The organism is Verrucomicrobia bacterium S94, from assembly GCA_004299845.1.
In the GTDB taxonomy this organism is placed as follows: Bacteria; Verrucomicrobiota; Kiritimatiellia; order Kiritimatiellales; family Pontiellaceae; genus Pontiella.
On the sequence record CP036201.1, the window covers coordinates 692,059 to 749,729 of the forward strand.

Genomic DNA, 57,671 nt, shown 5'->3' on the forward strand with positions numbered 1-57,671 from the left:
TACGCCGGATCAAGCGGTTGTCCGGGTTTCACCTGTGGTCCGCCGCCATGCATTTTGAGAGCGCGGACCGTGGCCACAATCACAACGGCATCCGGCTTCAGGCCGGAGCAGCGGCATTTCAGATTCCAGAATTTTTCGAACCCGATATCAGCTGCAAAACCGCTTTCCGTAACGAGGTATTCCCCCATTCGGATTCCAAGCATGTCAGCAATCACTGAATTCTGGCCGATGGCAATATTGGCAAAAGGTCCGGCATGAACGAGGACCGGATTGCCTTCAATGGTCTGGATCAGATTCGGGTTCAGTGCCTCCAGCATAATGGCGCACATGGCACCATCCACTTCGAGATCGGCCGTTGTGATCTCTTTTCCGGACCGGCTGTAGGCCACCACCATTCTGGAAATGCGTTCGCGCATATCCTTCAGACTGTTGGAAACAGCCAGAATGGCCATCAGTTCGCTGGAGACGGAAATAGCAAAACCGGACTCCATTTCAAGGCCGTCCATTTTTCCGCCTTTACCGATGGTGATATTGCGAAGCGACTGGGCACAGAAATCCATCACCCATTTGAGCTGCACGCGCTCGGGATCGATGTCGAGCCGTTCGATGCCGATCTGCGCGAGGCGTTCGTCGTCGTAATTGTTTTCATGCTGCATACGGGCGGTAAGCGCCACCATACAGAGATTGTGAGCGTTGGTGATGGCGTCGATATCGCCGGTAAGTCCGAGGGTGAACGGGGCGAGCGGAATGCATTGTGCCAGCCCGCCTCCGGCGGCGGAACCTTTGATATTGAAGGTGGGGCCTCCGCTGGGCTGCCGTATGGCACCGACCGGTTTTTTCCCGATTCTTCCAAGACCTTCCACCAGGCCCATGGTTGTAGTGGTTTTCCCTTCGCCAAGCGGGGTGGGGGTGATCGCGGTGACGTCGACATATTTTCCGGGTTTGGTATGTCTGACGCGGTTCCACGTTTTGTTGTAGTCGATTTTGGCGACATTGCGTCCCATCGGAATCAGTTCGCCGTCCTGCAGGCCGAGTTTTTCAGCAATCTCCTGGATCGGTTTCATTTGTTTTTCGGCGGCTTCGGCAATCTGCCAGTCGGCCATCTGTGTCGGGTCGAGTTTCATTATCTTCTCCTCTAAACGTTCCAAAGATTGGAAAATCAGTCTTCCTGTTTGCGCAGATAAAGAATCCAGTAGATTGTACCTACAAAAACGGCGCCGCCGACCATATTGCCCACTGTTACCGGCAGCAGATTGTTCAGCAGAAAGCGTTGCATGGTTAGGTTCGAAAGGTCAGTGCCGTGCAGTTGTACCGCAATATCAGGATTGGATTTCAGGAGCAGACCGGCAGGAATCAGATACATGTTTGCAATGCTGTGCTCAAATCCCATCGCCACAAAGGCGGTAATCGGAAAAATGATGGCGAGGATTTTATCGGTTACGGAACGGGAGCTGTAGCAGAGCCAGATGGCGAGGCAGACCAGAATATTGCAGAGCATGCCGCTGACAAACGCGGCGGTCATTGTATGACTGACTTTATAATTCGCAATCGCCACCGCCTTGGCGCCGATCACTCCGCCGTTATCCGTCCAGTGTCCACTGAGGTGAAAAAGCAGCAGCATGGCCAGAGAGCCCGCCAGATTTCCCAGGAATACAAAGACCCACCCTTTGAGCATTCGTGAAATTTTCACTTTTTTCGACAGGCAGCCCATCACCACCAGCGTGTCACCCGTAAACAGGTCAGCGCCGGCCACAATCACCAGAATCAGCCCCAGTGAAAAGGCCAGGCCGCCGATCAGTTTGGTGAGCCCGAATCCCATGGTTGATCCGGTGATGACCGTGGTGTAAAACGCGCCGCCCAGTGCGATGAAGGAGCCGGCCTGCACGGCCAGAAAAAAAGCGCTGATAATATCGCGGTTGGCTTTGCGCAGGGCGGAAGCCTCGGCCCGTCTGGCCATTGCCGCAGGAATATATGCATCGTATCGTTCGTCATTCATTAAAATGTAACCCTTTGAAACCTGAATTAAGTCCGCAGACTGTCACAGAATTCGCCCATCAGTTCAATCGCATCGTTTGTTTTCTCCAAAGAGCCGTCCATGGCCGCATAGGCGGATACCAGCTTGACCAGTTTCGGATCGGCGGGTCTGGTGCCGAAGCGGTGTCGGGCATTTACAATTCCGGCATCCAGACCGTAACGCATGGCCACTTCGACATAGGCGCGCATGATGCCGATTTTCCGGCCCGGAAGATCGCGGCAGCTGTTGCTGATTCCCATGGAAAAATGAACCCCTTTCATTTCCGGAAGCGCTTTGAGGGCTTTGATGGTTTCGAACGCGCGGTAGGTGTAGCCCGGAGTGCCGGGCATCATCGGCATGTCGATAGCCAGCGGAAAAGCGGTGGTATCAAAAATAACGGCATCATTTTCGAAGCCGTATTCCATGGCTTTGGTATGAATCTGTCTGGCCAGAGCCACGAGATCTTCCACTGTGTCGTTTCCGGCACCGGAACCCTTTTCGTTCGTCAGCATACCGATAAAGACGAAATCATACTCTTTCCTGAGCGACATCAGCTTGTCCGCCGTATGGACTTTGATGGAATTGACCAGTGGTTTTTTTACGGGACAGTCTGTGCGATACCATTCCTTCAGGCCGGCAATTAAGACCTGATCGTCTGAGCTGTCGATACAGACCGGAACCGTGCCGCCCCAGCGACGCACAAGCCGGACATATTCCTTCATAATCCGGACGGCCAACTGCGGGTCGGATTCACCGAAGGCGTCGACATTGACCGCAATATAGTCCGCTCCGTCAGCCGCCTGACTTTCGATCAGAGCCCGGATATATTCCAGTTGCGGACTGTCCGCGGAATAAGCCGTTTCGCCCAGGCGGTGCAGATCCCGCATAACCGCGCCGTGTTTGGGAATGGAGGCATGGATGTCTTCGCCGATGGTGATGATTGCATTTTTCATGGTGTGGTCCTTTCCGAACAGGTAGTTGAGAATTGATGAGGTGTGCTGCAGTGCCGGATTACGCGGGCGGTTGATGGTCTGCCGAAGTCTGGTCAGGCCGCCGCTCCGGGCTTTGGCCGCTTTATAAATCTGTTCACCCCGGCAGATCACTCCTTCGGCATTTCCGCAGGTCCCGTCGGGTTTGGCATCGCCGCACGGGGCATTGGCCAGTCCCTTGGCACATCCGCCCATGGTGCAGTAGCCGAAATTTTCAACCAGATAGCAGTCACCGCATGCTGTGCATTCGAATAGGGAGTGCTTGATTGCGCGCTCCACGGCGAACAGGGACTTACGGGCGGTCCCGTTTTCTTTACTGCCGTCCATGATTTTTTTCAGGGTCCGGAATCCTTTGCATTCGGGATCAAGCAGATGGTTGTGCGCTCGGTCGAACCAGCGGTCGTGGCGGGTTGGTTTGTTCGGGCTGAGTGCTATGCGACGGTCCTGGTCGTCATAGAGATAAAAGGGATTTTCCGGCGGCCAGCACAGATTTTCGCAGTCCTCGCTCCACGTATCGCCGATTTCAGCGGCCCGGTTGAGCAAACGGCAGAAAAGCTCATATTCGTGTACGCCGCCGATATCAACGCCGTCGTAACCGAGCGAGCGATACATGGCAATCTGTCGGGCGCAGCGTTCAACCTGTTCTTCGAACCGTTCGGTCTTGAGTCTGGCCAGAAGGGCGTCGCTGACAAAACAGCCCGGCAGTCGGCCGGCATTCATCAGGTGCGGTGCAGAGTTGGTTGTCGTGAGAAAATAGGCGTTTCCCAGAATGGGAAGGGTTAGTCCGGTCTCTTTTCTATAGAGCATCAGTTCCCGGGCTTTTCTCCAATCCCAGCCAACCTGCGTTATAAAAAAGCGCGCCCCCGAAGCGGCTTTCTTTTCCATCTTAAAATACTGCTGCATCTGGGAGGCTTCGGTGTATTTATAGGGCGATACGGCCGCTCCCGGAAAGAGCAGGTTCAGCCCGGCGAGCCGGCCCGGTGTGGCGGAGAGCAGCAGGGCCCGGTTGTTTTCAGAAATAAGCTGCAGCAGGCCGACGGCCTCCCGGTCAAATACACCCTTGGCCGAAGTCGGTTTGTCTCCGGTAAGAGCCAGCACACTCTGCACGCCGCGTTGCCGGTAGCCGGTCAGCAGAGAGTTCAACGCCGCCTGGTTATGATCTTTGCAACTGATATGCGGAATAAAATCCGGATGATTCGGCAGATCGGTAGTTGAGAGCAGCGTCAGAATATCAGAGGGGTCGAGGTTGGAAACGCCGCCTGGATTCTGGGGGAGGGTAATGGCGGCAAAATCAAAATCAGGCGGAATACTCCGATTTCCGGAAGCGGCATAGTCGCTCAGGAATCTACGGATAGGTTCGACTGTGTATCCGCGTCCCGGCATCAGTTCGGCCAGTACCGTGAAGGTATCCGAATCGTTTAGTCTTTCTTTTAACGGTCTCATGAAAATCCTTTGTCCGAACGTTAAAGAGGTTTCCATAAAACGGATGCGTATGAATAGAAAGATAGTTGATTGAAATGGTCATATATTGCTGTATTTAAATAAATAAACCGGAAAATCCGTTGTTTTTACGGATTTACCGGTTTTCGAATAGGTTGATCCTGCTGAGTCAGCCTTCCAGCGGGGAGCGCAGAAAATGGGCGTGGTAATGCTGTTTCTGGCGCTGAGCGGCGGTTACTGTGTTTTTCATGAGAATGGACAGGGTTACCGGACCGACGCCGCCGGGGACCGGTGTAATCCATCCGGCGGTTTCCTGACACGAGGCGTAATCGCAGTCGCCAACCACTTTGGATTTTCCGTTTTCATCTTCAATCACATTAATGCCGATATCGATGACCACGGCTCCGGGTTTGATCATATCGCCGGTCAGCAGGCCGGCTTTGCCGACGGCCACGAAGACAACGTCCGCCCGGCGGGAATGGACTGCAACTTCGCGGGTCATGTGATGGCATACCGTGACCGTTGCACCTTCGGCCATCAGCAGAAAGGCAATCGGTTTGCCGACGATTTCGGAGTGACCGATCACGCAGGCTTCCAGACCTTCGAGTTTCATTCCCGTGCTTTTCAGAATTTCAACCGAAGCCTTGGCGGTACATGGAGCCAGCTCCAGTTCGCCGTAAACAATATTTCCGATGGATTTCGGATGCATGCCTTCCACGTCTTTGAGCGGATGGATCGTTTCCTGCAGTGCTTTAATGGGCAGGTGTTCGGGGACCGGGCGCTGGAGAATAATGCCGGTGACGGTCGGATCGACATTCAGGTTGGTGATCGCGGCGGTCAGTTCGTCGACGGAAATATTGCGGGGATAGTGGCGTTCTTCGAATGCAATGCCCACTTTGTCGGCATTGCGCTTCTGGTTGCGTACGTAAAGATCTACGGCGTTGTCATCGCCCACTTTAATGGATACCAGTTTGGGGTTCCAGTTCTGCTGTTTAAGGGTAACAACATCCAGAGCAATTTGTTCGAGTAGTTTATCCGCCACCTCGCGGCCGGCAATATCATTGTGATTCATCAGGTTCCTCCGTTGCTTTTTAAATAGGTTACCCCGAACCGGTCTTCGAGACAAAAAAGCGGATTTGTTCAATATTAAACTGTTGTGTTCTTGTCGCTTCGCGCGCTTATAATCTTTTTTTCCAATCGTTTGAAATACTATTTATAGGCGGTGATATGTCGATCTTGTCAAAGAGGATGTTTAATTCGGTGGCGAAAGATTATCGGCGGCATAGCGGACTCCAATTGTGCCTGTCTGATTGCGATGGCCGGATTGTGATGCCGGACGAAACCAGTCCGGTGGAAAATCTGCCGTCGATGTGTCATCTGCGTTTGCATAATCTCAACGAAGCAGTGCGCTGGGGTGAATCACACGTTTTTTTTGTTGCACCGGGTATCATGAGCTGGCTGGTTCCGCTGGTTGACGGAGTCGAGGTGAAGGGCGGGCTTTGCGGCGGCTGTATTCTGCTGGAGGACGATCCGCTAAGTATCAATACTGCGGTCAACTATTTTGTGGGCGAAGGGGCTCGACGTAAGGATGCGGAGATTTTTGTCCGGGGACTGGAGGTTTTCGATCAGGAGCGTGTGCCGCAGGTGATGCATGCCCTGCAGGAGTCGTTTTACCAATACAGCGGGTGGAAACCGCTGAAGCTGATCCGGAATCGTGATCAGATGATCCAGCAGCGGCAGATTGCCGAAGAGATTCATCAGCGCAAGGTCGACCAGAACCGGGCCTACCCTTACGACGACGAGCGTATTCTGCTTTCTCTCATTCGTGTGGGCGATCGCGCCGGTGCACGGAAAATGTTTAATAAAATGCTCGCGGCCATGTTTCTTTATTCTCCGAAACCGGTCGTTGTTCGAGCGCGCGCCATTGAAATGATGGGCTATCTGGTCCGCACGGCGGTGGAGGACAGCCCGCTTGCGGAGCCGTTACTGGAACGGCACATGAAATGGATTGAGGAAATTGTGGATACGCAGGATTTTGATGATCTCTGCAATGTACTGCGCGAAGCGCTCGATGATTTTATGAACAGTATTTTTCTGCAGGGCGTGAGTCCCGTAAGTCCGGCGGTTGGTAAAGCCCTGGACTATATAGCCGCCAATTATACCGAACCGATTTCGCTGGAGGATATCGCCGCCGCCGCCGGGCTCAGCACCTTCCGGATTGCTCATCTGCTCAAAGAGGCTACCGGTAAAACCGCGTTGCAGAATATTCATTATCTGCGTGTGCAGGAAGCGCGGCGTCTGCTTGAAGAAACCGACCTGAGCTGCACGGATATCGCCTACGAAACGGGATTCGGAGATCAGTCCTATTTCATTAAACAGTTTAAAAAATGGATGGGAATAACACCGGCGAAATACCGGAAATCCAGCCGCGTTCGGTGATGCCGGCTGCCGTCCGAGGCGGCGCTTGAGCGCCGGACTTCTCCTGTGAACTATTCGTGTTTTATGCGGATCCGGTAATGCCGGTTTTCAATTTCTTCAGTCATGGTTTCTGACCATTGAATCAACTCTGAACTTCCGGTAATTTCTTCGATAACCGTCCAGTTGTTGGATGCAAGGCTGGATGTTTTCTCAATGAGATACGTGGCAAATTCCGATATATTGGTCCCTTCAAGTGCGGCGATATGATTGGTGGCGGTGAACGATGTAATCTCAGGCTGCAGCATATCAACCCGCAGTTTGAAATAGTCGCCGCTGTTGAAATTTCCGCCCTGATTCAGCTGACTGTTTTCCACCGGGCCCCACCAGTAAAAGCCCGCACCGGAAGCGGTTCCCCGGGTTATCGTCGGGGCCAGTTCCGCACTGTCGAGTAGCTGTTCGTCCCAGCCGTCGCCTTCGGCAGAGAAACCGATATAGATATCTTTCGGTACACTCAGGCGCATGGGGAAGTGATACGCGCGAAAGTCCGTCGGACTGGATGAAGGGGTGTTGCTGAAGGTGGTTGTATAAATCGCATCACTGACCACATTGTCAAAAATCCACAGCCGGCAGTTCTGGTTGGTGCCTTTTATGGATAAAAACAGAGTGACGTTCGTGATGATGCCGCCATGGTGAAAATGGACATCATCCGCGAAAATATTGATGTCCCATGCCCCGCCGTATTCCGCTTCGGAGTCGGTTGTCTCATAGACGGGGATACTTCCGGCGGTCAGTGCGGTTGCAGCGGCAATCAAAAAACCGGCCATTGTTTGTATAGAAAGATCCATCTTTTTTCTCCTTGGCAACATCCAACAGTAACAGGATGTCGATTCGCGGAACAGGATGTCAAATAATTGAAGATAAATAAAGAAATAAATAAAATGTATATCTTTTTATGCTGAGTCTGAACAGCATATTTTGCGGCTGAGGCGTTGATGCATGTGCCCGTTCGAATGTTATCCGAAGATGTTCCGGGGCTCTGGGGAAGATCAGCCGTTTACGGAATTTATGTTACCGTGAAAGATCGGGGCGGGGGCCGGATTCAATCGGCATAATTTCCGGGGAGGGGACGTGCGGAAAAGCTTTCCGGCATTCTTCCACGACGCGGTTGACTGAAATTTTTGGAAAGCTGTCGAAACCGGTGGGATCGATGACCCAGTCGAGATGGCGGTAGGGAATGGTGGAAATTTTTTCAGAGGTCTTCCGCTTGAACAGCATCAGGATGCGGGTGTCGAGGGCCAGACCGAGGTGCAGCATGCCGGTATCACCGCCGAGAACGAGGGATGAACATTTAATGAGACCGGCGGTTATAAGCAGGGGTTCCCCGGCGATTACGGTATGACCGCGTTCTCTGGCGGGTTCCAGGTCGATTCTGTCTTTAGCGCTTCCGCAGAAGAAAACCTGGATGTCGTGTGCTTTGAAAAACCGGGCGACAGAGAGGTATTTCAGTAACGGCCAGTTTTTGAATGCACGGCTGGTAAACGGCTGGATCATCAGGGTGGGTTTATCCGGATCGAGACCCTGTTTACGGAAAAGGGCGGCGGCCTGTTCGGTATAGTATTCCGGGAGATGAAAGGTGTTGTCGGGTTCGTTGATCTGCAGACCGCACTGGCGGAGCATGGAGAGGTACCAGTCGATAACATGCATGGAGGAGATGTCGCGGTCGAGGCCGCGGGTATAGGCCGTTTTACGCATTATACGGTAGACTGAGCCCCAGCGCTTCCGCGCGCCGGTGAACCAGGTGATCCATGCGGTTTCGCCGTAGCCCTGCAGGTCAATTACGTGGGTAAAACGCCCGGGACGGATTTGGTTGAGAAGGGAAAGCACGGTCGGGAGGGTTTTCCAGGGTTTTTTCATTGCGCTGCGGTCGATGGTGATAATTTCATCGACCGCACGGAAGCCGGTGATCAGCGGAGCCATGGATTTGCAGACCAGAAAGCTGATGTGTGCTTCCGGATAATTCTGCCGCACCGCATTGACGGCCGGCAGCGTGTGCAGTATGTCACCGATGGACTTCAGGCGGATAATCAGAATGCGCTCGTTTTTTTTCACAACATTCTCCTCTTTGAATGGATGGAATTGTGAGGGAACGAGCGGGTGAACAACAGTTAACTTCCGTTAACCTTCTGTGCCGATGTTTAAGGTTCTGTTCGGAGGCAATGAGCGGGGATTATTTTTTCGCCGGTTTCAGCCAGCCCAGTGATACAAAAAAATTATCCATTTCAGTGAGGGTTTCTTTGTATTTATTGTTTTCTTTGTCTGGATTAAAAAAGCTGTGGGGCATGTCTTTATAGAGGACGAGCTCCGAGCGGTCGCCGTTTTTTTTCATGATCTCCTGAAAGCGGCGTGCGGTTGCAACGGGGATCAGTTTATCGCGGGTTCCGAGAAATACGATGGTCGGGGGCATGCCCGGTTTCAGTTTATGCAGGGGGAGAATTCCTCCCAGTATTCGGCAACGCGGTCATAGCCGTAACCGTTTTCGGAATTATCATAAACCGGATTGAACAGCGCCAGTGCATTGGGAATACAGCTTACGGATGAATCTTCCCCGGGTTCATCGAACCAGAAAAGGGTTGCTGTGGCTGCGGCCAGATGTCCGCCGGCAGAACCGCCGCCCGCTGCAATACGGCCGGGATCAATCCCCAGATTCTGCGCCTGCCGGCGCACCCAGCGCATCGCTGATTTGGCATCCATCACACAGGCGCGTGGATCAGTGCTGTGAATTTCCTTGATACGGTATTCGGCACAGGCGGCCACCATACCGCGGTCGGCAAAGTGCCGGGCCTGAGGATAGAACTGTGAAGGAGTGCCGCTATGCCAGCCGCCGCCGAAGAAAAAGATGATGGCCGGTCGCTTGTCATTTTTTTTCAGTCCGTCCGGATTAAAGAAGTGGAGGCGGAGTTCTCCCTGGGGTGTTTCTTTGAAGGGGACAATGCTGTTCGGTTTCGGCATTTCAGCCAGGGCTGAAAAGACTGTGCTTACAAGTAAAAGTGCAAGGGTCAGTTTCATGCCGGTACTGTGGAAGTTTAGGGAGCGGTCCGTCAATCATGGAACGATATACAGGTGCATTTTTTAAAATGAACCGGTAAAGTCGCCGGCTTTTGAAAGGAAAAAATACAATGTTGCTAACATGGATTCAGGAAAAGTTGATTGCTTACGGTACACCCGCAGAGTCGGCCGATGAATTTGCATTGGCGGTTTCCGCCGTACTGATTTTTGCCGCAGCCTACGGCGTGTACTGGATTCTCAAAAATTATCTGCTCAAGGTGATCCACCGGGTCACGGAGAAGACCTCCAACAAATGGGACGACAAACTGATGGAGTCGCGCGTGTTCCACCGCCTGCTGCGTCTGATTCCGCTTACGCTTGTTGTTATCGGTCTGGAACGGGTTGCACCGGAAAGTTTTGTGCTGGTTAAGCGCGTAGTGTTTGCAGTCATTATTTTCATCGGGGCCCGCACGGTTGAGGCGTTTCTGAATGCCGTTTCAGATGTCTATCATTCCTGTATGGACGAATATCGAAAACCCATACGTCCGCTGTTCCAGGCGCTGCAGCTGGTGACCTATTTTCTGGCCGTCATTTTCATGATTTCAGTACTGCTCAATAAGGAACCATGGGGACTCTTTACTTTGTTGGGCGGTATGACCGCCGTCACCATGCTCGTTTTCAAGGATTCCATTCTCGGTTTTGTGGCCGGCATCCAGCTTGGTGCAAACGATATGGTGCGCGAGGGCGACTGGATTGAAATGCCCAAATACGGGGCCGACGGCGATGTGATTGAAGTGTCAGTGAATACGGTAAAAGTCCGCAACTGGGACAAGACCATTACCACCATTCCAACGTATGCGCTCATTTCCGATTCGTTCAAAAACTGGCGGGGTATGAGCGAATCCGGCGGTCGACGGATCAAGCGTTCCATCTTTATTGATATGAATACCGTCCGGTTTGCCGATGAAGCCATGCTTGAAAAATTCAAGGCCATGGAACTGCTTAAAGAGTATATTACGAAAACGCAGGAAGAGATTAATACGGCGAATGCAGAGCGTAATATTGATCTTTCTGCAACGGTGGTTAATGGGCGGCGCCAGACCAACCTCGGGATCTTCCGCGCCTACCTGGTGAACTATCTGCACAGTAATCCGAAGATCCACAAGGGCATGACTTTTCTGGTGCGCCATCTTCAGCCGACGCCGCAGGGGCTGCCGATTGAAATCTATGTGTTCAGTGCTGACAAAAACTGGGTGGCCTATGAAGGTATTCAGGCGGATATTTTTGATCACATACTCGCCGCCATTCCGGAATTCGGTCTGCGTGTTTTCCAGCAGCCTTCCGGTAATGACATCGCCGCCCTGAAAATCGGGTAGGCCGCGCGGTTTGGGCATAGCGCGACCGCGTGCCGCATAGTCCTGGTAGAGCGCGACCGCCGGGCGCGCGTAGTTTTGGTAGGGCGCGACCGCCGGGCGCGCTTATGCACGCAGGGCAGGTATCTTGGGTGCCCAGGCCCGCCCGGCGGTCGGTCCCTACCTCGCGGGGAACGGTCTTACTCAAACCTTGTTTTATAATGCACTGTTTGGTTGTCCCGTTTCACGTTCAGATCCCGAAAAAATTGCAAGGGGTAGAGCGCACGGTTGGGATAGGCGAGCGTCTAGCGTGCGGTTTGGGTAGGGCGCGACCGCCGGGCGCGCTTATGTACGCAGAGCAGGTATCTTGGGTGCCCAGGCCCGCCCGGCGGTCGGTCCCTACCTCGCGGGGAATGGTCCTACTCAAACCTTGTTTTATAATACACCGTTTGGTTATTTCATATCATGTTCAGATCCCGCAAAAAGCTGCCCCACGAGATCCCGGCATGGGTAAAGGATGGTTCAGCATTTTTCATTACGATCTGCACGGAACCGAAAGGGAAGAATCAGCTCTGCAATGCGGAGGTCTTTGACCTGCTGTGTTCGTCATTAAAGTTCAGAATGGACCGTGGTGAATTATGGGTTTATCTGCTGGTGCTTATGCCCGATCATCTGCATACCATCATGAGCTTTTCCTGCCAGACCGGCATGCAGAAACCGTTAGCCAATTGGAAGCGTTATACCTGCATAAAAAGGGGCATAAAATGGCAACGTGATTTTTTTGACCATCGGTTACGTAACGATGAATCGTACATGGAGAAGGCCAGCTATATCCGCATGAATCCCGTCCGGGCAGGATTATGTGAAAAGCCCGAAGACTGGCCCTATATCTGGGAAAACCGGAATTACAAAGGGTAGGGCGTGTGGTTTAGGTAGGGCGCGACCGCCGGGCGTGTGTGGTTTAGGTAGGGCGCGACCGCCGGGCGCGCTTATGCACGAAAAGCAGGTATCTCGGGTGCCCAGGCCCGCCCGGCGGTCGGTCCCTGCCTCGCGGGGAACGGGGCTGCCTTATCGGAATCGGGGACTATCTTTTTTTCATCATCAGCAGGGTAAAGCTGACGGTTACGGTCAGGGATTCCAGTTGCATGACGGCGGTTTTTGCGGCATCGGATGAACGCCAGAAAATGGGGGTCATCTGAATACAGTCGGCGATCTGTTCGCAGTTGAGTATGGCTTCCGAACGCACTTCGATCCGGTCCGTTTCTTCAAAAAGAGGGGCGCATTTTTCCGCTGCGGCATTGGCCTTTTCTTTGAAATCGCCCGATGAAAACTGCAGTTGCCGGCGCAGTTCAATCAGATGATTGGGGCCGGGAACACCGATTATCAGTATACCGTTGGAGCTGAGGATGCGATGGAATTCCCGGTTATTTCGCGGGGCCAGAATGCTGAGAATCATGTCCATTGAATCCGTCGCAAGCGGAATGTCACGCATGCCGTTGGCCACAAGCCACGCCGCATTTTTCCAGCGCCGGGAAGCAACCTGTATCGCTTTTTTTGAAATATCGATGCCGCAGAAAAACCCGCTGTGTTTTTCACTCAGCGTTCCGAGCAGGTGTCCCTCGCCGCAACCGCAGTCCAGGACGGCAATGTCTTTTTTTTCGGGCATGGGTTGTTCAGTAACCGTCCGGATCAGGGCGTCAAACGCACCGGAATCGAAAAAACGACGGCGGGCCATCACCATTTCCGGATCATCTCCAGGCTGTTTCGCTTTTCGCTGATGGCTGAGCAGCAGGTTGACGTATCCTTCGCGGGCGATGTTGAACGGGTGACCGTTTCTGCAGGCGATCATGCTGCCTTGCGGCATCAGTGGTTCACTGCAGACGGGGCAGCAGACGGGGGATGGGGTCGGAAGTTTCATGTGGCTGTAATGATCCGTATGGCGTCGAGTCGGAGTCGGGCGTTGGCAAGTGTTTTATCGAGTCTGGTGATGGATTTTCGGGCATGGCTCAGTTCTTCATCGCGAATACTGCTGTTCACTTTCTGCAGATATTCCAGCCGCTGGAACTCTGCGCCCAGTGTTTTGAGCATCATCCGGCGGGCTTCGCTCCGCACGGTTTCCGCCTGTTTCTCCGCCAGTTCTTTTGTGACATTAATCATGTTGGGAATCATCTGTGTACGCACCCCTTCGTGTTCCAGCAGTTTCCACGGTTCCCCGTCTTTCAGGTGCGGTGCCGTGGTGTCCTGAATCGCCGATCCGGAATGATCGACCGAGATGCTGATGGGGGTGGGCGGAAGAAACCGGTCTGCATTCAGACCGGGCGGGGCGATGGTTTCGAGGAGGTAAACTGCCTGCAGTTTAAGCGGGGTGTCCTGAGCAGGATCAACGGCAATGGCGCAGCTTCCGCGTTCAGAGCCGCTGATCATTTCCCCGGCTCCCGTCACCATCGGGTGATCCCAGCTCATCAGAATGGCATCCGGGCGGATCAACGCTTCATTTCGGCTGAAGGTGATGCGCAGACCTTCCGGAGGAAGAGGAAACCATTCATCAAACATCTGATCCGGTCGGATATGGTACGTCTGTTCATCCAGTGCTTCGGAACGGATACCGTACTGATCGAACAGTTTCAGCAGATAGCGCTGCAGCCGGTCCGATTTTTCGCAGGCGCGGATTTCTTCGGCGATGGCGCTCCCGGCTTCCGGACGGAATGAAGAGAGTTCCAGCAGCCGGTCGCGACCGGAAGCCATCTGTTTCCGGACCGCTTTATATTCGCGCCGGGTTTCCGTAATCAGGGTATCATCTACCTGCTGCAGGCGTTCCCGGAAACGGGTGAACATTTCATAGCCGCCGATCACCGGCTCGGCAAAGGCGTTGAGCCCTTCGTGCAGCCAGCGAACCATCTGCTCCTCTTTGGAGCCGGTTACATACGGAACATGAATATGTACATCGCCACGCTGGCCGATTCGGTCGAGGCGGCCGATACGCTGCTCCAGCAGTTCGGGATCGTCCGGCAGGTCAATGAGTACAAGATGCGAGGCCATCTGGAAATTCCGGCCTTCGCCGCCCATTTCTGAAACCACCATCACCCGGGCCCCTTCAGGTTCGGCAAACCAGGCGGCCTGACGGTCGCACTGCACCAGCGGCATCTGTTCATGAAAATAGGCGATATCAACGCCTGAGCGGGATTTGATCGCATCTACAAGATGAATCACTTTTTCGGAGGTTTTACTGATCACCAGCAGTTTTTCTGCGGGATGCTCATGGATAAACTGAACGAGCCAGGTAACGGCAGGTTCAGATGACGTCCGGTTCTCCAATGGGATCAGATGGGGAATACGCTTTGGAAAACCGGTCATATTCCGACGCGTATTCCGGAAAATAACCCGGCCGGCACCGTGGCGATCGAGCGCATCCGCCAGTTCCTGATCGTTCATTGAATCCAGTTCGGCTTCGATCTTCCGGGCGGCTTCCGTGTAATGTGCGTGTTCGGTTTTGAATTGTTCGATGTCCGGATAGCGCTGAGGGTCCAGCAGATGCAGGCGCGCAAAATGACTTTCAAGTCCCATCTGTTCCGGGCTGGCGGTCAGCAGCAGCAGGCGTGGAATGGACCGGGCGAACTGTTCGACCATATTATATTCAATACTGCTTTCGTCCGGCGACCAGTGCAGATGGTGAGCTTCGTCGACAATCATTAAATCCCACCTGCAGCCCATTGCCTGCATGGCCCGTTGCGGATTTCCGGCGAGAAAATCAATGGACGTCAGTACCAGCTGGTCATCAAAAAACGGGTTGTTTTCGGGATCGCCGGATTCAATGGCCACGCACCGTTCTTCATCAAAAATGCTGAAAGAGAGGTTAAAGCGGCGGAGCAGTTCGACGAACCATTGGTGCACCAGTGCATGGGGAACGAGAATCAGAACGCGTTGCACGATATTGCATGCGATTAAGCGGTGAAGAATCAGGCAGGCTTCAATGGTTTTACCCAGGCCGACTTCATCGGCCAGCAGTACGCGCGGCAGCGGGCGTTCACTGACTTCCCGGGCAATGTACAGCTGGTGCGGCAGGAGATCGATGCGTCCGCCGAGCAGACCGCGAACCGGCAGACTGGACCAGGTATGGCGCATGCGCAGCGTTTCCAGCCTCAAATCAAATAATTCGTTTTCATCCACATGACCATTGAGCAACCGGTTTTCCGGCCGGTCGAATCCCGACGTGTCGGAGAGTTCGGTTTCCGGCAGCCGGAATCCATCGTCTGCGCAGTAGGTCACCAATCCATGGGGCTCCTCTTCAACGGCGGCAATGACGAACGTTTTGCCGTTGTTGGATTTTACTTCATCGCCTTCGGCAAAGCGCACGCGATTCAGCGGCGCATTCGAAGCGGCATAGTTCCGCATTTCGCCGGCTGCATGGAAAAATACCTGTACTGTCCGGGCATTTGACTCAATCACAATACCGAGTCCCAGTTCGGGTTCGGTTTCGCTGATCCAACGTTGTCCTGGGAAAAAGTTCTGCATGGCGGCGGAGAGTAGGGGAATCATTCCGGCAGGGAAATATTTTTGAACAGATTAAATCCTGCCTCTTCCGGCAATCCGCGTTATTGTGGGTGTGTTTAATCCGATGATCGGGGATCTATTATGTCTAATGAAGAGTTGCAGAACAGTCCGCTGCACGGTTTGTCGACCGAGGCCATGCTGACGGAGCTGGTTGAATTTTATGGGTGGCGTACACTGGATGCCGCGATTGAGCTGAAATGTTTCCGAATTCAGCCGACGATTGCGAGTGCTCTGGCCTTCCTGAAAAAGGCGGAATGGGCGCGGAACCGGGTGGAGGAATTTTATCTTCATGTCTACAAAGTCATGCCGAAAGGCAGTCCGGAACAGATGGCGCTGAAACCGCGTGAGCGCGGTTTTCCCCTTGGCATAAAACCCGGAAAACCGCGGCCGTTGAATCCGGAAGAAATCAGAACCCTGCAGGCCGAGCGCGGAGCACAGGCTCCGCCGGGAAAACGGGCCCCCAAACGGCCGCCGCGCAGTGCACCCTGGGTGGAGCCGGATGATGAAGAGCCGACCGAGAGCTCTTTTAAATCAAAGTTTTCCAATTCGCCCTTCAAAAAATAGAAATAGTGCGCCGCTTCAAAAACGGACGATCTATCGATAGCATGGAACCCGCAACGGGACTGAAACGCCAGTCGCCCGGTGTTTGATTTTTTAACGTGTAATGTATTTTCTGCTGATCGTATCCGCCGGAGAGTTTCTTATATCAACGATACGAAATGATTTTCCGTTATCTACTGGGCGTCCTGTCTTGGCCACATTAATTGACTGCAGAATTGATTTCGGACCGATGTCCCATGGGGCGTGCATGCGCAGAGCCCATTCCTCCGGACGGGTGGGGGCAGCTGATGCCATTTGGCTGAACGGACCGATAGAACGTCTGTTTTTACGTTGACGAACAACCTCAGATGGCTGATTCGCTCATTTTTGTTTTACGTAAATTCTATTTCCTTTAACTCGATCTACAATAATTTCTATTTCAGGCTCTATGAACTTATCAGATGAAATAACATGAACTCTTTTTCCGTCAAACAAGGCTATGCCTGATGGTTTAAGTGGTGATTTTGTAATTCCGGTTTTATTTATAAATTCATTGGATTTTGATTCTGGAGTTTCAACCAGTTCTTTTAATCCATATTTTTTCCCAACTTTTAAACCGAAGGTTTCAAGAAGAGATATAAATGCCTCACCAAGAGGCGTGTAGTTGATTAACGCTATTGCAATGGCAACTACGGCTATGATGACTCCAAATACTTCCATTTATTTATAGCGAACGGTGTGTTCTATAGGGGCTGAATTGCGGTGTGTTTATATCCAGCTGCATATGTAGCGTTGGTATATGTTCTGTATCAGCTCTTCTTGCTGATTTATGGATGAACGCTACAAATCTTTTCGGAATGAGTAAAGAATGATGTTGCGGTGCCGTGCGGGCGGTTTCCGGGCGGTGATCTTTGGTGGTGTGCATCTGCATTGACGTTCTGCACTGGGGATTCAATGCGCAAAAAAAAGTTATATTCTGTCCTATATCAGGGGCGTCCATCGTTGTTTTGTACTCATCTTTCACGCAGAAAAGTGTCCAAATTTAATTCTATGTAACGTGCACAAAAGCAGAATTTTATAAAATTTTTTGTCCAAATTTTTTTGAGGAATATTTCTGTCCAGAATCTGCGTCGGGCTTCCGTTTCGTTGGGCAAATAAGCAACGCAAAGGTTGAAGATCAAGGAGACCGACACATGAAAACAAACATCATGAATGAACGCGAAAGTGATATGAGCATCGGCGATGCACTGGCGAAAGGAGCGCTTCTCTGGACTCCGGTTTATGCCATTACAGCCAGTGCGGTTGTCTGGGGTCTGACCGCGAATTCGCCGGAATCGGTTAATTATGCCGATACGCTGCTGAAATCTCTGCTGGTTTTTGCTCCGCTATGTATCGCTGCGGAGGCTGTTCGGTGGATGCTGGTTCATAAACTGCCGCAGCTGCGACAGATCGGTTTTGAAAACCGGCAGATTGTGCGGCTTCCGCGTTTTGTTCCGCCGGGCGCTAAACTGCATCGTAAACACGCGTAACCCTTTGGCAGGCTTCCGCAGCATCCCCTCGTATTTCTATCCCCTCAGAAATATTTCGCTGCGGAAGTTCTGCTTTTTTTCAGTCACAAAAAAGCCCGCCGGAATTCCGGTGGGCTGCATTTTTCCAGAGACGGGAAGATTAGTCTTCGTATCCGTTGGGATGGGCGCGGTGCCAGTCCCAGGCGCTTTGAACGATCTCTTTGAGGTCGGCGTGCTGCGGGTTCCAGCCGAGTACGGTACGTGCTTTGGTGGCATCGGCCACGAGAGCCGTGCAGTCGCCGGCGCGGCGCGGCTGAATTTCGGCCGGAATCGGATGGCCGGTGACTTCGCGGCAGACTTCGATGACTTCCTTGACGGTGTAGCCGTCGCCGTTGCCGAGGTTGAAGGCTCCGGAAATGCCCGGTTTCAGGGCGAGAATGTGGGCCTGAGCGAGGTCTTTGATGTGGATGTAGTCGCGCACGCAGGTGCCGTCGCGGGTTTCATAATCGTCGCCAAACATGAAGATTTTTTCCCGTTTGCCTTGGGCCACCTGCAGCACGAGCGGAATCAGATGACTTTCCGGGCTGTGTGCTTCGCCATATTCCGGTGTTGCGCCGCAGGCATTGAAATAGCGCAGGAATACACATTCGACGCCGTGGATTTCCTGGCCCCATTTAAACATGTGCTCGCAGAGCAGTTTGGAATCGCCATAAACGGATTCCGGTTTCTGCGGGAGCGTTTCATCCATCGGAATACGTTCGGGCGTTCCGTAGGTGGCGCAGGTGGAAGAGAAAATCAGTTTTTTACAACCGGCCTCGATCATGGAGTGAATGAGGTTGAGTGAACCGCTGACGTTGTTTTCATAAAACGGCATTGGATCCACCATGGATTCGCCGACTTCGATGTAGGCAGCAAAATGAATAACCGCTTCCGGCCGTTCCGCCAGCAGGGCGGATTTGATTTCTTCTTTATTCCGCAGATCGCCCTTGAGGAATTTTGCACGCGGATCAACGGCCGCTCTATGGCCGCGTTCGAGGTTGTCGAAAACCACAACATCGTGCCCTTCATTGCAGAGCATCTGTGTGGTTACGCTTCCGATGTATCCGGCACCGCCGGCAACTAATACTTTCATGGCAGAATCCTTTCGTGATGAATGAACCGTAATGCGTGATTAAAGCCGGAAATGAATCCGGCTTTATCGTCGCATTTTATTATTTGATAATCTGGGCGCCCTGCGAAGGAACAATTTTTTCGATGGTCGGTTCGATGCCTTCGGCCTTGCAGGTTTCAATAATCTGTTCGCTGATGCGGTCCGCATCGGCCGCTTTCACCAGCGCGCAGACGCTGCCGCCCCAGCCGCCGCCGGAAAGGCGTGCGCCGAGTGCCCCGGCTTCTTTGGCCGCTGCAACAACGGTGTCGAGTTCCGGAATGGAGTTTTCAAATGCGGTGCGGGAGGTTTCGTGGGAGTCGAACAGATATTGACCGAAGGCTTCGATGTTGCCGTCGGCCAGCAGTTTTACTCCATCTTCCACGCGATGGATTTCCCAGACGACATGAGTGGCGCGCTGCGCCGCCTCGGGATCGATTTTACCTTTATTGGCTTCAAAATCTTCGAGGGTGATGTCGCGCAGGGCTTTTACTTCGTAACTGACCAGTTTGTTCAGTTCGGCAGCGGCTTTTTCGCAGCTTTCGCGGCGGGCGTTATATGGGGAATCTTTCAGCTTGTGTTTGATGTGCGGGTTGACCATCAGGAACATCACATCATCCGGCAGTTTGACGGGATAGGTTTCCAGACTGCGGAAATCGGAGTGGATCAGTCCGTGGTGTTCGCCGAAAATGCTGGAGAACTGGTCGAGCAGGCCGCAGTTGCAACCGGCAAAGACATTTTCACATTTCTGGGCCAGCTGGCCGATTTCCTTTTTGCTGATATCCTGGCCAATCTCTTTACCGGCATACTGCAGGGCGGCATAGGTGGTGGCCACTTCCAGCGCGGCGGAAGAGGAGAGTCCGGCCCCCATCGGGATCGAGCCGAGGAAGGTGCAGTTGATACCATCCACAAGAATACCGTGTTCGGTGGCGAGGTAGTAAAAATTGCCTTTTACGTAGTTGGCCCAGTAGCTGTCGATCCGTTCATCGCAGGTGGCGGAAAATTCGTAGGATTCGCGGACGTCGCCGGCGGTGACGTGAATGCCGGGTTTGTCAGACTTGGAAATGCAGAAACAGTGGCCGAAGTTGATGGCGCATGAGAAGGTGGTTCCGTCATTATAGTCGGTGTGATTGCCCAGTACCTCAATACGCCCCGGGGCATAGGATACGGTGGTCGGCTCAACGCCGTAAATTTCTTTGTGGATGGCTTGAGCTTCGGCTACTACATTTTCATCATACATGGGGTGTCCTCCTGACAGATCTGGTTATGAGCATTCCAATGTATGGAATCCGGCAAGACAAATCCATGGGATAACCTTGCAAAGACATGGACAAAAAAAGCGAAATGTGCTTTTTTTGTCACATGCTTGAGTCTATGCACCATACCATCAACCAGAAGGTTTCAGAAATTTTCGACCTTTATACGGAGCTGCATGATATCCGCATTACGCTGTTCAGCCCGGACGGAAACCTTATTTATCCTGATGCGGTGAACCGTCCGAACTGCGATCATTGCCGGCTTCTGCGCGAAGATCTCGGGCTGGAAATGAAATGCAGGGCACTGGACCATAAAATGATGCGTGTGGCCTTTGAACGGCAGGATATGATTACCTATACCTGTCATGCCGGTATGCGTGAGGTGACGGCCCCGATTCTGGTGAATAACGAACTGGCCGGTTATGTCATGCTCGGCCAGTTCCGCAGTGAATCGGCCCCGGAGGAATCGCCGTATTCCAGGGATTGGAAAAAGGTGAAAGGCGATGATGTACTTCAGCAGGCCTATGAGCAGACCGCTGTTTTCCCGGAAGGTAAAATTGAAACCCTGATCCGTCTTTTTCATCATCTGCTCGATTTCATCATTGGCGATCAGATGATTCAGCATAAGGATTATGACCTGATCGCCCCGGTCATTGAGCGGATCCGGGAACACCCGGAGCAGGAACTGCAGCTGGATGAAGCCTCGCGGCTGGTCGGGCGCAGTGCCTCCACGGTTTCGCGTGTTTTTAAAAAAGTGACCGGTCTCAGTTTTAAGCAGTATCAGGTCAATTACCGTCTCGAACGTGCCGCCGCGCTGCTCAAATCCAAACCCAATTCGCCGGTGGCCGAAATCGCTCTGTCTGTCGGTTACGACGATGCACTCTATTTTTCCCGTGTTTTCCGCAAGCATTTCAGTTGCTCGCCTTCCGAATTCCGGCTCCGGGAAACGTCGCCGCCGATCCATGCTGCTTAATCCTCATTTCCGGCATTCGTTTGTGCGGGTTTCGTCCGATTGCGTACTTTTATGGGAATTGTAAAAAATGCATTCTGACCGGTTGACAGCGGCAGAGCGCATCCGTATATTCCCTGCCTTTCTTAAGGGTGATTAGCTCAGTTGGTTAGAGCGCATGCTTGACATGCATGAGGTCACTGGTTCGAATCCAGTATTACCCACCATATTTAAGCACTCCGGATTTCCGGGGTGCTTTTTTGGTGAAGAAGCACCGAATGTCGGTACAAAACTGAACGGACCCCCCGATTTTGAAGACGATCATTGGAACACATAGTGGAAATTTTCATGCCGACGATGTTTTTGCCGTTGCGGCTTTGACGCTGCTGTATCCGGAGTATGAGATTAAGCGTTCGCGTGATCCGGAAGCCTGGGCGGAATGTGATATTCTTGTGGATGTCGGGGGGCGGTATGATCATGAGGCGAAGATCTATGATCACCATTTTAAAAACGGTCCGACGTATGAGGATGGTTTGAAAATGTCGTCGGTGGGTTTGGTATGGAAGCACTATGGTGAGGAGATCTGCGGGAATCCGGAAGTTTCCGGGCAGGTGTGCCGGCAGTTGATCCGCCAGTTTGATGCGATTGATAACGGGATAAAGCTGTCTGAGCCGCTGGATGAATTTGCGGATGTGCGGGAGCTGAGCTTGACGACATCGATCTCAATGATGAATCCTTCCAATCCCTTTAAGGCTGATGAAGTCTTTGCGGGTGAGGTGGATCGTGCGCGACTGCTGATTAAGGCGGCCATTACCCGGGCAAAGCATTGGCTGAACAGTCGTGAGGGGCTGGAGAAGGCGCTACAGGAGGCTTTGGCTGAAAAGCGGGCCTATATCCTTGTTCCGGAGGACTGCAAATGGCAGGAGCATCTGTTTAACAGTCCGGGGAATGAGTCCATTCTTTATGCCGTTTTTACCAAGGGCAGAAAGTGTTTTGCGCAGGCTGTTCCGTCGGCGTTGGGGGAATATTCCAACCGCAAGGATTTTCCTGAGGCCTGGGCCGGTCTGATGGATGATGCCTTTAATGAAGCAGCGGGGATTGCCGATGGAATCTTCTGCCATCAGGGGGCATTTCTTCTTGCGACGGGTTCCTTTGAATCGACGCTCAAACTGGTTGAATATGCAATCCGGGCGTGATCAGGTGAGGAATGTTTTCTGGAAGCAGGCAGTAATGGACGAATATTTCCATCATTACCGTTTCCGGCCTTCATCTACATGAACAGGCGCCGGGCAAAAAATACGCCGCATCCGGAGATTCCGATCAGGACCAGCGAAGCGGGTTCCGGAATATTGGTTACTGAAATTTCGGTAAATTCAAATCCGCTGTTCGCTACTTCGTGGGGCAGGTTGACGCGAATCCGCATAGCCCAGCTGGCTACATCACTTTCGGAGAGTGGAGACGGATTGATAAGATCTGCCAAAACCACCGTCTGTGGTGAGGTATCCTGTGTGTCGTCAATCCACAGCAACTCGCCGACATAATCGCCCAGGGTATCATAAAGAACGATGCTCACATTATAATATCCAGCGGCTACCGATGCATACGGAGTAATGCCGGCACCCGTATAGTTAGAGATATTCATGCTTCCTCCGGAAGCTCCCCCCAGCTGCCAGTCCATGCCGGTATCCACTAAATCCGTACTTGTATTCAGTAGGGTTACGATACCGCTTCCGCCATTGTCTGACACAGAGGCGTTACCAAAGGTATAGGAAATATTATTCGTATTATCCAGGGTGTCCACAATCACGCCTGCCTGCAGCGTTCCGGCCGTCACAAGCCCCGCCAGCATAAAAATTATTTTTTTCATATCTGTTTTCTCCAGTTTTGTTCAGGTGTGCTGTTTTTCAGGCGGTTATCTGCACTGACTCAGGGATTCGCCAGTAAATCAGTTGCATTGTAAACCTTGCTCTCCATGAGCTTTGGGGTACTGTGAAGCACGATAAATGCATGCATTTTTAATGCCGTTGTCGGATTTGTTATAATAACAGAGGAAAAGAAATGATCTGTTTTCGAACGTTTGCTCCGCGTGCAGGCGTTACTGTCCGCCCGCTCAGATACCTGACGGCAGTGCTTTTCTTTGGGTTGTTCATCGGCGGTACTCTGCATGCAGTCGCACAGGTGAGAATTACCGGATTCAATGGCAACGGTTTTCTCAGCTGGACGAATAGTTTAAGTAATACTGTCGGGACGGTTCAGTGGTCGCCCAGTCTGATCGATGCGGACTGGAGTTCGGATTGGAGGGCACTGCATCAGATTTCAATCACGAACGAAACGATGTCGGTTTCGGTGCCGATGTTCTACCGGGTGGTGGTGTCCACGAACCGCCATTCCGGAATAAATCTTGCCGGTTGGACGACTGCGCTCGGGGACGGTATTTATGCACCGGACGGTATATCTGCGGTAACGACCAATGATATTGAGACCAGGCATTTTACCGAGTACAGCGAACTGGAGGCCAACGGCTATCAGCGCCGAATCATGGCCCACAACATTCTGCTCAAGCGTATCTATGATGATGACGCAACGAATTTTGTTCATGATTGCGGATATGCTTTCCGGTTGCCGTATCTTCCGGCAACCACCAACCCGGTGCTCAATGCGCAGACGCTGGAAGGCGGTCTCTTCATCTGGGACGGGGAAGAACAGCTCGACTATGGCGGCGCATTTCAATGGGTTCTGAACCCCTGGGACGATGCATTCGGCGATGTGCAGGTGTGGACCGGATTCGGGAGCAACGAATGGGTTAAGGTAGGTTTTCTGGAACCGGACACCGAGTGGCATGAGGTCCGGATGCAGATTGATTTCCAGACACAGAGGGTCAGCCTCTCGATTGACTGTAATCTGTTTCCTTTTGTTTTCACGGCCACGCCCAAAGTGGGGTGGGATCCGGAAAGTGCGGCGCGTCTGCAGGTGGAAATTGTGAGCACTTATCCCGGAGCCACCGGCTATGTGCACAAGGCGCACGTTAAGGATTGGTTCTGGTACTGGAATCCATAATAAACGGCCCGGAAGGCCCGGTCATTTTCTCCTATGCATATTCGCTCGATCATTCTAACCGTTATTTTCCTCTGTACCTGGATTATTGCAGGACTCCATGCGCAGTGGGCCGCCCTGTGGCCGAGCGGAGTGGCTCTGCTGGCGGTGTTTCTGTTGAACCGGACGATTACCGGCTTGCTGCTGGGAGTCGTTGCGGGATTGATTCTGCTGGCAGACGGGAATCCGGCTGCTGCATTGTTTTCGTTTTTTGCGGACCATCTGAAACCCGTACTTTCCAGTTCGTGGAATCTGAGCGTACTGGTGTTCACGCTGCTGCTGGGTGGATTTGCGGCGCTGATTGAAAAAGGCGGCGGACTGCAGTCGCTGACAGAACAGCGGCTGACTTCCGGAAAACAGTCGGACCGGTGTGTGCAGTGGAGTGCTTATTTTCTGGGTCTGATCTGTTTCTTTGATGGGCTGGCGAACAGTATGCTGGTGGGCAAGTCGATCAGTCCCATGGCGAAGCGGGCCGGTGTTTCAAAGCAGCGCCTGGCGTATATCGTCGATTCGACCAGCTCCGCGGTGGCGTGCGTGGCCGTAATTTCGACCTGGATCGCCTATCAGCTGGCAATGATTAAAGAAGGGCTGGAGCAGGCCGGAATTGAAGCCCGTCCGTTTGGGCTTTTCCTGAAATCGATCCCGTTTAATTTTTACTGCTGGTTTACGCTGATTCTTCTGGCGGTGGTGATTTCCCGCAACTGGAATATCGGAAGAAATAATAATGCGTCCCCCAAAGTGCGGGAGCTCTTAAGACAGGACGGTCCTGATTTTCGGGGCTCGGATGCTTCTTCCTGGCGGAATGCTGTCCTTCCTTTGGGGTTCCTGATTACCGGGCTGCTGGCCGGCCTTTATATTGACGGGGTTGAGGGTGGTTTATGGCCGCTGACTCTGGAGAAAGTCTCGGCGGCATATGGGAATGCCAATGCAGCATTGGTACTGGTGATGGTGAGTGCGGCGGCCGGTGGAGTTGCGTTTGTGATGAATGCAAAACCGATCAGAGCCGGCGGAAGAAATCCGGTGAAGGTTTTTGGAGAAGGAATCGGGCATTTGCTGAAGCCGGTGCTGATTCTGATTGCAGCGTGGCTGCTGAGCAGTGTGCTCAAAGCCCTGAATGCTCACGAAGTATTAACGGCCATACTGAAGGGAAATGTCCCTCCGACGGTTTTCCCGGTGTTGGTTTTCAGCACAGGTGCTTTAATCTCGTTCACCACAGGAACGTCGTGGGGTACAATGGGCATTCTGATGCCGCTGGTGCTGCCGTCGGCCATCGGACTGGCCGATGGTGAAATTACCCCGGAGATCTATGTGGCCATTGCGGCCGTTTTCAGCGGTGCGGTTTTCGGGGATCATTGCTCACCGTTCAGTGATACCACGATTGTTTCATCCATTTCCTGCGGGATTGAACCGATGGAACATGTGAAAACCCAGCTGCCTTATGCGCTGATCGCTTCGTTCGTGGCGATTGCGATCGGCTTTCTTCCGGCGGGTTTCGGTTTGAATCCCTATGTATCATTGGGCATCGGTGCGCTGCTATTGTTTGCTCTGCCATCGGTTTTCAACAGGGCCGGCCGGAGGTCGGCGGCACGCTGATATATCGCGCTCTTCCGGGCGCCTTGAATGGATGAAAAATGGCTGAAGATCTCCAATGCATCGCAAAAAATAATGTCCGGCGGTTTATTGCATTCCGACTGCTGTTTAATGCTCGATTTTATTATCCGGTTTTTGCAGTGATCTTTCTCGATTTCGGTCTGACACTGGATCAGTTTGCGATATTGAATGCCATCTGGGCGGTGACGATTATTCTGGCGGAGGTTCCGTCGGGTGCACTTTCGGATCTGATCGGTCGGAAAAAGCTGCTGATACTGACTTCCGCCCTGATGGTGGCCGAGATGACGGTGTGGGCTTTTGCGCCGAAAGATCATTCAGTCCTGCTGTTCTGGGTGCTGGCACTGAACCGTATTATCAGCGGTTTGGGGGAGGCCGCCGCCAGTGGATCGGACGAAGCCCTGGTTTATGACAGTCTCGAAGAGGCGGGGATGGAGAATCAATGGTCGCATGTACTGGAGTCCGTAATCCGGTGGCGGTCGGCAGCGTTCATGTTTGCGATGATACTCGGCGGGCTGGTTTATGATCCAGTGATCCTTTCCGGGGTGACCGGACTGGAAATCAGTAAAGCACTGACGATGCGGCTTCCGTTGTATCTTACCTTGTTTACTTCTATTCTCTGCCTGATCAATTCCCTGGGATTCTGCGAGTCGAAACGGCCGCATGAAACATCTTCAATATCGGTTGGCGAAGCCTTCCGTCAGACGCTGGCGGCCGGAAAATGGATTATGCGGACACCGTTTGCTCTGGTGGTTATTCTGGCCGGTGCTTTTCTGGACAGTCTCATTCGAATGTTCATTACGCTGAATTCGGAATATTACCGATTGATTCATTATCCTGAATTTGCGCTGGGTCTGATCGGGGCCGGTATGGCACTGCTTAATTTTGTGATTGCACCGATGGCACGAAAGCTGGTGGACCGCCAGTCGCCGGGAAGGGTATTCAGTGCGGCCAGTGCATTCGGGTTGGCCGGTTTTCTGGGGGTGTCCTTTTTTATTCCATATGCCGGCCTTTTGTTCAGTGTATTGCTGTTGAGCGGATTTTCGATTGCGACCTTCGCAATGTCGGTTTATCTCAACCGGTTAGCGGATCATTCCATTCGGGCGACGGTACTCAGTTTTAAAGGCATGGCATTGAATCTGGGGTATGGTTTTATCGGCGTCGTTTATGCCCGGTTGCTGAACTATCTCGAATCAGCAAAGTCGCTGGAACCGGGGTCTGATGAGCTGTTTAAGGCCGGCACACAGTATTTTTCGCCCTATTTCCTGATCGGCAGTCTGGCGGTGGTGCTCTTTGTCCGGTTCCGGTATCCGAAAATCAGTGCATTCCGGAGACCGGCAGACTAGGGGACTGAAGGAGATGCGGTTTGACCGGTGAAACATTCTAAATCTGAAATTTGATCATCTTATCGGGGTTTTAATTGGGTGTATGATTGGTATAACTGCACTCGTTAACAGGAGTTTGAATAATGAAAATCAGTTATTTCTGTCCGATCTGGGGCAGTGATGAAATGCCGTTTGAGCAGTTTTGTGACAAGGTGCTGGAAGCCGGATTTGACGGCATTGAGCTTTCATATGATATGGGGGACGAAAAACAGCGCGAGCAGCGGGTTGAAGCCATGAAAAGCCGTGGGATTCCGCATGTCGGACAGCATTGGCAGACGATCAATCCCGATGTGGATGAGCATATTGAGGAGTATAAAAAACAGCTGGAATGGATCATCGGGACCGAGCCGCTTTATATCAATTCACAGACCGGGCGCGACTGGTTCAGCTTTGAAGACAACCGGCGGATCCTCGCAGCGGCCAAAGCTCTCAGTGCATCTTCCGGTGTTAAAATCATCCATGAAACGCATCGCGGTAAATTTTCCTATGCCGCCGCCGTTACCCGCCGTTTTCTGGAGGCCGATCCGGAGTTGCGGATCAATTTCGATGCGTCGCACTGGTGCTGTGTTTCAGAATCACTGCTGGAGGATCAGCAGGACAGTGTTGAACTGGCGATCAGCCGTGCGGATCATATTCACGCCCGTATCGGATTTCAGGAAGGACCGCAGGTATCCGATCCGCGTGCCCCGGAATTTTCCGATGCGCTGCATGCACATCTTGTGTGGTGGGATCAGATTGTGGAACGTAAAAAAGCCGCCAACGAGGATCTCATCATCTGTTCGGAATTCGGTCCGTGGCCCTATATTCCGTCGGTGCCGTACACGCTGCAGCCGCTGTGTGATCAATGGGAAACCAATGTTCATATGATGAATCTGCTGCGGGAACGCTACGACTGAAGCGTTCAATACCGCAATGGAATTTCCGGAGGATGCACGGCTCCCGGAGCGGCATCCTCTGAATTGGAAAAGAAAAACCGCCGCCGGGGCCGTTTTGATTACGACCATCGGTGCGGCGGTGATCGGACTCCTGGTTTTTTGTTCCGTATATTATTGAACGAACGGCTGCTTCAGTTCCACATCGATGAAACGAAACATACCGGTAGGAATATGCACGTTTACGGTTCCGGAATCAGAGCACTCGAACGTTTCGCCACTGAGCAGATCGGTCATTGTTAAGACATCCACTCCCTGGAATTTTACGACGGCGGTTTTGGCCGAAGGGTTGATGTAGCCGCTGTCGAGAAGGGTGAGACGAATATGATTCGGCGCAGACTGCGCGGTCACCCAGGAAACACCGCCCCGGACAGTGACCGGAAGATTGCGGGCGGCTTCCTGAATATCAGCTTCGATGGTTTTATAATATTCATCGGCTTTGAAGACCTGGGTCCCGTCGGCAGAATAATAATTGCGGCCGTCAGTAATGTATTCTTTCAGAATGTTTTTATACATCGGGTGCATGTGATCCGTCAGTTTGCCGCGCGGTGCATTGGAATCGGCGAATACACCGGACTGGGGCGGGGTGATCATAACCACGCCGTTTTCAAAGGGCGGAAGAAAGTTGAGGCGGCGATCGCGGACACCGGCGGCGTAGCGGGAATAATCCCATTCCACAACGGGCGCGCCCGGCCATGAACCGTTCAGACGCTGGAAAACCATCGGGTTGGCCTCTTCGTCGGCCTGATCGAAAAAAGTCATCCATTTGACATTGTTTCCGTAATTGATGAAGCGTTCATCGGGATCCTTCATGCTGAGGTGCACCGGGTTCAGGCTGATGAGTTCATCGCGCTGCGGTACGTAGAGCGCTCCTTTGGCAATCAGTTCCCAGAGTATCGACATATAGTCCTGATCGACCGCGAAGTTGTTGATGTAGGTTGCGCCGCAGGAAATGTTGTAGATCATCTGCCGCAGGAAATGGTTCGGCAGCATCTGGTGGGAATGCTGGCGTGTGCGGTCGAAGCTGGTATTGTCACGTGCGCAACGTGCGCCCCACTGGTCGACGGATCCGGCCGACCAGATTCCGAGACGGGAGGCCACACTCTGCTCCATGGTTTTATCAGTGGTTTCTTCAAGCGCCGGAATAAAGACATCGGCATATTCACCGGAGATGAGTCCCGCCCAGAAAGGCAGGTAGACAATACCGTTCCAGAAGGCGTGTTTGGTGCGCACAAATATTTTTGCTGCACCGGTTTTTTGCGCATAAGCCGCCATGGGGTAGAAATGATTTTCCATAACCCAGGCAAAGGCGGCATCGTGCTGTTCAAGTTCCGGATAAATCGTGACGACTTTTTTTTCGTGTTTTTCTGCGTAGTCGAAAACATTTTTCTGCGTTTGCAGACTGGTCTGAAAGGGATCATTTCCGTGTCCGCCCCAATAGGCAATGCCGGGGACGCCGTCGAAACAGTCGATCAGCTCTTTGGTCATTTCCTTTTCGCTGAAGACATATTTTTTCCGCCGGTCCCGTTTTTTCTGATAGTCCGGATGGAAGCCGGAGCGGTCCACATTTTCAACACGCGGGAGATGTTTTCCGCCGAGAAAAACCGGACTTGAATATCCCGCTTTTTCAATGATTTCAATATACGGGCCGCCGCTGCCCTTGCGGCTTTCTGTCATGAACGTGACCACAGGACGGTCTGTTTCCCAGTCCGGTTTTTTGAAAGATTTCAGCTGTTGGCGTGCCTGTGCGGTTTTTTCAATCATTTCGCGGATATTCCCGGGCGGCATCAGGTTTTCGTACGCGGTTTTCCAGTCGCTGGAATCGAGGTTGATGATATGGACGCAGCTTCCTCCGCTCTGAGCACTGGCGAGTATGATCAGATTTTTATCCGACGGTTTCCACATATCGTTATAGGCAAAGCGGTTTACAAGCACTTCCGTTTTTTCCGGATCAGCCTTGAGGTCGGTCGGCAGCAGAAGAACACGCGAGCCGAAGAGAACAAACAGTTTGTTTTCCTTTCCGTCTTTGATCTGCTCGGGCTGTGCAACGCGGTAACCGAATCCATCGATCTGGCGGCGGAGCCGGGCAATCCGGAAGGTGGTGTTTTCCGCAGTGTCGATGTCGAAGCTGCTGACGTGTGCATCCTGAATCATCGAGGTGGCGCCATAAATAATCTCATCATCACCGTCACCATTGAGATCGGCAATTTTAAGGTCGCCCACTCCGCCGGCCGATTTTTTGATGCGATTGAACGGTTTTTCTTCCAGCGGTTCAAAACAATAGAAATGGCCTCCCGCACTGTTGCTCCAGATGACACCGTGTACGATGAGCACTTCGGAACCGTCTTTGCGTTTCATCGGGCGGATAAAGTTGGTGACGTGTTTGAAATCCTCCGGTCGGGATTTGTAGGATTTACCCCAGGGTTTTTCTTTTGAATAAACCCTGGAATCAATGGTTTTAATCAGTTCGCCCTCTGCCGTGAGATAGTAGAGGTTCATATCATATCCGCCACAGACGACATACGGAGTGTTGTCTTTGTGGATGACTGTAACGGCATTCATCGGTGCATCGGAAGGTTTGAACGACCACATTAATTGACCATTGGAATCCAGACAGTAGATTGAGCCGTCGGCATTGGCCGTGAGGATTTCATCGGACCGGTCGCCGGTGATGTCGGCACACCAGACATCGCGGTTCATAAAACCGGAGAGTTTGTTTTTCCATCCAATGGTCCCTTTCGGAGAGATGGCCAGAACGGTGCCGTCGTAATCGCTGGCGACAATATAGGTTGTTCCGTTTTTCTGTGCCGTCCGAACTTTTGAAACGGTATGACCGGTTTCAATGCTGGTGATTGCCGAGGCAAGCGCGGCACCCGTTGTAATCACCAGTACTGCTGTTAAAACGCATTTCTTGCTGATCATCAGATAATCCCCGTTGTTTGCGCAAGAGACGCAATATAACAGAGGCTTTGGACGCAATGGGTATACGCTTCTGCGTTTAGTTTATATGCAATTTTGCCACAAGAAAGGCGCAACTCATTGTTGCGCCTTTCTTGTGAAAATTGGCTTGGTTATTTACATCATGAATCTGCGGCGGACAAACAGGAGACCGATTCCGACAGCTGAAACCATTCCCATTGTGGCCGGTTCCGGAACGGCTATGACTTCAAAGGAGGTTATAACGCGATCCGTGAGACCATGGACCGATTCGGCACGCGATGAGCTGAATCCGCCATACAGGCTGGTTGCAGTAAAGAGATCTTCGGATGTTGTGATTCCGGTATCGGATATGCTTCCGATAACGCTGTCGGTGGTCTCATTATAAAGAGAGACCGTGTAGGACCAGTCATTTGAACTGGCCCCCGCAACCAGGTTGAGGGAAAACGTAATGGAATCACTGGTCGTGTCGCCGATGTCATCCAGACCAAACAGGGTGTCGGAAAATGTCGCGCTGCCCAAGTCGACGTCGAGGTCACTCTTAATCCCGAGTTTGTAGTTGTCGGTACCCAATCGGTTCAGATAAGCACGTATTGCGCTACTGCCATTTAGAGTATCGTTGATGATTAGGCTGAACGCATCATTGTTGCCAGTCGGGGCATTTTCAGTCCACGAAATGGTCTGAGATACCGTGAAATCGTTATTGCCTGAATCGGCCCTCAGGTTTTCGCGGAATATCCCGTATTTCCATTGATCCGTTCCCGTGGCTAATATGACTGATCCGCCATCGGTTGGGTCGACTGTATTTCCGTTGGCATTCCAGGTGCTGCCACCGGCGGCTCCCTGCTCGTCCAATGCGCCGGCTGTATAGCCGGCTTCGTCAAAGCTCACTAGAGTTGCCTGTGCGTTGAAGACCGCGGCAATCACCGTGAGTCCAAGTATCCGGTTTTTCATATTATGCTCCTTTTTTGCTTTCTGCATCATTACATGTAGCTTGAATACGAGTCATGCTGATGAAAACCGGATGATTGCGAAATATACATAACGGCCAATGATATATGAAATATTGTCAGCACCTCTTTTTGAGGGGATTATGGTTGGGTGATTTGAAGCCGGAAAAAGAGATTTTCTTTTGCTGAGCCGTCGAGAGTTTTTTCGGCAAGATCATAGGCGGGATTGGTGGTGGCTGAACTCGAATAGGAAGACCAGTTGGAGAGCCAAGGTCCGGAAACAAGGTTGGTGGTCCATTCCTGAATGTAGCTGACCCCGGGGTTGGTATGGACGAGCTGAGGATGTGCAAAGCCCATGGTGTTGTCGGGATAAAAATTTATCCAGGGTTTCGGCGGGGTGGAGCCGGGATCGTTCGGATCGCCGCCGAGGGCATATTCCATCTGATCAGACACGCCGTCGCTGTCGGTATCCGACCACGAATTTCCGGGCAAACCGTTGGTGCTGGAAAATTCGCCCCAGCCGTTATCGGGGAAAAAAGGTTCGTTCAGTTCAATGTCGATGAAACGCCAGAGGCCCAGTGGTACATCGATGGTGGCGGAGTTATCGGAAACGGGAAAAGCGGTTCCGTCCATGATGTCACTTACCGCAACAGGGGAAACCGTGTTGAACGTAACCGTTGCCTGTCGGTCTTTGGGGTTGAGGTAACCGCTGTCCACCAGCGTAAGGCGCAGGTGGGTGGGGGCGGTTTGGGCGACAACCCAGGCGACGTTTCCGGACACGGTTACAGGTAGTTTTGCGGCACTGTTCGTGATGGCATTGGCGACAGTGATGTAGAAGGTATCTGCTGCGTAGGTTGCGGCTCCGTCGCTGGAAATATAGTGCCGTCCGTTGCTGATGAATTCCTGCATGATGTTTTTATACATGGGGTGCAGGTGATCGGTCATTTTTCCGCGTGCGGCGTTGGTGTTTGCAAACATGCCGTCCTGTACCGGCGTTACCAGTACGATTCCGTTCGGATAGGGCGGAATAAAGTTCTGGCGCCGGTCTATTACGCCGGCGGCATAGCGTGAGAAATCCCATTCCGTGTTCGGTGCGGCGGGCCAGGTTCCGTTCATACGACTGAAAACAAACGGATTATTCTCTTCAAAGGATTGATCGTAGAAAGTGGTCCATTTGTTATTTTCACCGTCTTCAAGGTAGTGTTCATCGGGGTCATGCATGCTCAGATGTACCGGAGAGAAGCTGACAATCTCTTCCCGTTTCGGAATGTAAAGAGCGCCTTTGGCGATGAGTTCCCAGGCGAGGCTCAGGTAGTCGGCATCCACGTACGTAATGTTGAGCATGGTTGCTCCGCCGGCCAGGTTGTAAACCATATTCCGCAGGAAGTGGTTCGGCAGGCGCTGATAGGAGTGCTGGCGCTGGCGGTCGAAGCTCGGGTTGTCGCGGGAGCAGCGCATGCCCCAGGTATCGAGTGCGCCGCTGGCCCACAGTCCCATACGTCCGGCAACACTCAGCTCACAGGTTTTGTCCGAGGTCTCTTCCAGTAGTGAGGTGAAGGCTTCGGCAAATTCGCCGTTGCGCATACGTTCCCAGGCGGGAAGATATACAGCACCCTGCCAGAAGATGTTTTTATTGCGGATAAAGATATGGGCGTTGTTGGTCCGGGCATATTCCGCAAGCGGATAGAAACGGTCTTCCATCACCATTTCAAACGCGTCGGACGAACCATTCATTTCCGGCCAGATCAGGCAGGTTTTTTCGCCGTTCTGCAGATCAATGATGCCTTTAAGGGTGTCCAGACTGTAATAATAGGGATCGTTGCCATGACCGCCCCACATGGCGATTCCTTCGCCGCCGTCATCTTCAGTCGCCACCTGACCGAGAATCCAGGATTCGGTTTTGGTATAACTCCGGCGGCCGTCGCGTTTATCGCGATATTCCGGATTTGAGGCCAGCACGGTATCGCGGTCCCAGTCGTCGGGATCCTGCGCATAGCTGTCCCAGTAATAGTTCATAAACACCGGTGTGTCGGAATAGCTCATGATATCCTGAGCCACCGGGTGGGACGGGTTTGCGGCCGTCAGAACGACCTCCACCGGGTCACGTTCCCATGCCGGTTTGGTAAAGGTTTCCAGCAACGTTTTTATCTGATCCGTGTTGGCAATGATGGAGGCGATTTTTCCGGGGGGTTCGAGTGCTTCAAAATCGGAATGCCAATCGGGATGCTGGGGGTCGATAATATGAATGCAGCTCCCGCCACTTTGCGCCGAGGCAAGCAGGATTTTGCCGGAAGAAGAATCCTGCCAGAGATCATTGAAGGCATAGGAGCACTGATAGTTTACGGCCGAGCTGACCAGATTGCTGTCGCCACTCGGAGCTGCATCCAGCAGTGTCGCTCCGCACAGAACAAAAATTTTATTTTCGTTTCCGTCCGGATAGTAGACCGCCTGGGTCACCCGGTAACCGGTATCCTGCTTATTGCCTGTAAGAATCCAGCTCCGTTCTTCGAGAGTTGCCGGATTAAAATGAACAATCTGGTCATCGTTCAGTCCTGACGATCCCATCAGCACTTCGAAATTTCCATCACCGTCCTCATCGACAATCTGCATATCGCCCAGCACTTTCGGCCCACCGATATCGTGGGTGAGGTAGGGGAGATCGGCCAGCGGTTCAAAGAAGTAAAGTTCGCCATTTACCTGCATGGCATTACAGGAACCGTGCACCACCAGTTTTTCACTGCCGTCGTTTTGGGGCAGTGGACGGAGAAAAGTGGCGTTATGCAGATTATCGGGCGGCGCGTTGTCGCCCCAGGGGTTGGAAATGGAATAGGTTTCGGAATAGATCGATTTAACCGGTGTGCCGGCGGCATCGAGATAGCGGATATATTTATCGTAAGCACCGCAGACCACATAAGGGGTTCCATTGGAATGGACCGTGCATACCGTGTACATCGGGGGAAGGTGCCCGCTGTTGTTCGGGGTATAGTTCCAGAGGTTGGAACCGGTCGCGCTGTTTACGCAATAAACAAGACCGTCGGCACTGGCCGCCAGAATTTCATCGGATCCGTCACCGGTGAGATCATCGCACCAGAGATCGTGATTCATGTAACCCGAGAGATGGTTGGTCCAGAGCGCCGTACCGTCCCAGGTCATACCGATCAGGGCTCCTTCATAAGTGCTTCCGATAATCAGCGTGTTGGTGCCGTCCGTTGCCGTGCGGACTTTCTGAATGGTCCATCCGGTGTCGATACTGGTCAGTGGTTGCGGGGTATCAGGATTATTTCCGGCGGAGAGCACTGCCTGGTCTACGATTCCGCCGCTGCCGTCTTCGGTGGCCAGCCGGATTCCGATGTAATCATATTCACTGATATCATCAAGGCCACTACCGAAGCCTGACAGCGGGAGGTCGCTGGAAAAGGTCTGCATCAGAGCGGCTGTCCCTGTAAAAGTTCCATGAGACTGGTTGACTTCGGAGGTGCTGTAATTGCCGGTAAGAAAATCGGTATGGCCGGCGGTTCCGTTAAGTGTGCCGATTTTCCTGGAGGCGTAATTGAGCCCGACAAAAAATTTTCCGCTTTCCGGGGTGTCTGTTTTTTTCCAGCCGATGATCTGATAGGTCAGGTTAAGCTGGGTTCCCGAAGCACCGGCAGGCGGCATCCAGTTGACCGAAAACTGAATGACATTTCCTGTGGCCGATCCGACGGAAATCACCTGGGTGAGTCCACCCTCTGAGCGGGTTGTAGTATTTGAAGCATTCCCGTTGCTGAGGTCCCAGCTGCCTTTATGGTCCCAGCCGGCATCCAGTTCTTCAAATGCGGTCTCATTGTTTCCGGTATTTGCTTCGGTGCCGTTGACAAAAGATCCGTCGATCATAAAATTGCCATGCGCGGTTTCAATCATTACGGCAAGCAGCAGGCCGGCGAAAATCCGGATGCCGGATATCGCCTGACGGTTTACGGCGCGCCGGGTGCACAATGGTTCTTTCCCCCTTTTAATACTGTTCATCCTGACTCCTCTGATATCCAAAGCATGATATTTATAACCTGCCTAAAATAACGAAGGTTCAAAGGGTGGAACTATAGGTAATAACGCATTGTTTATGCGTATAAACGCCAATTCCGGAAGGGCGAAAAAAAGACGGATATTTCCGGTTCAGACGGATTTTTCGGCGTATGGCAAAATTTCGCATCTTTATTACAACATCGTATATAGCTCAGGTTCTGAAAAACCGTTTCTCTCTCGCTGTTGAATGAGCCGCTGTGGGCGGCGCGCTTCTTCCGCAGGATGATCAGAAGCGAAATGGATAACCTCCAGAGGAGATAAAACAGGATGAAGATGAATAAACAATATGTTGCTTTAGGTCTGGGCCTGATGCAGGCGGTAGCGTTGCAGGCTGCCACGGTTGATTTTACCGCGGTCGAGGGGTATGTGACCGGGTTGCTGAATGATAACAGCAACTGGAGTGCGGACCAGTGGACGGTTGATGCCGCTTCCGGAACCTGCACGGAAGACGGTTATAAAAGTGCAATATATGTAACGGAATCCGCGGCATTTTCCGAAGGCCTGGGCTATAAAGTATCCGCTGTCTTTACTTTTGAGGATCTTTTTGATCCGTCGAGTAAGCAAAGAAAGCCGTTATTTAATACCGGGTTTTCGGCGACCAACGATGTGTTCAGTCTGAGCGATCAGCTGGTGCTGTCATTTGATCGTGAAAATATGAATTATTCAATCGACCTGCAGTCTGACTGGGGCTCTAACGGTGGCGATAATGTAGTAGGAACCGGCGGAAGTGCCAGTGATACGTTTTCTGCTTCTGACGTCGGCATCACACGGGGAGTTGATGAAGGGAGTTCGAATCTGGTGAGTGACCGGATTCAGCTGACCTTCATGTTGACTGCCGGCGAAACCACGAATGACTGGATTGGTACGGCTGTGGTAACCAATCTTGATACCGGTGCTGAAATCGGGAGTTTCACGGCGACCGGGCTGAGTTTTGATGCCTCCGAGCTGTATGGTTCATTCGGAACAGGACAGTCGGATAGTAATGCCGGTGTCAGCAATCGTACGGTATATTCTTTCTCCTTTGATACCTTTACTGCTCCGGAGCCGGTAGAGCCGCCTCCGACCATTGTTCAGTGGGGTGTTTCCGGCGGAGACTCGGATATTGTGACCAACGACACCTCCAATGCTGGTCCTTATCCGACCACCTACGCGGCAGGAGCCGTTCACAGCCCGACCAATGAGGCCTACTATACCAACAGCACAGACCGTACTCCGGATTACAATCTTGCGGTATCTGAACCGTGGGGGACCGTTACGGTGAAAAACGGTGGTGACTATGTTCAGCTGGGTAAAAATGCAGCCTTCTTTGAAGGCATGATTGTCTGGGAAAACTTTCTGACCAATAATACGCTGGTAAAAACGCTGGCTGCTGAGGTTCAGGGCTCCGGTGGTGGATTCATTGTGGAAAGTAATTCGACTTTCCGGTTTATTATCCAGAAGGGAACCGGTGAATGGTATGCCAGTACTCCGACGTTGCTGAATACCGAATACACCTCAGGAGCGGATGTGGATGCCGCATCGCTGGACTGGTATGCATTTACTCCGGTTACTGCCGGGTCGGCCACCGTCGGCACAACGGTGGAAGATATCGATATGACCGATGTTAAGGCTGTCGGTATTTACGGTCTTATGGGCGGCCTTACCAATACGGCGTTCCAGGCGTTCAATGTACGTTACTTCAAAGCAACGGCTGTACCGGGCCCGACTTCAACGACGTTGCTGCAGTGGGGTGCTCCGGGTGGTGAACAGGATATTGTTACAGCAACCGTGAATTTCAGCGAACCTTCTCCGATAACGTATGTTGAAGGGGAAACCAACAGTCCGGCGGTTGGTCCTGACTATTACCCGAACAGCACGGATCGCTCGCCGCTGTTTAATTATGCCTGCGGAGCGGCTTATGGTAACGCAAGCATCTGGGAGGATGTCGCTGGTGATGCGATCTATTTCGGTAAAAATCAGCCGGAGTATGAGGCTATGGTGACCTGGGGTGAGTTCCTGGAAGAGCCGACGCTTGTCAAAAATCTGGAAATCGAGATCGGCTATCTGAACAGTGCGACAAATGGAACAGTACGTTTTCTGGTGAAGAGTGCATCAAGCGGTAACTGGTATGCCAGTGAAGCCATGGAAGTGACGGGAAGCTATGCTACGCTCAACCGTTCGCTGGAGAGTCTGTCCTGGTTCAGCTTCACTCCGCTTAACGGAGGTGTCGGTGCGGTAGGGTCGGTGGCATCGATCGATAACACCGATATCGCTTCTGTCGGTTTTTATGCCGTTCTTCAGGGTAACGGCGGGTTCCAGGCGGTACAGGTTCGATCCTTTAAAGCTGTCGGAGTGACCGGTTCGTTGCCGACGGCCTATGATACCTGGGCTGCTGCTGCAGGAGTAACCGGCGGTGCGACTGATGATGACGACGGTGACGGACTCAATAACTACGGGGAATATGTATTCGGCGGGAATCCCGTATTACCATCCGGTGCGGCGGATCAGGGAACCCAGCCGGTATTTGATACGGAAACCGGTATTTACACAGTATCGCTTATTGGTGACAGTTCGGTTGAGGCCTATGTTCTGACCTCCACGGATCTGGTGATCGGCAATTGGACCACCAATGAAACCATCACAGTCACGGTGGATGATGGAGTGCTCGGGGAATACACCAGCACCGTCGGAACCGATCAGGATAAGAAGTTTATTAAACTCGAAGTAAAATAAGCATCCGCTGTTCTGGTAGAAAGGGCGTCCTTCAGGGCGCCTTTTTTATGGCGGAATGACGAATGTCTTTTACGGTAAACAGTATAGTGTTAGAGTTCTCAAAGCCGTATATTAAAGGGTATGAATGGAACTGATAAGGGTATGACTGTGGAGATCGAACAGGGCTCTTCCGCCGGTCTGTGTCCGGTTTATGATCCGGAATGCGGAGAGGGAAAATATATTCTGACTCCACCGCCTCCGGTGCGGCCGGTCATTAACGGTCCATCTGTTGTCGGTATCCGACCGGGCTCACCGATGCTGTACAAAATTCCGGTCACCGGAATCCGGCCCATGAGCATTTCTGTTCGGAATTTGCCGGAGGGGTTGAGTCTGAATGCCGAATCGGGTTGTATCAGCGGAACCATTGTGAGTCCGGAATCTGCCGACTATGTTCTTCATCTGGTTGCCGAAAATGAAGCGGGTCGTGCTGAAAAAATGTTTACGGTTAAAGTCGGAAAGGAAATCTGCCTGACTCCGCCGCTGGGCTGGAATTCCTGGAACTGCTGGCGGACGGAGGTTACACAACAGCATGTGCTGGATTCCGCCCGGGCGATGGTGGATAGGGGGCTTATTGAATATGGCTGGAGTTACATCAATATCGATGATGCCTGGCAGGGCCGGCGCGGGGGAAAATATAACGCTATTCAGCCCGATCCGGACCGGTTTCCGGATATGGGGAAACTGTGTAATGATATTCATGGACTGGGGCTCAAGGTCGGTATTTATTCCTCCCCCTGGATTACGACGTATGCCGGGCACATCGGGTGTTCCAGTGACAGTTCCGCCGGCGACTGGACGTGTAATTTCGGTCAGAACGATATTGCCGCAAGAAAATCCTGTTTCCGCGTGGGCAAATACCGGTTTGAAGAAGAAGATGCCCGTCAGTGGGCGGAATGGGGGATTGACTATCTGAAATATGATTGGAATCCCAACGACCGCGTCAGCACACGGCGTATGGCGGAGGCTTTGAGAAGGTGTGGCCGCGATATTGTGTATTCGCTTTCAAATTCAGCCCCGATTGAAAATGCAGATCTGTTCGAAGAAGAAGTGAACTGCTGGCGAACTGCCGGTGATCTGAAAGATGTCTGGGATCAGGAGTGTTTTCACCTGAATCTCTGCGAGCAATGGACCGCTCATCGGAACTGGCTCGAAAACGGGACCCGTGGAGGCCCGGGCCATTTTCCCGATGCCGATATGCTGGTGGTGGGCGATTTGACGACGGCCGATGGATATCAGGGTTGTCCGGTTCCGTCGCGGTTGACGGTTGAAGAGCAGTACACGCATATTTCGCTCTGGTCGCTCTGGTCGTGTCCGCTGCTGATCGGGTGTCCGATTGAGATGATGGATGATTTTACACTGGGTCTGTTGACGAATTCGGAAGTGCTGGCTATCAATCAGGATGAGCGGGCGGTTGCCGGATATTCCATTGATCTCAATGAGGAGATTGAAGTGATTGTGAAAAAGCTGGCTGATGGCGGCAGAGCCATTGGGCTGTTTAATAAGAGCGAAATAAAACAGGTGATTTCCATAGACTGGGAGACCGTGGGGCTGAAGGGGGCGCAACAGCTTCGGGATGTGTGGCGGCAAAAGGATATCGGCACATTCAGAGACCATTTTTCAGCGGTTGTGCGTCCACATGGAGTTGTGCTGATTCGTAGTATGAATTGAATCCTTTATTTTAATGAAACCTGACAGGGTGTATCTGGAGAATATGATGAAAAAAACAATGCTTTTTATGGGGTTGCTCGGCGCAGGGGCTGTATTTGCGGGAGCCGCTAGACAGCCGACGGATCTGTCGCGACCGAATGTGGTTATTATTTATGGCGACGACGTGGGGTTTGCTGACGTGGGGGTGAACGGAGCGAAAATGATTCCGACGCCGAATATTGATAGGTTGGCTTCGGAAGGGATCAATTTCACAGACGGCCACAGTTCGGCTGCCACCTGCACCCCTTCACGCTTTTCCCTTCTGACCGGCATTCATGCATTCCGCTACAATGCGCGGGTGCTTCCGCCTGATGCTCCGCTGCTGATTCCGCTCGATAAACTGACGCTGCCGCAGCTGTTCAAGCGGGCAGGCTATCAGACCGCTGTCATCGGGAAATGGCATCTGGGTATCGGCACGCCCGGAAAAAAGGTGAACTGGAATGGTGACGTAAAACCGGGGCCGATTGAAATCGGGTTTGATTATTCCTTCCTCCTGCCTTCCACCAACGACCGCGTACCCTGTGTTTTCCTGAAAAACCATCGTGTGCTGAATCTCGATCCGTCTGATCCGCTCTATGTCGGGAAAACGCTTGCCGATGTTCAGGTGCCGGGGTCGACTCAGTATCCAGATGGAAAAACCAATCGGGAAGCGATGACCTATTATCAGAGCACCCACGGTCACGACAACAGCGTGATTAACGGTATCGGCCGCATCGGCTATCAGTCCGGCGGTAAAGCTGCGCTCTGGAACGACGAAACCATTTCCGATGTCTTCGTGGGTGAGATGAAGTCGTATATTGCCGATCATAAAGACACACCGTTTTTCCTCTACTTCTGCTCTCAGGATGTTCATGTGCCGCGCGCGCCGAATCCGCGCTTCAAAGGTAAAACCGAACTGGGTTACCGCGGTGATGCCATGGTGCAGTTCGACTGGACCGTCGGCCAGATTCTTGAAACGCTCGAAGAGCATGGCCTGACCGAAAATACCATTGTCATTTTTTCGTCGGACAACGGCCCCGTTTATGATGATGGTTATGACGACGGCACGACGCTGAAAACCTCTATCGGTGAAAACGACCGGGGTCACGATGCCTCCGGAAAGTGGAGCGGCGGAAAATATCAGATCTATGAAGGCGGAACCCGTGTGCCGCTTATCATCAAATGGCCGTCTGTAATCCGTCCCGGCACCTCCGATGCCACGGTCAATCAGATCGATTTCATGGCTTCTTTTGCTGCCCTTCTCGATGTAGAGCTGGCCGAGGATGAGGGGATTGACAGCCGAAACACGCTGGATGCATTCATGGGCAGAGATCCGAACGGGCTCGAGTATATGATTGAAGAGGCAACCGGTCTTGCTCTGCGCAACGGTGACTGGAAATACATCGAACCGCAGAAGGTGAAGTATCCGCAGGGCCTTCCGCCATTTGAAGCTACCCTGTTCAATCTCAAAGACGATCCGGCTGAAACTGAAAATCTCGCGGACCAGTATCCTGAAAAGGTTGAGGAGATGTCCCGTCTGCTCGAAAAAATGAAGCGGAACAACGGCATCCGCTCGATCCTGTAATACAAGACGGAAATTTCCCGGTCATTCCGTCTCTGTTGTCCCGGCTGTCGAAATCGGTTTTGTGGCAAAAAGCCGTATGTTTTAAACGATATCGTCTGTAGTGGTTCCGGGATAAACCATGAATAGTTGAAACTGCACATTAGGTTATGTGCAGTTTCTTTGCGTAATAAGAGAGGGATGACGATGATGAGTTCCATTTATTGGAAGTTTGCTGCGATTATCGGTCTGGTGTTGTGTGCAGGCTATGTTCGGGCAGATCTTGAAAGCAATGCGCGGGCGAAGATGGCGGCACTTTCGAACCTGGTGACGCAGGCGGAGGGGCAGGGGATCGATACGCTGCAGGAGCGGACGACGCTGCGCACGGCCGAGATTTTTCTGTTTTATGCGGATTGGGACGAAGCCAATACGAACCTCAATGCCCGGATTTTTGAACTGGGTGGTAACTTCAGCGACGATCCGGAAACCTGGGCGGCTTATATGCCGGAGTTTGAGCGGCAGGACGTGATCACTATGCTGGACTCGTGTACTTCGAATCTGACACGGCTGATCAGTGGTGAGATTTCGCGTGAGCCTGCTCCGCAGGTCGACTGGGCATCGGTGACGCATGACGGGGATCAGCTGACGTTTAACGGCCGCCCGGTTTTTTTGGCGGATTATACCTGGAAACCGGGGGATGCGTGGCTGACGGAGTATCACGGTGAGCAGGACGGGTTTTATTTTGACCCGAACAAAATTTCGAATGCTTCAGGGGTCATTAATCAGTGGACGATGAATGATCTGACGAATAAGCCCTCCGGCACACTGGGCTTTATTTTTCTGGGGAATAAAGCGGCACCGGACTGGGCGGAAGAGGAATACGGTCCGGGGTTCCAGATGCGGGAAGATACCTATACGGGATATGATATTGATAATCCCGGTGCGCGCGAAATGCTGAGTTTTCTGTTCGATGCCTGTGTGCCGTATATGAGCGGGAAAAATTTTTCCGAACTCGGTTATATGCTTTGCAATGAACCGCATTTTTACACCACCAAGGAAAAGGATTCGATGGATCCGGATGACTGGGGCTGGGCGCGCGGGCCGGTTTCGGAATATACCATGGATAAATTCAGGGTATGGCTGCAGGATCGGCATGCAACAATCGGAGATCTGAATGCGCTGTGGGGTACGGCATTTGCTGATTTTGATGCGGTGGATCTGGATATTCCGATTTATGAAGGACTGCAGGGTACGCCGCAGTGGTATGACTGGGTGCGGTTTAATCAATGGCGTGTAACAGAGTGGTATAAATGGGTCAAAAGTGCAATCCGTGCCAATGATCCGGGGGCGAAGGTGCATCTGAAAATCATGCCGAATCTGTGGAGCGAAAACAGTCGCGGGCACGGCATTGATATGGAGGCGCTGACGGAACTGAGTGAGATTATCGGAAACGATGCGGGGGCGGATCATACCAACTGGTGGGGCAAAGCGCTCTGGTGGGAGGATACCTATGCATTCGACTGGCGGGAAATGTGTATGTCGTACGATTTTTATAAGTCGGTCAGTCCGGATAAAATCACCTTTAATTCCGAGGCCCATTATCTTTCAACCGGCAGTTCGCGGAATCTTTTTCTGGATCCGGCCTATGCACGGGCGACCTGCTGGCTGGCGCATCTGCACGGTCTGAATGCCAGCCAGATCTGGTTCTGGGCGCGGCAGAGTGATGGGTCGCCGAGGAACGGCGTAAATGTCGGTACCGGATGGTGGGGGTCGAACAATTTCCAGCCGCGTGTGGTGAACGAAGTGGCGCTGACCATGCTGGACCTGAATACGTTTTCAGAAGAGGTGATGGCCATGCAGCGCCAGCGTAAACCGATTCGTATTTTTTATTCAGAGACATCGGCCATCAATAAAGCGGAGCACATGGATGATGTTTTTGAGCTTTATAAGGAGCTTTATTTCGAGGGGATTCCGATAGGGTTTGTGACGGAAAATATTCTGAACAATCAGAGCCACAGTCTCTGGGATGTGGTGCTGGTGCATAAGAGCGAATTTGTGACGACCAATGAAGTGGAGGCACTGCAGGCCTATCTGGATGCCGGCGGTACGGTGGTGATGGATTCGGAAAGTCTGCAGAAAGATGAATACGGACGGGCTGTTTCCGGTTTGATTGAGTCTGCCGGCACACTGACCAATGTAACGACGCTGGCGGAGATGAAGCAGCTGGCGTTAAGCGTTGTCGAGTTGCCGGATGTGCAGATTGCAGAGACAAACGGAATCGGGGCAAAAGGCTGTGCGTGGAAATGTGTGACGAATGAGGCGGGGAATGCGGTGGTTTCGGTGGTGAATGCAGGAAAGTCCACGGCGTCGCTGTCGGTCTCTTTAGCGGGAGCATCGGATGTGATCTGCACGAATCTGCTGACCGGAGAAGCGTTCTCTTCTTCCTTTTCTCTGGAACCGTTTGAGATGCGTTTTTTTGAAGTGGTGCCAGTCGATGTTACTCCGCGTCTTTTAACGGTTGTGCAGTGGGGCGAACCCGGAGGGGATGACTCTATTGTGACCAATACTCAGAACTTTGTTCCTTATCCGTCTTTCAGTACCTATACCTATGGCAGTACAGCATCGCCGCTTCCGGGACCGGATTATTATCCGGATAGCAACGGTCGCACTCCGGTGTTTAATCACGCATCGAAGAATACGTATAATGTTAAGCAGGTTACTGATGGCGGCGCGGAGGGCGATTATATTACCACGGCAAAAAATGATCCGGCCTATACCGCAATGGTGGTGTGGGAGAATTATCTCACCAATGCCTATATGCTGGATCGTCTTGAAATTGAAACGCGGGTGAATAATTCAGCCGATACGGCCTCGCAGTTCCGCTGGCTGGTACGGAAAATGAATGGGCAATGGTATGCCAGTGAAGCAGTGGATACGACAGATTCGTTTACACTTTACACGGCGGAAGATCCCGGGAACCTGAACTGGTATGATTTTACACCGCATGTAGGCAGTGTGGCGACGGTCGGGAGCAGTGCTTCAATTACCATGGAGGATATTAATGCCGTCGGCTACTTTGCGACCTTTCAGCAACCTTCCAATAACGTATCTTATCGTGCCAGTGAAACCCGTTATTTCAAAGCCGAGGCTTACAATGCTCTTCCTCAGAACGGGTGGGATGATTTCGTTATAAAATATGATCTGAGCGGTGATCCGGATGCCGATGCTGATGCCAACGGCGTCAGTGATTTTATGGAGTATGCCCTGGGCGGGAATCCAACCAATCCGGCCGATCAGGGCATTACGCCGAATGTTGAATATCAGCTGGATGATACCGTTCATTATTATCATGTGGCCCTGACCAATCCGAATTCCGGCGTGGTGTATGATGTGGAGTGGGCCACCAACCTGGTGGTCGGCGGGTGGACGAACTGCTTTGATTCAATGACGAACCGTCCTTCGGGATATGACGGAATGGGTGAGGTTGAGTATGAGCTGAACGGCTCGGGAAAAGATCAGTTGTTTTTCCGTCTTCAGGTTCAGGAATCCTGATTGTTTATCCTGTTTAGATGGGGGCTCATGGCGGCCTCTGTCGGCTATATATACCGCTGGCGAAATTGCATATCTTTTTTGCGGGAAGGCATATAGAAAATCGCGGGGTATCTGGTTACCTATAATCATCAGGCAAAGGCGTTGTAACGCCCGGTTCTGATGAGAGGCGATTCATGTTCATTGGCAAAGGTGAATCGCAGGATGAATCAGTACAACAAAAGGGAGAAGTGCAATGAAGAGGAATGCCTTGTTTTCCGCGCTGTTCATTGGTGCGGGTCTGGTCTCCGGATCATGGGGACAGAGTATCATTAATGACGATTTTTCGTCGTATGCGGATGGTGATCTTGCCGGTCAGGGAGACTGGCTTGAAGTGGTTGCTTCCGGAGCGGGAGCGGAGGCTTTTTCGATTTCAAACAACATGGCGATATCTAAAGCTGAAGGAAGTTCCGGTCTTGATTTTTATGTCCGTCTGGATAACACCCCTGCCGGGAATGCGGTGGATGATGAGTGGGACGGCAGCATGAACTGCACGCTCAACTGGACCGGAACAAGCTGGCGGCACGGGGCATATTTCAAAATCGGCACTTCAACGACGGTGACCAACGGACTCCGGAATGCCAGTGCGGATGATGTTCCGCTGATTATCGAAACCGGATGGCCGGATGAGCTTTATATCGGTACAGCCGACGCAAGCGGGGCATTTGTCGAATGTTTGACCGTAACGGCAGGTGATCTGGGTATGACCATTGGCAGCGAGCTTGATTCGGATCCGCTGACGATTACATGGAATGTGCGAAAAACGCGGGACAGCGGATTTTATAAAATTACGGCATCTTTGATGAATACGCTGACCGGATCAAATTATCCCGGTTCGACGGTCTCCATCGAAAAGCCCGGAGCGTACGCTGCCACCACCCCGTATTACATGATGGGACTGCCCAAAGGGTTCAGTTGGTGGGATGAGGATGTACAGTACTGGAAGGGAATTCACATTGATTCGCTCAGTCTGACGAAATCATCCGGTAATGCTCCGGTGTTGATTCCGACAGAGGTATCTGCTTTCGGGAAAGACAATGCGGTGCTGCTGTCCTGGGATCCGGTGGTTGAAGCGGATTCATATGATATTCTGAGATCCGATACGGAAGTCGGTGGATACACTGTGGTGGCCGGAGGCAGCGGGATTACGACCAACGGTTTTACGGACACTACCGCGATCAATGGTAATACATATTGGTATAAAGTGGTGTCAAAGGCTTCCGGGGCCGCCGATGTGGAATCGGAACCGGTTTCGGGTACACCGATCATGATTGTTTCTGGAACCTTCCTGGATACAAGCTTTGCGGCTTCCGATGTCCCGGCTTATGCCGATGGGGATCTGGCCGGTCAGAACGGATGGGCTCCACTCACGGCTTCGCTTCCCGGTGCTTTTAATATTGATTCGTCGGGTGATGGAATGGCTGAAACGGATGGCCTTACGGCTACCGGCGGGGTGCATCAGGTATACTATACGTCGCCGACTTCCAATGAGGTTTCCGCAACCTGGAGCGGTACCGTGGTCTTCTCGCTATCAACTGATCCGGACGGAATCTACAAAACCAATATCACTGATGGGGTCACCAACGTATATGAAGTTGCTTATCTGGGCAGCGGATATCAGACCTTCATGTTCGGTCTGACATCCAATCCGGATACCCTCCTTGATCCGACCGATGGCGATAAAGAGGCCGGCAGTGACGATGATGTGCTGATCTCCGCCCGGGTGGGTGGAGATGATGGGCGTGTGGATATCAGTATCAATAACTTCAACTGGGCTGAAAACATTATGCTGGCGCTGAATCGCGAGCAACTGGGCTGGGACCCTGCCGGTATGGATATCAGTGCAACCAATGGTGCTGATTTTGTGACGGATACGATCACGCTGGATTATGTGATCCGTAAGTCGGCGGATAATCTGGCTTACATGGGCACCTGCACAGCCACAGTGGCCGGTGTGACCTATGAAGGCAGCTGGCACACGACGGCTGATGATAACGAGTGGGGTAAGCCGACGGTTGTCTGGGATGAGCCGCTGGTTTATTTCGGGATGAGCCGGGGTGCTCCCAGTGCGGAACAGCAGGTGAATGTATCGGTCGATGCAGTTTCCGTTACGCATACACCTTCAAGTGATCCGGTTATCCTGCCTCCATATGGTCTGGCCGGTACACTGGGGAATCTGGAGATTACTGTAGACTGGAAAAACTATGGTGAAGAGCTCAGTTATAACATATATCGGTCGGAAACCAACGGTGGTCCTTATATGCTGCTGGGTAATGTATCTTCCAATGAGACCTCTTATCTGGATTCCGGGTTAACCGATCTGCGATCCTATTTTTACAGGGTTTCTTCTGTTTATCCGGAGGGAGAAAGTGAACTCTCCAGTCCGATTGTGGTCCGAGCATTGGGTCGGACACTTCATCTTGAGTGGGGTGGTGATGTCACGATGTCGTCGGGTAATAACTGGGCAACCGGATTAAGTGCTCCTACAGTTGCCGGAAATTTGAACTACTGGCAGGGCGAAGGGGTTGAACCTTATTCCGTTATCGGAAGTTCCGATTCCTGGTATGCCAATCCGCCGCATCCGGACCTGAAAGGAGTTGTTCAGGCCCCGACTAACAGCACATATGATGCAAACCGGCCGAATGTTGAATTTCGCTGGAATACCGGGGCCCGCTTCCGTTTTGCTGAAGGTGCTTCGGCCCTGTTCTGGGTTGATTGTCCTGCACTGGACAATACGGTGAATGAAGTTACCGGCGAGTGGGACAAATACCAGTGGTATTGCTTCCCGGCCATCCGTAACGGATCAACCTGGTATGTGGCCGAAAGTTCGCTGAATGCTGACCGCAGTCTGGATCTGGGGGATGAGCGCTGGACGACCATTACGCTGGCTTCCTCTTCGGATACCAACCTGATGGTTCGGGAGGGGACCTATGCAACCGGTGATGAAATCGGTTTTGATGATATCAACGCCTTCGGCTTTTTTGCTGAAAATGCTGCCGCAGACAATGATGCCTGGGTTAGTTATATGCGTCTTCTTTACGGAAGTTCTCCTTCTGCATTCCAGGTGTGGTGCGATGAGCAGGGTATCTATAATGAAGATGCTGCAGAAGGTGTGGATCTGGATGGCGACGGTGCGGATAATCTGTACGAATGGGGTATGGGTGGTAATCCGCTGGATGGTACGGATGTCGGCATTACTGAGCGCAGAATACAGATCGATGGCGGAAACTTCGTCTACATCTATCCGCGTTTGAAAGGGGTGCGTCCCGATTATAAAATCATGGCGGCTGACAATCTGGTTATCGGCGGTTTTGATGAAACACTGGTGGAAGGTGTGGACTATACCGAAGTTTCTGCCGGTGGTGACTGGGCCTCCTGGGCTACGGAGTTTGAGGCGGTCACCAACGCCATTCCCACTTCAGGCAGTCCCGTTCGGTTCTTCAAGACTGCCGTGGAATAAAGCAGGATAAAAACCGCCGTCCGGTGCCGGGCGTAACGCAGAACACCTGCCGTTTTCCGGCGGGTGTTTTTTTTGGGGCTGAATGTTCGGGCATCTGTAAGTCAGGCCCGCATACGTTTGCGATATGCACTGGGGCTGCAGCCGGTAACCTGTTTGAAAACCTGAGTCAGATAATTATAGGTTGTATAGCCGCATTCTTCGGCAATGATTTGTAATGGTTTATCAGTTTCAACAAGCAGCTTGCGGGCATGGTTAATGCGGACCTGCCGGATTTCATCAAACGGTGTCCGGCCGAAAGCCTTCTGGAAACGGCGTTCAAGTGTGCGGCGGCTCATGGGAATCACGTTGAGAATGTCATCCATTGTGATGGGCTCAAAAGCGTGCTCCCTCAGATAATTTATAAGGGGGATCAGTGCCGGGTCGTCGACCGCGAGGGTGTCGGTGGACAGATGTTCGCGAATACCCAGGGGAGGAATAAATGTGGTTTTGTGGGGAACGTCTTCACCGAGCATCATCCGGTGGAGCAGTTCCGCAGCTTTATAGCCGATCTGTTCTGTGGGAAGCAGGATTCCGGAAAGCGGCGGATTGCTGGCATGGCACATCAGTTCATCGTAATTTCCACTCAGTACAGCAGCGTCATGTGGGACTTTAATGCCGGCTGTACGGCAGGCTTCGGTGATCTGACGACCGATGCCGTCGGCATAGGCGAGAATCCCGACGGGTTTGGGCAGCTCTTCCAGCCATTGAATTAGGTTTTCCTGGAGCCTGCTTTCATCACGTGAGCTGAAAAAGCAGGGACATTTAAAACCACGGGTGTGAAGGACACGTCGGTATTCCTCCGTATACCATGAAACATTGGCCAGATAGTCGGGGGCGGCGAACGCGAGGTTTTTAAATCCGCGCTCGATGAAAAATTCGGCGGCCATCACTGTGGAAACGGAATCATCCGTTCGGACATAAGGAAATGAGAAACCTTTGAGGTAGCTGTCTTCAACACTTACTGTCGGGATGTTCCGCTGCGTGAGTTCTTCGGCCAATGAGGGCGATATAATGCGGCCAATAACGCCGTGACCCTTCCAGTCTTCGGGAAGTCGTTTAATTTTCACAGGGGAGGTGGGACGAATCCATACATCCCAGAAACCGGCCTCACTGGCATAGGAGAGAATTCCCTTAAGAATCTTCCGCCCCCAGTCGGTCGGCGTACCCATCATAATGGCAATGCGCGGAGTTTCGTTTGGTTTCAGCATGCGGCAAAATATCGCATGCATATTCGTGATTACGCAATTCTTTTTCAGTACGCACTACGGAGATGATGTGCGGTATCCGGCAGAAAATCAGGGGAATGGATGGCTCCGTCTCCTCCGGGGTTCAGGTGTGATTATTTCGTATGTTTATTACGCAAATGACTATATTTCTCCTGCGCGATCCGGCGTAAAACCTAGATCATTATAGGGAGAGGAATATCGGTTTTTACAGGTTTCTGTCTGCGATAGAGGGGATTGATGATGAAAAGAAAGATGCGTTCAAAAAAGATCAATAAAGGGGCTCCGAGCGGCTTTATTATCAGTATTGCCATTCATGCGGCGGCTTTTGCGCTCGCCGGTATGCTGGTGGTTTTCAATGTGGTACAGAAAGAAGAGAAGAAGTTTGTTCCTCCCAAACCGGTGGACCGGCCGAAGATGAAGCTGAAAAAACCTAAGGTGAAGGTTAAAAAGTCGGTGAAACCGAAATCAACAACACGCATTGTTACCAAAGTTCAGCGTGCGGCGATGCCTGATATTCAACTTCCTGAAATGTCCGGTATGACTGAAGGGCTGGTAGGGGATATCGGCGGATTTGATCTGGGTTCGCTGGATGTGATGCCGACTGTTCTCGGTGATGATGTATCCGCCGGTAATGATCTTGTGGGCACGTTTTACAGTGTTATGCGTGACCGTGCCGGACGTCCGATTACGTACAGCGGCGATCAGTTGCGGGAGGTTATTCATAAATTCATGAAGAGCGGGTGGAAGACTTCGGTACTTTCGCGATATTATCGTTCGCCCAAAAAACTGTATGCTTCCATGATTGTGATTCCTGAAGTGTTTTCCAGTGTAGCACCGAAGGCATTCGGTGAGAGTGACCGGGACAGTCAGTACTGGATGGTGCATTACAAAGGTCAGATTGTTTATCCTGAAGATATCACGTTCCGTTTTGTGGCTCAGGCCGACATGGTGGTGGCTGTGCGTTTAAACGGAGAGTTGGTGCTGGGGGCATACTGGCATGCACGGCAGGAAGAATGGATGGGCGATATCTGGCGTTCTACATCTGCTGATAACCGGAAATGGTGGATGGGGAACTGGACGGCTGTTGTAGGCGACTGGGTTACGTTAAAGGCCAATGAGCCCCAGGATATTGAAATTCTGATTTCGGATGCCGATGGTCTTTGCTGTCTGATGCTGGCGATACAGGAAGAAGGGGTGGAATACGAGACCCGCCCGGGTGGCGGCCCGCGTCTGCCGGCATTTAAAACGGCTTATCCTTCGCTCGATTTGCAGGACGTTATCATGCGTGACATGGTGCCCGGCGAAATTTCGCTGACTAACGGTCCGGTATTTAACGATTTCAGCAGTAATTCAGGTGAACATAAAGTGGCCGGTTCACCCCGTGATAATAAAAGTGAAATTGCTGAAACGGAGGAATCAGTTCCCGAACCTGTTGTGCCGGAGGAGTCAAGTCGGCTAAGGGCATGGCATGTAGGGGCTGATATACTGGAGGCGGAATATGTTACCCGGATGGGTGATAAAGTGGTGCTGAAGGATGCGCGGGGAAAACAGCGGAAAGTGCTTTGGAAAAAACTTTCAGCCGAGGATCTTGAATATATTGAACTTTGCAATCCTCCGGATTTGCAGGTTTCGGTCACCAGTAAGGAGGAACCGGTATTTGCGTATAGTGACGGGGTTAAAGTGGAAGTGGTCGGACATGATGCCGTTTATACCGGAAAAATCCGGCAGAAGAGTCCGAAGGCCTATCCACATGAGCTCACGGCGGAATTTTTCGCCATCGGTGTGCAGAACTATGCGGACACCTATCTGCTGCTGGATCGGCAGGAATCCACTTTTGTGCTGAATGAAGAGAATAAACGGGAGTTTGATTTTTCCGGAGATCCGGTTCATCTGCGCAAGATTGAGCCGCGTGAGTGGGAAACGGCGGACTTGACGGTTCGTGGCGAAAAGCATTACGGCTACCTCATCGTGGTAAAGGATAAGCGGGGGGAAATTATTGCGAAGAAAGCGACGGCTCAGTGGATTGAAGATGCCTATGAAAAACTCAAGGTATTTCCGATCGGGCGCTATATGAATAAGCAGGGGGATCGCGTATTTCCGCAGGGTCCGCCGCGAGCGCGTTATTGATTTTAAATTCGTTTAAAACAGAATTAAAAGGCTCGTGCCAAGCGGTACGGGCCTTTTTTATGGACTACACCATTTGACGGTTTTTCATATGATTTCGGCAAGATCCTCTGTAGTCAGTCCGAGATTGCGTCGTATACTGTTCCGCCGTTAATGAGAAAGGACGCGGTATGAAGAGCGGGATAGCGAAAACGACAGCAGTATTTTTTTTATTGGCACCTTTGTGTGTTCAGGCACTGGAAGTAATTCGGTTTGAACCGAAAGCGGGCGACCGGATGCCCGATCTGCGTGCGGCTCTGGAAAAGGTACAGGACCGGGAGGTGAAACTGGTGTTTGCCAAAGGGGAATATTTCTTCCGGCCCGACTTTGCATTTCAGCGGTATTGCTATATCACCAATCATGATAACGGGTTGAAAAATATTGCTTTTCTGTTCGATGATTTCGATTCGGTTGAAATCGAGGGAAATGGTTCCGATTTTATTTTTCACGGGCAGATGTTTCCGTTCCGCTTTGAACATTGCGCCGGTGTTCGAGTGAAAGACGTCGTGATTGATTGGGATATCCCGTTTTGTTTTCAGGGTGAAGTGGTTGCCGTGAATGAAAAAGAAGGCTGGCGGGAAATCCGGCCGGCAACAGAGGGATTCCACTGGCGGATCAGAAATAATCATCTGATATTTCCGGATATCGACGGATTTTCATATAATTTGGTAGGATCGACCCTGGCTTTTGACAAAGAAACCAAAGAGGTGTCGTATGGTGCGTGGGATTTTACGAGTCAACCCACCCGGGTTGAAAAACTGAAAAATGGTAATCTCCGCTTTTACGAAAAGCTGAAACATTGGCCGAAGGTGGGGCAGATCCTAAATTCCAAAGGGAGAGAAAACCGGTATGCGCCGGCTTTTCATGGCGTCTCCTCTTCAAACTTGCTGTTTGAGAATGTGGTGATTCATCATGCGCTGGGCATGGGTTTTCTGCTGGAACGTTGCGATACCGGAACGATTCGCGGTGGCGGGGTTTTTGTGCGCGAAGGCTCAGAACGCGTGGTTTCGATCATCGCTGATGGGACGCACTTTGCAAACTGCAAAGGGGATATTCTTGTGGAAGGAGCGCGTTTCAAAGGCATGCTTGATGATTCCACTAACGTGCATGGAACCTATGTTGAAGTGGATAAGGTCCTTGATCAGCACAGCGTGCGCGTCAGACTGATGCATTATCAGCAGCTCGGTTTTGAATTTGCCGGTGTAGGCGACGAGTGCTGGTTTATTCATCATCCCGATCCGTTCCGCGGTGAAGTGAATACGGTTTCCAGAGTCAAAGTGCTGAATGATCGGTTCATTGAACTGACGTTTACAAATCCGGTTCCCGGAAAACTGAAGAAAGGCGATGTGCTGGAAAATAAGACCTGGAATCCGGCGTTCACCATGCGTGGAAACCATTTTGAAAAGCATCGGGCCCGGAATGTGGTGATTAAAACGCCGCGCCGGATTGTGATTGAGGACAATGATTTTTCTTCGCATATGTCGGCGATATTTCTGCGTGGAGAGACTTTTTACTGGTTTGAATCCGGTGCTGTTGAAGATGTGCTGATTAAAGGGAACCGCTTCCGGGACTGTGCTTCGAGCGGGATGGAGCATGCGGTGTTCAATGTGACTCCGCGGCTTGGAAAAGCTTTTGATGATACGATTCCTTATGACCGGAATATCCGCATCATTAATAATACCATCGAAACTTTTGATAACCGGATTGTATGGATGGATCGGGTGGACGGTGTTATTTTCAGAAATAATGTCATCAGGCAGACCAACTCGTATAAGCCGATGCGTAATGATGCTTATCTGCTGGACTTCAGAAACTGCAGAAATGTCGAAATCAGCGGCAATCTCTATGAGGGTAGAAACTCAAAGGGAATTCTTGCCGATGAAACCACCAAGGCCACATTATCGGTAAAAGACAACAAAGGATTTTAAAGCCGATGGTGCAATGGAGTTTGTTTTTAGGGATGGCGATGGTGTTGTCCGGATGTGTTTCACAAAAGGTTGTTGAGCACGGTCCGGGACAGTATACGCTAACAAATTCCAAAGGGGTGGAAGTGCGGCTGGCATCATACGGTGCCCGCATTACCGCCATTAGAGTGCCTGATCGTTATGGAAGTGCTGCGGATGTGGTGCTGGGTTATGATGATATTGAATCGTATAAGACGGTTGCGAAGAAGCCCTTTTTCGGCTGTGTGACCGGGCGCTATGCCGGGCGCATAGCGGAAGGAACATTCATGCTGGACGGTCGGAATTATACGCTGGCGAAAAACAACGGACCGAACCATCTGCATGGCGGAAAAAACGGGTTTGATAAGGTGGAGTGGGACGCTGTGCCGGTCGGGAACGATGTGCAATTCAGCTATGTTTCAAAGGATGGTGAAGAGGGGTATCCCGGAACGCTGCAGGTTCAGGTTCGGTATACGCTTACGGATGCCAATGAACTGGTGATTCACTACCGGGCGGTAACGGATCAGGCGACTCCGGTTAATCTGACCAATCATGCCTATTTTAATCTGTCCGGTGAGGGGGCGCCGACGGTGCTGGATCATGAACTGATGATCGGTGCTGAATATATTCTTGAGATCGATGAATCCGCTATTCCGACCGGAAGAAAAATGCCGGTGGCAGGAACGCCGTTCGATTTCCGGAAAGCCAAGCTGATCGGCTGTGATATCAGTGCGGACCATGAACAGTTGAAACGGGCCCATGGTTATGATCATACCTTTGTATTGAATGACGCGGAAATTGCAGCGGAACTTTATGATCCAATATCGGGAAGATGTCTGGAGATCATTACGGACGAGCCGGCCATCCAGCTTTATACGGGAAACTTTCTGGACGGAAGTCTGGTCGGAAAAGCCGGGCGTCCATATGAAAGGCGCAGTGCACTGTGTTTAGAGACACAGCATTTTCCTGACAGTCCGAACCATCCGGAGTTTCCGAATACCATTCTGAGGCCGGGTGAAGAGTTTGAGTCGCAGACCATTTACCGTTTTTCAGTTCGTTAAGTTAACAAGGAGAGATTAGATGAAATCCAGACTGATTCTTTCGGTATTGGCGTTGACTGTCGCAGCCTTTGCGGCATCAGCCGAAAAACCGAATATTGTTTTTATTTATGGCGATGACATCGGCTACGGCGACTTCAGCTGCTATGGGGGCGAGGTCGATACCGCAGCAATTGACACGCTGGCGGAAGAGGGGGTTCGGTTCACCGGCGGTTACTGTACGGCGGCCACCTGCACGCCGTCGCGGTATTCACTGCTGACCGGGGAATATGCCTTCCGGAACAAGGCTGCAAAAATTCTGCCGGGTAATGCGCCGCTGATCATCGATCCGTCACGTCCGACCATTGCAAAATTTCTGGCTGACAACGGATATAAAACCATGCTGTCCGGGAAATGGCATCTTGGGCTGGGGTCGCCGGACAGGCCGCTTGACTGGAACGATGAAATTGCGCCGGGACCTAAAGAAGTCGGTTTTCAGGAATCCTTTCATATGGCGGCAACGGCAGACCGGGTTCCCTCGGTCTATATCCACAATGGCCGTGTTGTCGGGCTTGATCCCTCCGACCCCATTGAGGTCAATTATCAGGAACCGGTGGGTAACGATCCGACCGGAATCACCCATCCACATCTGCTGAAACTGCAGGCCGATGAACAGCATGGTAAAACCATTATCAACGGTGTAAGCCGCATCGGGTGGATGAGCGGAGGAAACAGTGCCCGGTTTAAGGATGAGGATATGGCCGATACGTATCTTCGTAAGGCGCAGGCGTTTATTCGTGAAAACAAAGATAACCCTTTTTTCCTTTATTATGCATTGAATGAAAACCATGTGCCGCGTGTGGTGCATCCGCGTTTTCAGGGATCAACCAGTCTGGGACCGCGCGGCGATGCCCTGGCGGTTTTTGACTGGTGTGTCGGCCGGATTGTCCAGACGCTGAAGGAAACCGGGCAGTATGAAAATACGCTGATCGTGGTTACATCGGATAACGGTCCGGTTCTGTTTGATGGCTATTGGGAAGCAGGGATTGAGCGTCAGGGCACTCACGATGCTTCAGGCCCCTGGCGCGGTGGAAAATACAGTCGGTGGGAAGGCGGCACCCGTGTCCCGTTCATTGTTACCTGGCCGGGAAGATCAAAACCGGGCATTTCGGATGCGATTGTGAGTCAGGTAGACCTTTATGCTTCCATTGCTGAGCTGATCGGTAAACCGATGCCGGAAAATGCGGGGCAGGACGGACAGCCGCTGCTTGCCACGTTGCTCGGAGAAAAACCGGAAGGTCGGGAATATGTTATTCAGGAAGCGCTGACCCAGATTGCCGTGCGTAAAGGAAACTGGAAATATATTCCGCCTGGCAGTGTAACCGAGCGCCTTGGCATCATGACCTGGAAGGCCGGAAGCGGCTGGAAAGAAACCACGGTTCAGGAACCGGGTCTGCTGTTCCATCTCACCGAGGATCCCTCCGAGGAAAGGGATCTGGCCGCTCTTTATCCGAATCGCGTGGAAGAAATGAAAGCGATTATCGCCGAAGTGGCACCGGAAAAAGCAGCGGGTGAAAAAGGGCTTAATAAAAAACAGCTAGGATTTTAACCGCCCGGAATCCGGAATATTTCAATTCCTGCAAAGCCGTCCTTCGGGGCGGCTTTTTATTTGTCCTGTCGAGCCTGTGTTCCCTGATTTTTCAAGCCCGGTAACGTAGCGGGATGAAGCGGGAAAATTTGAGGTTTGGTCTATGGGGCTTCTGTTCTGCTCAGCATCCGGAAATTCTTACACTGCATCATTCTGAATGTTCAAAAATGATAATTAAAGCCGATTGATATGAGTGGCTGTAAATTTACAGAAAAAATAATGCAAAAATATTAAGTAAAATAATTTTATTTAAAAAATCGTTCGTAATGGCGTAAGTAATGCGTACTCAAATCCCTATACGTTCAGTTTTCCTTTTGGGTTTGTTGCTCAAAAAAGCTGATGGTTCAAATAAAGGAGAGGGATACGATGAAAAATAGAATAATAGCCATACTG

At 51.9% G+C, this 57,671-nt stretch carries 38 protein-coding genes, 1 tRNA gene and 1 pseudogene (2 of these 40 only partly in view); 23 read left to right on the forward strand and 17 right to left on the reverse strand.

Annotation, left to right across the window (positions count from 1 at the left end):
• The 4 genes from EGM51_03045 to EGM51_03060 all read right to left on the reverse strand — a co-directional run.
• Positions 1-1,124, reverse strand: partial view of a formate--tetrahydrofolate ligase gene (locus EGM51_03045; GenBank protein QBG46421.1) — the 5' portion only. 640 nt of this gene lie to the left of the window's left edge; only the first 1,124 of its 1,764 coding nucleotides appear in the window; it begins with the start codon at positions 1,122-1,124; the stop codon falls past the left edge of the window.
• A gap of 35 nt (positions 1,125-1,159) precedes the next feature.
• Positions 1,160-1,996, reverse strand: coding sequence for a formate/nitrite transporter family protein (locus EGM51_03050; protein ID QBG46422.1), 837 nt, complete (start codon positions 1,994-1,996; stop codon positions 1,160-1,162).
• Positions 1,997-2,022: 26 nt separating this feature from the next.
• Complete coding sequence (locus EGM51_03055) at positions 2,023-4,482, reverse strand: hypothetical protein (GenBank protein ID QBG46423.1); 2,460 nt, start codon at positions 4,480-4,482, stop codon at positions 2,023-2,025.
• A gap of 130 nt (positions 4,483-4,612) precedes the next feature.
• Complete coding sequence (locus tag EGM51_03060; GenBank protein QBG46424.1) at positions 4,613-5,515, reverse strand: bifunctional 5,10-methylenetetrahydrofolate dehydrogenase/5,10-methenyltetrahydrofolate cyclohydrolase; 903 nt, start codon at positions 5,513-5,515, stop codon at positions 4,613-4,615.
• A 155-nt stretch (positions 5,516-5,670) separates the two neighbouring features.
• On the opposite strand from EGM51_03060, the gene EGM51_03065 reads away from it, so the two are divergent.
• Positions 5,671-6,882 (forward strand): AraC family transcriptional regulator, encoded by a 1,212-nt coding sequence (locus tag EGM51_03065; GenBank protein ID QBG46425.1) that lies wholly within the window; start codon positions 5,671-5,673, stop codon positions 6,880-6,882.
• Positions 6,883-6,932: 50 nt separating this feature from the next.
• On the opposite strand, the gene EGM51_03070 is transcribed toward EGM51_03065, so the two are convergent.
• The 3 genes and pseudogenes from EGM51_03070 to EGM51_03080 all read right to left on the reverse strand — a co-directional run bounded on the left by EGM51_03070 (position 6,933) and on the right by EGM51_03080 (position 9,927).
• On the reverse strand, positions 6,933-7,706 hold the full coding sequence (locus EGM51_03070; protein ID QBG46426.1) for a hypothetical protein: 774 nt from the start codon (positions 7,704-7,706) through the stop codon (positions 6,933-6,935).
• Positions 7,707-7,929: 223 nt separating this feature from the next.
• On the reverse strand, positions 7,930-8,970 hold the full coding sequence (locus EGM51_03075; protein ID QBG46427.1) for a lipopolysaccharide heptosyltransferase family protein: 1,041 nt from the start codon (positions 8,968-8,970) through the stop codon (positions 7,930-7,932).
• Between the two features lie 118 nt (positions 8,971-9,088).
• A pseudogene (locus EGM51_03080) lies at positions 9,089-9,927 on the reverse strand (alpha/beta hydrolase).
• Positions 9,928-10,037: 110 nt separating this feature from the next.
• Between EGM51_03080 and EGM51_03085 the strand changes: the two are divergent.
• Both EGM51_03085 and EGM51_03090 read left to right on the forward strand, forming a co-directional pair.
• Positions 10,038-11,282 carry a mechanosensitive ion channel family protein gene (locus EGM51_03085; protein ID QBG46428.1) on the forward strand — a complete coding sequence of 415 codons (1,245 nt, stop codon included), beginning with the start codon at positions 10,038-10,040 and terminating at the stop codon, positions 11,280-11,282.
• Between the two features lie 441 nt (positions 11,283-11,723).
• Complete coding sequence (locus tag EGM51_03090) at positions 11,724-12,176, forward strand: hypothetical protein (GenBank protein ID QBG46429.1); 453 nt, start codon at positions 11,724-11,726, stop codon at positions 12,174-12,176.
• Positions 12,177-12,342: 166 nt separating this feature from the next.
• Here the strand turns inward: EGM51_03090 and EGM51_03095 are convergent, their stop codons facing one another.
• Entirely contained in the window at positions 12,343-13,176 is an 834-nt protein-coding gene (locus EGM51_03095; protein QBG46430.1) for a methyltransferase domain-containing protein, read from the reverse strand.
• A complete protein-coding gene (locus tag EGM51_03100) occupies positions 13,173-15,794 on the reverse strand; it encodes an RNA polymerase-binding ATPase (protein ID QBG46431.1) in 2,622 nt (873 codons plus the stop codon). Before EGM51_03100 ends, EGM51_03095 begins: the two co-directional genes overlap by 4 nt.
• Before the next feature lie 96 nt (positions 15,795-15,890).
• On the opposite strand from EGM51_03100, the gene EGM51_03105 reads away from it, so the two are divergent.
• Positions 15,891-16,373, forward strand: a complete 483-nt coding sequence (locus EGM51_03105; protein ID QBG46432.1) for a DNA-binding protein VF530 — start codon at positions 15,891-15,893, stop codon at positions 16,371-16,373.
• Positions 16,374-16,730: 357 nt separating this feature from the next.
• On the opposite strand, the gene EGM51_03110 is transcribed toward EGM51_03105, so the two are convergent.
• Positions 16,731-17,069: a hypothetical protein gene (locus EGM51_03110; protein ID QBG46433.1), complete on the reverse strand. Its 339-nt coding sequence runs from the start codon at positions 17,067-17,069 to the stop codon at positions 16,731-16,733.
• A gap of 473 nt (positions 17,070-17,542) precedes the next feature.
• Here EGM51_03110 and EGM51_03115 point away from each other — a divergent pair, with 473 nt between their 5' ends.
• Positions 17,543-17,878: a hypothetical protein gene (locus EGM51_03115; GenBank protein QBG46434.1), complete on the forward strand. Its 336-nt coding sequence runs from the start codon at positions 17,543-17,545 to the stop codon at positions 17,876-17,878.
• A gap of 139 nt (positions 17,879-18,017) precedes the next feature.
• Here the strand turns inward: EGM51_03115 and galE are convergent, their stop codons facing one another.
• Together galE and galK are read right to left on the reverse strand one after the other, a co-directional pair.
• Positions 18,018-18,989, reverse strand: coding sequence for a UDP-glucose 4-epimerase GalE (gene galE, locus EGM51_03120; protein QBG46435.1), 972 nt, complete (start codon positions 18,987-18,989; stop codon positions 18,018-18,020).
• Between the two features lie 79 nt (positions 18,990-19,068).
• A complete protein-coding gene (galK, locus tag EGM51_03125; protein ID QBG46436.1) occupies positions 19,069-20,244 on the reverse strand; it encodes a galactokinase in 1,176 nt (391 codons plus the stop codon).
• 86 nt (positions 20,245-20,330) lie between these two features.
• On the opposite strand from galK, the gene EGM51_03130 reads away from it, so the two are divergent.
• From EGM51_03130 to EGM51_03140, 3 genes are all read left to right on the forward strand, one after another.
• Positions 20,331-21,233, forward strand: a complete 903-nt coding sequence (locus EGM51_03130) for a helix-turn-helix domain-containing protein (GenBank protein QBG46437.1) — start codon at positions 20,331-20,333, stop codon at positions 21,231-21,233.
• Positions 21,234-21,359: 126 nt separating this feature from the next.
• A tRNA-Val gene (locus tag EGM51_03135) sits at positions 21,360-21,436 on the forward strand.
• Between the two features lie 81 nt (positions 21,437-21,517).
• A complete protein-coding gene (locus EGM51_03140; protein QBG46438.1) occupies positions 21,518-22,405 on the forward strand; it encodes an MYG1 family protein in 888 nt (295 codons plus the stop codon).
• Positions 22,406-22,479: 74 nt separating this feature from the next.
• Here the strand turns inward: EGM51_03140 and EGM51_03145 are convergent, their stop codons facing one another.
• Positions 22,480-23,076, reverse strand: coding sequence for a PEP-CTERM sorting domain-containing protein (locus EGM51_03145; GenBank protein QBG46439.1), 597 nt, complete (start codon positions 23,074-23,076; stop codon positions 22,480-22,482).
• A 191-nt stretch (positions 23,077-23,267) separates the two neighbouring features.
• On the opposite strand from EGM51_03145, the gene EGM51_03150 reads away from it, so the two are divergent.
• The 5 genes from EGM51_03150 to EGM51_03170 all read left to right on the forward strand — a co-directional run bounded on the left by EGM51_03150 (position 23,268) and on the right by EGM51_03170 (position 28,348).
• Positions 23,268-24,266, forward strand: a complete 999-nt coding sequence (locus tag EGM51_03150; GenBank protein ID QBG46440.1) for a hypothetical protein — start codon at positions 23,268-23,270, stop codon at positions 24,264-24,266.
• 33 nt (positions 24,267-24,299) lie between these two features.
• Entirely contained in the window at positions 24,300-25,895 is a 1,596-nt protein-coding gene (locus EGM51_03155; protein ID QBG46441.1) for a hypothetical protein, read from the forward strand.
• A 38-nt stretch (positions 25,896-25,933) separates the two neighbouring features.
• Positions 25,934-27,256, forward strand: a complete 1,323-nt coding sequence (locus EGM51_03160) for an MFS transporter (protein QBG46442.1) — start codon at positions 25,934-25,936, stop codon at positions 27,254-27,256.
• A gap of 122 nt (positions 27,257-27,378) precedes the next feature.
• A complete protein-coding gene (locus EGM51_03165) occupies positions 27,379-28,191 on the forward strand; it encodes a sugar phosphate isomerase/epimerase (protein ID QBG46443.1) in 813 nt (270 codons plus the stop codon).
• 16 nt (positions 28,192-28,207) lie between these two features.
• Entirely contained in the window at positions 28,208-28,348 is a 141-nt protein-coding gene (locus EGM51_03170; GenBank protein ID QBG46444.1) for a hypothetical protein, read from the forward strand.
• On the opposite strand, the gene EGM51_03175 is transcribed toward EGM51_03170, so the two are convergent.
• The 3 genes from EGM51_03175 to EGM51_03185 form a co-directional block, all read right to left on the reverse strand.
• A complete protein-coding gene (locus tag EGM51_03175) occupies positions 28,342-31,149 on the reverse strand; it encodes a hypothetical protein (GenBank protein QBG46445.1) in 2,808 nt (935 codons plus the stop codon). The two genes, EGM51_03170 and EGM51_03175, sit on opposite strands and share 7 nt — an antisense overlap.
• A gap of 153 nt (positions 31,150-31,302) precedes the next feature.
• Positions 31,303-32,148: a PEP-CTERM sorting domain-containing protein gene (locus EGM51_03180; protein ID QBG46446.1), complete on the reverse strand. Its 846-nt coding sequence runs from the start codon at positions 32,146-32,148 to the stop codon at positions 31,303-31,305.
• A gap of 107 nt (positions 32,149-32,255) precedes the next feature.
• Positions 32,256-36,119 (reverse strand): hypothetical protein, encoded by a 3,864-nt coding sequence (locus tag EGM51_03185; GenBank protein ID QBG46447.1) that lies wholly within the window; start codon positions 36,117-36,119, stop codon positions 32,256-32,258.
• Between the two features lie 330 nt (positions 36,120-36,449).
• Here EGM51_03185 and EGM51_03190 point away from each other — a divergent pair, with 330 nt between their 5' ends.
• From EGM51_03190 to EGM51_03210, 5 genes are all read left to right on the forward strand, one after another.
• Complete coding sequence (locus tag EGM51_03190) at positions 36,450-38,888, forward strand: hypothetical protein (GenBank protein ID QBG46448.1); 2,439 nt, start codon at positions 36,450-36,452, stop codon at positions 38,886-38,888.
• Between the two features lie 120 nt (positions 38,889-39,008).
• Positions 39,009-40,595 carry an alpha-galactosidase gene (locus EGM51_03195; protein QBG46449.1) on the forward strand — a complete coding sequence of 529 codons (1,587 nt, stop codon included), beginning with the start codon at positions 39,009-39,011 and terminating at the stop codon, positions 40,593-40,595.
• Positions 40,596-40,662: 67 nt separating this feature from the next.
• Positions 40,663-42,198 carry an arylsulfatase gene (locus EGM51_03200; protein ID QBG49231.1) on the forward strand — a complete coding sequence of 512 codons (1,536 nt, stop codon included), beginning with the start codon at positions 40,663-40,665 and terminating at the stop codon, positions 42,196-42,198.
• A gap of 177 nt (positions 42,199-42,375) precedes the next feature.
• On the forward strand, positions 42,376-45,726 hold the full coding sequence (locus EGM51_03205) for a hypothetical protein (protein ID QBG46450.1): 3,351 nt from the start codon (positions 42,376-42,378) through the stop codon (positions 45,724-45,726).
• A 232-nt stretch (positions 45,727-45,958) separates the two neighbouring features.
• The gene (locus tag EGM51_03210; protein ID QBG46451.1) at positions 45,959-49,222 is read left to right on the forward strand and encodes a hypothetical protein; all 3,264 of its coding nucleotides are present in this window, start codon (positions 45,959-45,961) and stop codon (positions 49,220-49,222) included.
• Between the two features lie 101 nt (positions 49,223-49,323).
• Here EGM51_03210 and EGM51_03215 read toward each other — a convergent pair whose 3' ends face one another.
• Positions 49,324-50,490 carry a helix-turn-helix domain-containing protein gene (locus EGM51_03215; protein ID QBG46452.1) on the reverse strand — a complete coding sequence of 389 codons (1,167 nt, stop codon included), beginning with the start codon at positions 50,488-50,490 and terminating at the stop codon, positions 49,324-49,326.
• A gap of 234 nt (positions 50,491-50,724) precedes the next feature.
• Between EGM51_03215 and EGM51_03220 the strand changes: the two genes are divergently transcribed.
• From EGM51_03220 to EGM51_03240, 5 genes are all read left to right on the forward strand, one after another.
• Positions 50,725-52,614, forward strand: coding sequence for a hypothetical protein (locus tag EGM51_03220; protein QBG46453.1), 1,890 nt, complete (start codon positions 50,725-50,727; stop codon positions 52,612-52,614).
• Between the two features lie 167 nt (positions 52,615-52,781).
• On the forward strand, positions 52,782-54,578 hold the full coding sequence (locus EGM51_03225) for a right-handed parallel beta-helix repeat-containing protein (protein QBG46454.1): 1,797 nt from the start codon (positions 52,782-52,784) through the stop codon (positions 54,576-54,578).
• Positions 54,579-54,583: 5 nt separating this feature from the next.
• Positions 54,584-55,654 (forward strand): galactose mutarotase, encoded by a 1,071-nt coding sequence (locus EGM51_03230; GenBank protein QBG46455.1) that lies wholly within the window; start codon positions 54,584-54,586, stop codon positions 55,652-55,654.
• Between the two features lie 19 nt (positions 55,655-55,673).
• Positions 55,674-57,239: an arylsulfatase gene (locus EGM51_03235; GenBank protein ID QBG46456.1), complete on the forward strand. Its 1,566-nt coding sequence runs from the start codon at positions 55,674-55,676 to the stop codon at positions 57,237-57,239.
• A gap of 405 nt (positions 57,240-57,644) precedes the next feature.
• A protein-coding gene (locus EGM51_03240; protein ID QBG46457.1) for a hypothetical protein crosses the window boundary here: on the forward strand, positions 57,645-57,671 show its 5' end (the start). Its footprint extends 558 nt past the window's final position; only the first 27 of its 585 coding nucleotides appear in the window; it begins with the start codon at positions 57,645-57,647; the stop codon falls past the right edge of the window.

Bases quoted from the DNA above. Each gene is read 5' to 3' on its own strand.
- EGM51_03145 (QBG46439.1), bottom strand. From the start codon at position 23,076: ATGAAAAAAATAATTTTTATGCTGGCGGGGCTTGTGACGGCCGGAACG.
- EGM51_03190 (QBG46448.1), top strand. From the start codon at position 36,450: ATGAATAAACAATATGTTGCTTTAGGTCTGGGCCTGATGCAGGCGGTA.
- EGM51_03090 (QBG46429.1), top strand. From the start codon at position 11,724: ATGTTCAGATCCCGCAAAAAGCTGCCCCACGAGATCCCGGCATGGGTA.
- EGM51_03210 (QBG46451.1), top strand. From the start codon at position 45,959: ATGAAGAGGAATGCCTTGTTTTCCGCGCTGTTCATTGGTGCGGGTCTG.
- EGM51_03115 (QBG46434.1), top strand. From the start codon at position 17,543: ATGAAAACAAACATCATGAATGAACGCGAAAGTGATATGAGCATCGGC.
- EGM51_03085 (QBG46428.1), top strand. From the start codon at position 10,038: ATGTTGCTAACATGGATTCAGGAAAAGTTGATTGCTTACGGTACACCC.
- EGM51_03060 (QBG46424.1), bottom strand. From the start codon at position 5,515: ATGAATCACAATGATATTGCCGGCCGCGAGGTGGCGGATAAACTACTC.
- EGM51_03180 (QBG46446.1), bottom strand. From the start codon at position 32,148: ATGATGCAGAAAGCAAAAAAGGAGCATAATATGAAAAACCGGATACTT.
- EGM51_03200 (QBG49231.1), top strand. From the start codon at position 40,663: ATGGGGTTGCTCGGCGCAGGGGCTGTATTTGCGGGAGCCGCTAGACAG.
- EGM51_03215 (QBG46452.1), bottom strand. From the start codon at position 50,490: ATGCATGCGATATTTTGCCGCATGCTGAAACCAAACGAAACTCCGCGC.
- EGM51_03220 (QBG46453.1), top strand. From the start codon at position 50,725: ATGATGAAAAGAAAGATGCGTTCAAAAAAGATCAATAAAGGGGCTCCG.
- EGM51_03155 (QBG46441.1), top strand. From the start codon at position 24,300: ATGCATATTCGCTCGATCATTCTAACCGTTATTTTCCTCTGTACCTGG.
- EGM51_03165 (QBG46443.1), top strand. From the start codon at position 27,379: ATGAAAATCAGTTATTTCTGTCCGATCTGGGGCAGTGATGAAATGCCG.
- EGM51_03105 (QBG46432.1), top strand. From the start codon at position 15,891: ATGTCTAATGAAGAGTTGCAGAACAGTCCGCTGCACGGTTTGTCGACC.
- galK (QBG46436.1), bottom strand. From the start codon at position 20,244: ATGTATGATGAAAATGTAGTAGCCGAAGCTCAAGCCATCCACAAAGAA.
- EGM51_03100 (QBG46431.1), bottom strand. From the start codon at position 15,794: ATGATTCCCCTACTCTCCGCCGCCATGCAGAACTTTTTCCCAGGACAA.
- EGM51_03205 (QBG46450.1), top strand. From the start codon at position 42,376: ATGACGATGATGAGTTCCATTTATTGGAAGTTTGCTGCGATTATCGGT.
- EGM51_03095 (QBG46430.1), bottom strand. From the start codon at position 13,176: ATGAAACTTCCGACCCCATCCCCCGTCTGCTGCCCCGTCTGCAGTGAA.
- EGM51_03185 (QBG46447.1), bottom strand. From the start codon at position 36,119: ATGAACAGTATTAAAAGGGGGAAAGAACCATTGTGCACCCGGCGCGCC.
- EGM51_03050 (QBG46422.1), bottom strand. From the start codon at position 1,996: ATGAATGACGAACGATACGATGCATATATTCCTGCGGCAATGGCCAGA.
- EGM51_03170 (QBG46444.1), top strand. From the start codon at position 28,208: ATGGAATTTCCGGAGGATGCACGGCTCCCGGAGCGGCATCCTCTGAAT.
- EGM51_03110 (QBG46433.1), bottom strand. From the start codon at position 17,069: ATGGAAGTATTTGGAGTCATCATAGCCGTAGTTGCCATTGCAATAGCG.
- EGM51_03225 (QBG46454.1), top strand. From the start codon at position 52,782: ATGAAGAGCGGGATAGCGAAAACGACAGCAGTATTTTTTTTATTGGCA.
- EGM51_03160 (QBG46442.1), top strand. From the start codon at position 25,934: ATGGCTGAAGATCTCCAATGCATCGCAAAAAATAATGTCCGGCGGTTT.
- EGM51_03065 (QBG46425.1), top strand. From the start codon at position 5,671: ATGTCGATCTTGTCAAAGAGGATGTTTAATTCGGTGGCGAAAGATTAT.
- EGM51_03230 (QBG46455.1), top strand. From the start codon at position 54,584: ATGGTGCAATGGAGTTTGTTTTTAGGGATGGCGATGGTGTTGTCCGGA.
- EGM51_03175 (QBG46445.1), bottom strand. From the start codon at position 31,149: ATGATCAGCAAGAAATGCGTTTTAACAGCAGTACTGGTGATTACAACG.
- galE (QBG46435.1), bottom strand. From the start codon at position 18,989: ATGAAAGTATTAGTTGCCGGCGGTGCCGGATACATCGGAAGCGTAACC.
- EGM51_03235 (QBG46456.1), top strand. From the start codon at position 55,674: ATGAAATCCAGACTGATTCTTTCGGTATTGGCGTTGACTGTCGCAGCC.
- EGM51_03130 (QBG46437.1), top strand. From the start codon at position 20,331: ATGGACAAAAAAAGCGAAATGTGCTTTTTTTGTCACATGCTTGAGTCT.
- EGM51_03195 (QBG46449.1), top strand. From the start codon at position 39,009: ATGAATGGAACTGATAAGGGTATGACTGTGGAGATCGAACAGGGCTCT.
- EGM51_03150 (QBG46440.1), top strand. From the start codon at position 23,268: ATGATCTGTTTTCGAACGTTTGCTCCGCGTGCAGGCGTTACTGTCCGC.
- EGM51_03070 (QBG46426.1), bottom strand. From the start codon at position 7,706: ATGGATCTTTCTATACAAACAATGGCCGGTTTTTTGATTGCCGCTGCA.
- EGM51_03055 (QBG46423.1), bottom strand. From the start codon at position 4,482: ATGGAAACCTCTTTAACGTTCGGACAAAGGATTTTCATGAGACCGTTA.